Source organism: Micromonospora sp. WMMA1923, assembly GCF_049179195.1.
GTDB lineage: Bacteria > Actinomycetota > Actinomycetes > Mycobacteriales > Micromonosporaceae > Micromonospora > Micromonospora yangpuensis.
In genome coordinates, this window is sequence record NZ_JBMHLZ010000001.1 from 115,344 (window position 1) to 170,422 (window position 55,079).

At 71.2% G+C, this 55,079-nt stretch carries 54 protein-coding genes and 4 pseudogenes (2 of these 58 cut by a window edge); 31 read left to right on the forward strand and 27 right to left on the reverse strand.

What is annotated here, in order from left to right; all coding sequences use genetic code 11:
• The 5 genes from ACN28G_RS00545 to ACN28G_RS00565 form a co-directional block, all read left to right on the forward strand.
• Positions 1-376 carry the end of a DEAD/DEAH box helicase gene (locus ACN28G_RS00545; RefSeq protein WP_421478132.1) on the forward strand. It extends 2,909 nt beyond the left edge of the window, so 376 of the gene's 3,285 nt are visible here — the last part of the coding sequence; its start codon lies off the left edge, out of view; the stop codon is at positions 374-376.
• The gene (locus ACN28G_RS00550; protein ID WP_421478133.1) at positions 377-3,403 is read left to right on the forward strand and encodes a UvrD-helicase domain-containing protein; all 3,027 of its coding nucleotides are present in this window, start codon (positions 377-379) and stop codon (positions 3,401-3,403) included.
• A gap of 38 nt (positions 3,404-3,441) precedes the next feature.
• Positions 3,442-4,455, forward strand: a complete 1,014-nt coding sequence (locus ACN28G_RS00555; protein WP_421478134.1) for a DUF6244 family protein — start codon at positions 3,442-3,444, stop codon at positions 4,453-4,455.
• The gene (locus ACN28G_RS00560) at positions 4,452-4,868 is read left to right on the forward strand and encodes an Imm1 family immunity protein (RefSeq protein ID WP_421478135.1); all 417 of its coding nucleotides are present in this window, start codon (positions 4,452-4,454) and stop codon (positions 4,866-4,868) included. Before ACN28G_RS00555 ends, ACN28G_RS00560 begins: the two co-directional genes overlap by 4 nt.
• 328 nt (positions 4,869-5,196) lie before the next feature.
• Entirely contained in the window at positions 5,197-6,384 is a 1,188-nt protein-coding gene (locus ACN28G_RS00565) for a hypothetical protein (protein WP_421478136.1), read from the forward strand.
• Positions 6,385-7,161: 777 nt separating this feature from the next.
• Here ACN28G_RS00565 and ACN28G_RS00570 read toward each other — a convergent pair.
• Complete coding sequence (locus tag ACN28G_RS00570; RefSeq protein WP_421478137.1) at positions 7,162-7,743, reverse strand: TetR/AcrR family transcriptional regulator; 582 nt, start codon at positions 7,741-7,743, stop codon at positions 7,162-7,164.
• A 67-nt stretch (positions 7,744-7,810) separates the two neighbouring features.
• Between ACN28G_RS00570 and ACN28G_RS00575 the strand changes: the two genes are divergently transcribed.
• On the forward strand, positions 7,811-8,824 hold the full coding sequence (locus ACN28G_RS00575; protein ID WP_421478138.1) for a hypothetical protein: 1,014 nt from the start codon (positions 7,811-7,813) through the stop codon (positions 8,822-8,824).
• 111 nt (positions 8,825-8,935) lie between these two features.
• On the opposite strand, the pseudogene ACN28G_RS00580 reads toward ACN28G_RS00575, so the two are convergent.
• The 8 genes and pseudogenes from ACN28G_RS00580 to ACN28G_RS00615 form a co-directional block, all read right to left on the reverse strand.
• Positions 8,936-9,146, reverse strand: a pseudogene (locus ACN28G_RS00580) (ISAs1 family transposase); the annotation flags it as partial.
• Between the two features lie 99 nt (positions 9,147-9,245).
• Complete coding sequence (locus ACN28G_RS00585; RefSeq protein ID WP_091434395.1) at positions 9,246-10,001, reverse strand: GntR family transcriptional regulator; 756 nt, start codon at positions 9,999-10,001, stop codon at positions 9,246-9,248.
• A 55-nt stretch (positions 10,002-10,056) separates the two neighbouring features.
• Positions 10,057-11,502: an FGGY family carbohydrate kinase gene (locus ACN28G_RS00590; RefSeq protein WP_421478139.1), complete on the reverse strand. Its 1,446-nt coding sequence runs from the start codon at positions 11,500-11,502 to the stop codon at positions 10,057-10,059.
• On the reverse strand, positions 11,496-12,941 hold the full coding sequence (locus ACN28G_RS00595) for an FGGY-family carbohydrate kinase (RefSeq protein ID WP_421478140.1): 1,446 nt from the start codon (positions 12,939-12,941) through the stop codon (positions 11,496-11,498). Before ACN28G_RS00595 ends, ACN28G_RS00590 begins: the two co-directional genes overlap by 7 nt.
• 11 nt (positions 12,942-12,952) lie before the next feature.
• Positions 12,953-13,792: a class II fructose-bisphosphate aldolase gene (locus ACN28G_RS00600; RefSeq protein WP_091434402.1), complete on the reverse strand. Its 840-nt coding sequence runs from the start codon at positions 13,790-13,792 to the stop codon at positions 12,953-12,955.
• A gap of 29 nt (positions 13,793-13,821) precedes the next feature.
• Positions 13,822-14,595: an ATP-binding cassette domain-containing protein gene (locus ACN28G_RS00605; RefSeq protein WP_091434404.1), complete on the reverse strand. Its 774-nt coding sequence runs from the start codon at positions 14,593-14,595 to the stop codon at positions 13,822-13,824.
• The gene (locus ACN28G_RS00610; RefSeq protein WP_091434406.1) at positions 14,592-15,617 is read right to left on the reverse strand and encodes an ABC transporter permease; all 1,026 of its coding nucleotides are present in this window, start codon (positions 15,615-15,617) and stop codon (positions 14,592-14,594) included. The genes ACN28G_RS00605 and ACN28G_RS00610 overlap by 4 nt, the downstream gene beginning before the upstream one ends.
• Positions 15,618-15,619: 2 nt before the next feature.
• The gene (locus ACN28G_RS00615; protein ID WP_091434409.1) at positions 15,620-16,702 is read right to left on the reverse strand and encodes a substrate-binding domain-containing protein; all 1,083 of its coding nucleotides are present in this window, start codon (positions 16,700-16,702) and stop codon (positions 15,620-15,622) included.
• A 389-nt stretch (positions 16,703-17,091) separates the two neighbouring features.
• Between ACN28G_RS00615 and ACN28G_RS00620 the strand changes: the two are divergent.
• Positions 17,092-18,225 (forward strand): annotated as a pseudogene (locus ACN28G_RS00620) (ATP-binding protein); the annotation flags it as partial.
• Positions 18,226-18,268: 43 nt separating this feature from the next.
• Here ACN28G_RS00620 and ACN28G_RS00625 read toward each other — a convergent pair.
• Positions 18,269-18,367: pseudogene (locus ACN28G_RS00625) on the reverse strand (excalibur calcium-binding domain-containing protein); the annotation flags it as partial.
• A 129-nt stretch (positions 18,368-18,496) separates the two neighbouring features.
• Positions 18,497-19,354: an SDR family oxidoreductase gene (locus tag ACN28G_RS00630; RefSeq protein WP_421478141.1), complete on the reverse strand. Its 858-nt coding sequence runs from the start codon at positions 19,352-19,354 to the stop codon at positions 18,497-18,499.
• Between the two features lie 123 nt (positions 19,355-19,477).
• Between ACN28G_RS00630 and ACN28G_RS00635 the strand changes: the two genes are divergently transcribed.
• The 4 genes and pseudogenes from ACN28G_RS00635 (at position 19,478) to ACN28G_RS00650 (ending at position 21,885) form a co-directional block, all read left to right on the forward strand.
• Positions 19,478-20,074, forward strand: a complete 597-nt coding sequence (locus tag ACN28G_RS00635) for a TetR/AcrR family transcriptional regulator (RefSeq protein ID WP_421478142.1) — start codon at positions 19,478-19,480, stop codon at positions 20,072-20,074.
• A 98-nt stretch (positions 20,075-20,172) separates the two neighbouring features.
• Positions 20,173-21,393, forward strand: a complete 1,221-nt coding sequence (locus ACN28G_RS00640; protein WP_421478143.1) for a hypothetical protein — start codon at positions 20,173-20,175, stop codon at positions 21,391-21,393.
• Positions 21,394-21,464: 71 nt separating this feature from the next.
• Positions 21,465-21,656 (forward strand): annotated as a pseudogene (locus ACN28G_RS00645) (MerR family transcriptional regulator); the annotation flags it as partial.
• A 61-nt stretch (positions 21,657-21,717) separates the two neighbouring features.
• Positions 21,718-21,885 carry a hypothetical protein gene (locus ACN28G_RS00650; RefSeq protein WP_229688144.1) on the forward strand — a complete coding sequence of 56 codons (168 nt, stop codon included), beginning with the start codon at positions 21,718-21,720 and terminating at the stop codon, positions 21,883-21,885.
• A gap of 76 nt (positions 21,886-21,961) precedes the next feature.
• Here the strand turns inward: ACN28G_RS00650 and ACN28G_RS00655 are convergent, their stop codons facing one another.
• Positions 21,962-22,711, reverse strand: coding sequence for an SAM-dependent methyltransferase (locus tag ACN28G_RS00655; RefSeq protein ID WP_091434418.1), 750 nt, complete (start codon positions 22,709-22,711; stop codon positions 21,962-21,964).
• 88 nt (positions 22,712-22,799) lie between these two features.
• On the opposite strand from ACN28G_RS00655, the gene ACN28G_RS00660 reads away from it, so the two are divergent.
• Together ACN28G_RS00660 and ACN28G_RS00665 are read left to right on the forward strand one after the other, a co-directional pair.
• Entirely contained in the window at positions 22,800-23,309 is a 510-nt protein-coding gene (locus ACN28G_RS00660) for a macro domain-containing protein (RefSeq protein WP_421478144.1), read from the forward strand.
• A 118-nt stretch (positions 23,310-23,427) separates the two neighbouring features.
• A complete protein-coding gene (locus ACN28G_RS00665) occupies positions 23,428-24,234 on the forward strand; it encodes a TSUP family transporter (protein ID WP_217628771.1) in 807 nt (268 codons plus the stop codon).
• 18 nt (positions 24,235-24,252) lie between these two features.
• Here ACN28G_RS00665 and ACN28G_RS00670 read toward each other — a convergent pair whose 3' ends face one another.
• Positions 24,253-25,383 (reverse strand): DUF1996 domain-containing protein, encoded by a 1,131-nt coding sequence (locus ACN28G_RS00670; protein ID WP_175440442.1) that lies wholly within the window; start codon positions 25,381-25,383, stop codon positions 24,253-24,255.
• Positions 25,384-25,583: 200 nt separating this feature from the next.
• Here ACN28G_RS00670 and ACN28G_RS00675 point away from each other — a divergent pair, with 200 nt between their 5' ends.
• Positions 25,584-26,564: a zinc-binding dehydrogenase gene (locus tag ACN28G_RS00675; protein ID WP_091434423.1), complete on the forward strand. Its 981-nt coding sequence runs from the start codon at positions 25,584-25,586 to the stop codon at positions 26,562-26,564.
• Between the two features lie 21 nt (positions 26,565-26,585).
• Here ACN28G_RS00675 and ACN28G_RS00680 read toward each other — a convergent pair whose 3' ends face one another.
• Positions 26,586-27,185 (reverse strand): ClpP family protease, encoded by a 600-nt coding sequence (locus tag ACN28G_RS00680; protein ID WP_091445906.1) that lies wholly within the window; start codon positions 27,183-27,185, stop codon positions 26,586-26,588.
• Positions 27,186-27,416: 231 nt separating this feature from the next.
• A complete protein-coding gene (locus tag ACN28G_RS00685) occupies positions 27,417-27,908 on the reverse strand; it encodes a helix-turn-helix domain-containing protein (RefSeq protein ID WP_091445907.1) in 492 nt (163 codons plus the stop codon).
• 192 nt (positions 27,909-28,100) lie between these two features.
• On the opposite strand from ACN28G_RS00685, the gene ACN28G_RS00690 reads away from it, so the two are divergent.
• Both ACN28G_RS00690 and ACN28G_RS00695 read left to right on the forward strand, forming a co-directional pair.
• Entirely contained in the window at positions 28,101-29,114 is a 1,014-nt protein-coding gene (locus ACN28G_RS00690; RefSeq protein WP_421478145.1) for a potassium channel family protein, read from the forward strand.
• Positions 29,115-29,397: 283 nt separating this feature from the next.
• Positions 29,398-31,200 carry a trypsin-like serine protease gene (locus ACN28G_RS00695; RefSeq protein ID WP_421478146.1) on the forward strand — a complete coding sequence of 601 codons (1,803 nt, stop codon included), beginning with the start codon at positions 29,398-29,400 and terminating at the stop codon, positions 31,198-31,200.
• Positions 31,201-31,274: 74 nt separating this feature from the next.
• Here the strand turns inward: ACN28G_RS00695 and ACN28G_RS00700 are convergent, their stop codons facing one another.
• Together ACN28G_RS00700 and ACN28G_RS00705 are read right to left on the reverse strand one after the other, a co-directional pair.
• Positions 31,275-32,342 (reverse strand): 2-oxoacid:ferredoxin oxidoreductase subunit beta, encoded by a 1,068-nt coding sequence (locus ACN28G_RS00700; RefSeq protein WP_091434429.1) that lies wholly within the window; start codon positions 32,340-32,342, stop codon positions 31,275-31,277.
• Positions 32,335-34,182, reverse strand: coding sequence for a 2-oxoacid:acceptor oxidoreductase subunit alpha (locus tag ACN28G_RS00705; protein WP_091434431.1), 1,848 nt, complete (start codon positions 34,180-34,182; stop codon positions 32,335-32,337). Before ACN28G_RS00705 ends, ACN28G_RS00700 begins: the two co-directional genes overlap by 8 nt.
• A gap of 574 nt (positions 34,183-34,756) precedes the next feature.
• Here ACN28G_RS00705 and ACN28G_RS00710 point away from each other — a divergent pair.
• Positions 34,757-35,134, forward strand: coding sequence for an NADH-quinone oxidoreductase subunit A (locus tag ACN28G_RS00710; protein ID WP_091434434.1), 378 nt, complete (start codon positions 34,757-34,759; stop codon positions 35,132-35,134).
• A 6-nt stretch (positions 35,135-35,140) separates the two neighbouring features.
• On the opposite strand, the gene folP is transcribed toward ACN28G_RS00710, so the two are convergent.
• Positions 35,141-36,010 (reverse strand): dihydropteroate synthase, encoded by an 870-nt coding sequence (folP, locus tag ACN28G_RS00715; RefSeq protein WP_091434436.1) that lies wholly within the window; start codon positions 36,008-36,010, stop codon positions 35,141-35,143.
• A 161-nt stretch (positions 36,011-36,171) separates the two neighbouring features.
• On the opposite strand from folP, the gene ACN28G_RS00720 reads away from it, so the two are divergent.
• The 5 genes from ACN28G_RS00720 (at position 36,172) to ACN28G_RS00740 (ending at position 39,359) form a co-directional block, all read left to right on the forward strand.
• Entirely contained in the window at positions 36,172-36,741 is a 570-nt protein-coding gene (locus ACN28G_RS00720) for a DivIVA domain-containing protein (RefSeq protein WP_421478147.1), read from the forward strand.
• The gene (locus ACN28G_RS00725; RefSeq protein ID WP_091434443.1) at positions 36,738-37,259 is read left to right on the forward strand and encodes an SRPBCC family protein; all 522 of its coding nucleotides are present in this window, start codon (positions 36,738-36,740) and stop codon (positions 37,257-37,259) included. Before ACN28G_RS00720 ends, ACN28G_RS00725 begins: the two co-directional genes overlap by 4 nt.
• A 49-nt stretch (positions 37,260-37,308) precedes the next feature.
• Positions 37,309-37,908, forward strand: a complete 600-nt coding sequence (locus ACN28G_RS00730) for a DNA-3-methyladenine glycosylase I (protein ID WP_091434445.1) — start codon at positions 37,309-37,311, stop codon at positions 37,906-37,908.
• Positions 37,905-38,531 (forward strand): hypothetical protein, encoded by a 627-nt coding sequence (locus ACN28G_RS00735; RefSeq protein ID WP_091434447.1) that lies wholly within the window; start codon positions 37,905-37,907, stop codon positions 38,529-38,531. Before ACN28G_RS00730 ends, ACN28G_RS00735 begins: the two co-directional genes overlap by 4 nt.
• 75 nt (positions 38,532-38,606) lie before the next feature.
• Positions 38,607-39,359, forward strand: coding sequence for an SDR family NAD(P)-dependent oxidoreductase (locus ACN28G_RS00740; protein ID WP_091434449.1), 753 nt, complete (start codon positions 38,607-38,609; stop codon positions 39,357-39,359).
• Between the two features lie 5 nt (positions 39,360-39,364).
• On the opposite strand, the gene ACN28G_RS00745 is transcribed toward ACN28G_RS00740, so the two are convergent.
• Together ACN28G_RS00745 and ACN28G_RS00750 are read right to left on the reverse strand one after the other, a co-directional pair.
• A complete protein-coding gene (locus ACN28G_RS00745) occupies positions 39,365-40,153 on the reverse strand; it encodes an enoyl-CoA hydratase-related protein (protein WP_091434452.1) in 789 nt (262 codons plus the stop codon).
• Between the two features lie 3 nt (positions 40,154-40,156).
• Positions 40,157-40,975, reverse strand: a complete 819-nt coding sequence (locus ACN28G_RS00750) for a PaaX family transcriptional regulator C-terminal domain-containing protein (RefSeq protein WP_421478148.1) — start codon at positions 40,973-40,975, stop codon at positions 40,157-40,159.
• 190 nt (positions 40,976-41,165) lie between these two features.
• Between ACN28G_RS00750 and ACN28G_RS00755 the strand changes: the two genes are divergently transcribed.
• A complete protein-coding gene (locus ACN28G_RS00755) occupies positions 41,166-41,333 on the forward strand; it encodes a DUF3117 domain-containing protein (protein WP_007455245.1) in 168 nt (55 codons plus the stop codon).
• Positions 41,334-41,482: 149 nt separating this feature from the next.
• The gene (locus ACN28G_RS00760) at positions 41,483-42,964 is read left to right on the forward strand and encodes a leucyl aminopeptidase family protein (RefSeq protein WP_091434456.1); all 1,482 of its coding nucleotides are present in this window, start codon (positions 41,483-41,485) and stop codon (positions 42,962-42,964) included.
• A gap of 10 nt (positions 42,965-42,974) precedes the next feature.
• On the opposite strand, the gene ACN28G_RS00765 is transcribed toward ACN28G_RS00760, so the two are convergent.
• On the reverse strand, positions 42,975-43,619 hold the full coding sequence (locus tag ACN28G_RS00765; protein WP_091434458.1) for an O-methyltransferase: 645 nt from the start codon (positions 43,617-43,619) through the stop codon (positions 42,975-42,977).
• Between the two features lie 211 nt (positions 43,620-43,830).
• On the opposite strand from ACN28G_RS00765, the gene ACN28G_RS00770 reads away from it, so the two are divergent.
• Together ACN28G_RS00770 and ACN28G_RS00775 are read left to right on the forward strand one after the other, a co-directional pair.
• Positions 43,831-45,162 carry a trypsin-like peptidase domain-containing protein gene (locus ACN28G_RS00770; protein WP_175440731.1) on the forward strand — a complete coding sequence of 444 codons (1,332 nt, stop codon included), beginning with the start codon at positions 43,831-43,833 and terminating at the stop codon, positions 45,160-45,162.
• 74 nt (positions 45,163-45,236) lie between these two features.
• Complete coding sequence (locus tag ACN28G_RS00775) at positions 45,237-45,740, forward strand: preprotein translocase subunit TatB (protein WP_091434460.1); 504 nt, start codon at positions 45,237-45,239, stop codon at positions 45,738-45,740.
• Between the two features lie 152 nt (positions 45,741-45,892).
• Here the strand turns inward: ACN28G_RS00775 and ACN28G_RS00780 are convergent, their stop codons facing one another.
• From ACN28G_RS00780 to ACN28G_RS00790, 3 genes are read right to left on the reverse strand one after another with little or no spacing between them, the layout of a single operon-like run.
• Positions 45,893-47,041, reverse strand: a complete 1,149-nt coding sequence (locus tag ACN28G_RS00780) for an Mrp/NBP35 family ATP-binding protein (RefSeq protein ID WP_091434462.1) — start codon at positions 47,039-47,041, stop codon at positions 45,893-45,895.
• Between the two features lie 28 nt (positions 47,042-47,069).
• Entirely contained in the window at positions 47,070-47,648 is a 579-nt protein-coding gene (locus ACN28G_RS00785; RefSeq protein WP_091434464.1) for a DUF1003 domain-containing protein, read from the reverse strand.
• Positions 47,641-48,918: a magnesium transporter MgtE N-terminal domain-containing protein gene (locus ACN28G_RS00790; protein WP_091445912.1), complete on the reverse strand. Its 1,278-nt coding sequence runs from the start codon at positions 48,916-48,918 to the stop codon at positions 47,641-47,643. Before ACN28G_RS00790 ends, ACN28G_RS00785 begins: the two co-directional genes overlap by 8 nt.
• A 33-nt stretch (positions 48,919-48,951) precedes the next feature.
• Here ACN28G_RS00790 and ACN28G_RS00795 point away from each other — a divergent pair, with 33 nt between their 5' ends.
• The 4 genes from ACN28G_RS00795 (at position 48,952) to ACN28G_RS00810 (ending at position 51,999) form a co-directional block, all read left to right on the forward strand.
• Positions 48,952-49,821 (forward strand): PhzF family phenazine biosynthesis protein, encoded by an 870-nt coding sequence (locus tag ACN28G_RS00795; RefSeq protein WP_421478149.1) that lies wholly within the window; start codon positions 48,952-48,954, stop codon positions 49,819-49,821.
• A 170-nt stretch (positions 49,822-49,991) separates the two neighbouring features.
• Positions 49,992-50,456 carry a hypothetical protein gene (locus tag ACN28G_RS00800; protein WP_229688183.1) on the forward strand — a complete coding sequence of 155 codons (465 nt, stop codon included), beginning with the start codon at positions 49,992-49,994 and terminating at the stop codon, positions 50,454-50,456.
• Positions 50,457-50,559: 103 nt separating this feature from the next.
• Positions 50,560-51,516, forward strand: coding sequence for a DMT family transporter (locus ACN28G_RS00805; protein WP_091434470.1), 957 nt, complete (start codon positions 50,560-50,562; stop codon positions 51,514-51,516).
• Positions 51,517-51,576: 60 nt separating this feature from the next.
• Positions 51,577-51,999, forward strand: coding sequence for a VOC family protein (locus tag ACN28G_RS00810; protein ID WP_091434473.1), 423 nt, complete (start codon positions 51,577-51,579; stop codon positions 51,997-51,999).
• A 42-nt stretch (positions 52,000-52,041) separates the two neighbouring features.
• Here the strand turns inward: ACN28G_RS00810 and ACN28G_RS00815 are convergent, their stop codons facing one another.
• Together ACN28G_RS00815 and ACN28G_RS00820 are read right to left on the reverse strand one after the other, a co-directional pair.
• Positions 52,042-52,872 (reverse strand): SDR family NAD(P)-dependent oxidoreductase, encoded by an 831-nt coding sequence (locus ACN28G_RS00815; protein ID WP_091434475.1) that lies wholly within the window; start codon positions 52,870-52,872, stop codon positions 52,042-52,044.
• Positions 52,873-53,186: 314 nt separating this feature from the next.
• Positions 53,187-53,705, reverse strand: a complete 519-nt coding sequence (locus ACN28G_RS00820; protein WP_091434477.1) for a DUF4190 domain-containing protein — start codon at positions 53,703-53,705, stop codon at positions 53,187-53,189.
• Between the two features lie 120 nt (positions 53,706-53,825).
• Here ACN28G_RS00820 and ACN28G_RS00825 point away from each other — a divergent pair, with 120 nt between their 5' ends.
• Positions 53,826-54,731 carry an SDR family NAD(P)-dependent oxidoreductase gene (locus ACN28G_RS00825; RefSeq protein ID WP_091434480.1) on the forward strand — a complete coding sequence of 302 codons (906 nt, stop codon included), beginning with the start codon at positions 53,826-53,828 and terminating at the stop codon, positions 54,729-54,731.
• 24 nt (positions 54,732-54,755) lie between these two features.
• Here ACN28G_RS00825 and ACN28G_RS00830 read toward each other — a convergent pair whose 3' ends face one another.
• Positions 54,756-55,079, reverse strand: the 3' portion of a protein-coding gene (locus tag ACN28G_RS00830; RefSeq protein ID WP_421478150.1) for a DUF4190 domain-containing protein. It continues 219 nt past the right edge of the window; only the last 324 of its 543 coding nucleotides appear in the window; the start codon falls outside the window, past its right edge; its stop codon occupies positions 54,756-54,758.

Here is a 55,079-nt window from a genome sequence, read left to right on the forward strand (position 1 = left end):
CGCTGTGGCGGCCGGTGACCTGCGGCCCGCGTGGTTCGACGGCTCGGTTGACCTCCGGCCTGCGCTCGACGTGAGCACTGATCTGTTGGAGCAGAGACACCTTCGGAGCCAGGACACGTTAGCGGCCGAGAACGAGGCGTTCCTCGCCTCCCGACGGCTCAGCGTCGAACAGGTGCATCAACGGCGGACAGAGTCGCTGGAGTCGCGCATCGCGACCCTGCGCGCCCGAGGCCGGCACCGCATGGTGCCGCTCTTCGAGGCCCAACAGCAGCGGGAGGATAACCGCCACGCGGGCCTCCTGCAGGACATCACGGCACGATCGACGGCCATGCTCAGCACCGAGGACCTGGCCGTCTGCGTAGTGGAGGTGCAGTAGGTGGCCGGGATCAGCGACCAGGACCTCGCCTACGAGATCGCCACCAACCGGAGCTACCTGCAGGCGTTGGAGCGACGACTCGCCCGGAAGAACCCGGAGATCGCCGTCAGCGCGAACGAGCGCTACGTCGACAACGTTCCCCGAGGCGAACGGGCAACCATCGGTCCCCTCTGCGGCCGCGTCGGCCTCGCTGGCCCGGACCGGCACCTCGGGGTCGCCTTCTACATCGGCACGCGGTACCTCAACAGCACGGACTGGGACTATCCGGTCATCAACTGGGCCGCACGGGCCGCGAAGGTGTTCTTCGACCCGCACGCCATCCACGAGTTGGACCACGATGTGGTGGTGCGCCGCACCCTGACAGCGCGTGGTGCGGAGGTGGTACACGCCTCCGACGACTGGGTGGTCACAGTTCCCGTCGAGAAGTCGCCCCTCAAACCGGGGAAGCTCAACGTCCCCCCGGCACCGCCACGCCGCCAGACCACGCGCCGCGCCGGCTCGACACCATCGTCTGCCCGCACCACCACATCGACGGACCACCCGGCAGGGCAAACACCCGCAACCAGGCAGGAAGCTTCACCCGCTCCGCCGCCCAGGCCAAGGAAACCGGGGAAGAAGCCGACGCCGGCGGCTCCCACAGCGAGCGGCGCCACCTCGGCAAAAAAGGGAACCGCCGGTCGCCTGCCACTGCCGGCCAAGCCTGCGGACCTGGCAACATGGCATCCGAACGGACCGCTCGTCGTCGCCTTCTCGGGGGACTTCCGGGTAGACCCTGACGCTATCGCAGCCGTGCGCGCGGTCGACGTGCTGCGGCACCTGGGCCGCAAACGACGACGCGTGCTCGTCGTGTCAGCCTGGACCACCCCGATCCCGAAGATCGTCGGCAGGATCCACACCGCCGCAGCTCTCGTCGGACTGCCCGCCGCTGACGTCCCCAAAGTCATCACCGTCGTTCAGGAAACCGATTGGCTGGTCGGAATCGCCGGGTACCCCCGCTTCACGGACACCCGTAAGCCGGACAAGCTTGACGTGGGCCGGTACGTCCAAGACCTCGTGGAGCAGGCCGTACAGCTCTGCCACCGACGCCTGGGGTGGGCTCACCGCGCCGTGGACCTGTCGGTAAAGCTCAAGGTTGCCTACGAGGTGATCCGCATGGGCGGGGTGCCCACCGAACCACTGAGGCTCGGCAGGTACTCCGCAGAGTGGATCGAAACCCTCCCGCCGTTCCGTTCCGCCTGGGGACAACTCCGCTACCTCGCGCTCTTCGCCCAACTGGTCACCTCGCTCAAAGGACCCGACAGCCAGCAGCCCTACGGACACGTCATCGTCCACGGCGAGCACGACTTCTCCGGCCTGGCCTGCGCAGTCCTAAGCGCGAACAACCCCACCGCTCAGTGGACGGTCCTCACGGAACTCACCGGCCCAGGATCACCGACCACAGACAAGCGTCGCATGGTCAACTTGGTTGAACGCCTCGGCGTCGCGGACAACCGCAGAGAGATCGACGTGATCGCCGTACCCGGTGCCGGGCTGGTCAGACATACGATCGCCCTGCCCAGACCGAAATCCGTTCCCGCCCCGCCACCCGAATCCCCCGATCGAGGCCCTCAACCGACCGAGCACCGACAGCGGTCGTCGGCGGCCATCGACCTCGAGAACGGCATGCGTGCCGTTGACGCGGTGCGCTACGCCCTGCACGCGCCCCGGACCGAGGCGATGACCTCCGTGCTCGCCACTCTCCAACCCGACCAGTACCGCCTGGTGACCCAACCGCCGACGATGCCCCTGATCATCCAGGGGCACCCGGGCACCGGAAAGACGATCATCGCGGTGCACCGTGCGGGCTACCTGGTCAACGAGGAGACGACGAAGAAGAGCAGCATCCCACGGGTGCTACTACTCGGACCTACCGAACAGTACGTCCGCCACGTCTCACGCACGGTCAGGGAACTCGACCCCACCGGAGCCATAACGGTCAAGTCGCTTCCCGAATGGCTCGCTGAACTCGCCGGTCTGGGCACTACGGCACAGCCGGGCGAGGGCACAGCGGAGGACGTCGGCGGCTTCATCGTGGGCTTGGCGAAACACGCGGTCCTGGAGTGCCAGAAACAGCCGGAGTGGAAGGCGAGCCGTCTGCCCGACAAGATCAGAATCGCCTACGAGGCCATCCGCAGTAGCAGCGACCCGGACGGACGCCCGCCGACCAGCCAGACGGAGCAGCGGTGGATCGAGACCCTCCCACCGTTCCCGAAGGCCTGGGGAAAACGCCGCTACCTTCCCCTCTTCGCGCAACTGGGCCTGCTCCTCAGCGACAGGCAGTCCAGATACGGGCACATCGTCGTAGACGAGGCCCAAGACGTCTCGGAACTCGAGTGGGAGATCATCCAGGCCCACAACACCAGCGGACGATGGACGATCGTCGGAGACTTGAACCAACGCCGCCGGCTGGACATCAACCACCTCGACTGGCACCAACTGGCGAGACGGCTTCACATACTTCCCGACGCCGAGTTGTTCGAACCCGAGGTCGTGGAACGAGGATACCGGTCCACCCAGCCGATTCTCGACTTCGCGAACTGTCTCCTCCCATCCACCGAGAACCAGCCCTGCTCGCTGCAGACCGAGGGGCCGGAGCCGGCAGTCATCCGAGCCAGCACACCTGGCAAGCGCGACCTCCGAGCCGTCACCGAGGCGGGCAGGCTCCTGGACTCGTACCCCGGTGGGACGGCGGCGATCATCACCACCGATCCAGAGGCCATCGACAGGCTGCTTCTGAGTGACAGGTGGCGACGGGCGGACACGGCATCGGGTGCGGGCGACTGGACCAGGGAGGAACGCCGGCTTGCCGTCCGTACGCCCGACTCGGCGAGGGGTGTCGAGTTCGACGGGGTCGTGGTCGTGGAGCCGCGCTACTTCGTGCGACAGGAGGAGTTCACCGGAACCCTGTACACCAGCCTGACCCGGGCGAACCGCGAACTCGTCGTGGTGCACAGCAAGCCGCTACCTGATCCGCTCACACACCGCTGACACACCCGGAAAGTCGTAGACGGTTCTGAGAGGGCGGGATGTCACTGACCGGCACGGTACGTGCCGACCTGCAGGCGATGGCAGCGGGTGTGGCCCGCGCACAGCAGGTGGCCGCTGCGGTCGATCACGCTGTCGAGCAGATTGCCGCCCGCGCGGTGGCCTCCGGTTTCGCCGGCGTCGCGGCCGGTCTCGCCCGGGTGCGACAGGTACTCGGTCATGCTCGCTCCCGGCTGGTCGAGGCCGCGGATGTTCTGGGCTCGACCTACCGGTCCGTCGACGCGATGGCGCACCAGCCGTCGCCGCAGGAGATCATCGCCGCGCTCACGCCTGTGGCGGTGGCGGTGACCGCGGTACAGGGCCGGGTGACCGGTGCGGGGTCGGCAGTCGGCGAGGCGCGGCGGCTCGTCACGGCGGTGTTGCACGGAGGGCAGCCGGGCCCGACGCTGGCGGGCTTGGAGCAGATGCTGGAACTCCTGACAGCCGTTCTCAGGCGGGGCACCGAGGCCCGGGAGCACGTCGAGGAAGCGCTGGCACGGGCTCGTCAGGTCGGCGGTGCGGAGGGGGCGGTGACGGGAGGTGAAAGCGACATCAGCCGACTGTTCACCACACGCGGCGCGCCCACGACCACGACCGGTATACCGGCGTCCTCCGAGCCGCTACCCGAATGGGTGTCGGAGGCCGCGCGTGACCTGCCTCGACGGGAGGCGAAGGACCCCACCTCCGGTGTCGCCCTGATCGGCGGCCAACGGATACCGATGAGATCCGGCCGTGACCCTGCTGCCGCCGCTGACCTCAAACCGGCCTACCAGCTCATCGCCACCACGACGGATCACCTGGAGGCCAAGCTCGCCGCCCGGATGCGCCGCGACCACGTCACCGACGCGGCCGTCGTGACCAACAATGCGCCCTGCGACTACACCCCCTACGGCTGCGAGAAGATCCTCTCCCGGCTCCTCCCCGCCGGCGCACGACTGACCGTCTACGTACGCGACGATGACGGACAGGTACGCCACTGGCGCACCTACACCGGCAACGGAAAGGCGATCGCATGAGGGTGACCTGGACCTACGACCGAGGCGACCACCGCGACAACCACGAAGCCGACGTGACCGAACCCGCCGCCCTGGAGACCCTTCTGGCCGAGATCCACCAGGCCGGCGAGCCCGTCGTGGTCACCATCTTCTCCGACCCCGCCGACGATCCCGACGACCTGCCGCCCGGCCTCCAGGTCGGGCTCGGCCACCCCACCCACGCCTTCGCGGTCCACATCGCCGACGACGGCGGCTACCTTCACGACCGGTCCGTGGATGCCCCGGGTCGAGGGGTCAGCTTCGATTTCGGCGGGGTGCCCACCGAGTACCCCGCCGAGCACCTGCGTCTACGTCCGGAGACGGTCATACGGGTCGCGGGTACCTTCCTCGCCACCGGCGGCGACCCGCCTCACGTGCCCGCCGTCAGCGAGTAGTCACACGGCTGGCCGGGTGGCGTCGGCCGGCAGCGCAGGATCGGCCGTTCGGGTCCGACCGACAGCACCGCACGATCGACCAGTGGGTGTGCCGGAGTGCTGCCAGCATGGCGTACACGGAGTCCGTCCACTGCAATCTTGGGTCTGTAAATCTATCAATATGTTGGACACGTTGAACCAGGTCGCGAGCCCACCTACGGCACACCCCGCCAACTGCCCGTCGTGGTGCGTCATCGATCACGGCGGGGAGGAGTTGGGCGGTCCGGGTGACCGCGAACGGGGGCACTCCCGGCTGGTGATGGAAACAGGCAAGGGCGAGGGTCGTGGGATGTCGGTGGAGATCATCTCGCGGGAGCACCTGGACCAGTCCGAGGAGCGCACGACGACCGAGGTGGTTCTGTCTGCCCGGGGGCCGCTCAGCCTGGCGGACGCCGGGTACCTCGCGACATCGCTCAGGAAGGCGGTCACGATAGCCGGTCGGACGCATCGACCCTACTGGCTGAAGCGGCCGTGCCCGTCCTGGTGCGTCGTTTCGCATGCCGACGGCGACCACGTCGAGGATCGGCTCCACCTGCCGGATGACTGGACGCCTGTTCTGTTGTCGCTACACGATCCGGTGCGAACGGCTGGGAAGTCGTGCGCCCATCAGGCGTACCGGCCGCGGCAGTTGGAGATCGACCTGGAACAGCACGTGGACGCGGTCGAACCGGTGGTGAAGTTCGTGATCGAGGGCGCGACCGCGGTGCTGCGTCTGACCCTGGACGAGGCCGAACAGGTGCGGACGGCAATCGGTCAGGTCGCGACCACGGCACGTGACGGAGCCAGCCGACCAGCCGGTGGTGCCCGGTCACCGGCCAGCCCAGCGCCCGCGCCGGAACGGGATGGCCTCGGCTGGGTCGTGTTCGACCGGGTGTTCCAGGACGATGGCCTGGCCGCCGACCAGAAGATCAGCGTGCTGCGAGGGATGGTCGCCGAGCAACTCACTCGACAGGGCCTGAGTCTTCCCGAGCAGGCCGCACAGCTGAACTGCACCGAGGACCAAGTGGCGGACGCGGTGGTGGACTTCGCGATGTGGTCGCACGCCGGCTACCTGCTGCCACCGACGACGTCGACCGAGTCGCCGTGCCCGGCATGGTGCGATGGGACGTGTCTTTTCGAGGACGGCGTCCGCCTGCACAATCGACACGTCCTGACCGTGCACGGCCAGGACATCGATGCCGCCGACGACACCGAAGTCGTGACGGTCGACCTTGAGGCATTCAACACGCCCGACGGGGACGGCGACCAGCCGCCGTCGGTGACGCTGGCGATCAACAATCCGGAACAACGCACTGCCGACTACAGGAAGCTGGACGGGTTGGACCCCGCGATGGTCCGGGGCTTGGCCGCGTCGCTGCTGTCGGGCTGCTGGGAAGGCGCGGCGGTCCGGCTCATCCCCCAGAAAGCGGCGGAACTCGGCGCGTCACTGATCGCTGCGGCCCGCGCCACCTCCGAAGGCGCGACCGCCAGAACCTGACCTCGACGAGGCGGTGAATGGAGTGGCCCGGACCTCTGCACCATGAGGTCCGGGCGGCTCGTCCAGAGTGCGGCCATCGGTGGAGTTATTCGGCACGATCTGACCTTGGAAGCCCCAGCCGGCGAGGTGGAGCGGGCGAGTCAGCGACCGGATACTACTCAGTCGGCGGAGACTCGGCGGGCATTCAGCAGCCGATCACAGCAGCGGGATCCATCGACTGTCTTCACTCGAAGAGGCGCGTCGATCCGCAGGCCAACCGCGCATGCATAGACGTCCGACGATTCTTAGGAAACCGATGCTCTATCCCCTGAGCTACGGGGGCGCGAGTGGCCAGTCTAGCGACCTGCGGGTTCGCCCCGGGTGGCAGGGAGTGACCCGCGTTGACCCGGGGTGTCCGGGCCGGGTTCGGTCGAGGTTGGGCCAGGTGGGAGCACGTCCGGATCACACGTACTCCGGATTCGACCTGATCTTGGTCGGGGTTGGCCGGTAGTGACCCGGGTTGTCCGGGGGTGGCTTCCGCTGAAGAGCACACGCCCCACACATCACCCCGCATCCGCCCGCTGCGCCGGGCCGTGGACCTTCAGGTCGGCCCAGAAACGATCGTCGTGGAACGGGCACCTCATTTCCCTCCGGCCGGTCGCCTGTCCCGGCGGGTTCTGACGTCAGGTGCTGTTCCAGCGGCGTTTGTCCGAAGCGGAGTGTGCACTGGTGGTATCAGCGCGACCTCGGCAGAGTTCGATTCGTCATCCGCCGTGCCGATGCGACCGAGGCGCTGCGTTAGCCGCAGCCGCGTACCAGGGGCAGGAACACTTTGTCCACGATCTCGACGAGCACCTCGTCGGGGACCGAGGGGATACCGCGCATCGCGTACTCGGCGCGTAGCAGCATTATCGGTGTCGTCGCCACCCGGGGATGGGCGGCCGCTGCCGGTGCCTCGCCGCGGGCTGCGGCCCGTTCGAGCATTCCGAGCCAAGCGCGGTCCATGGTGTCTGCGCCGGACCGCTCGCGCATGAGGGTGAGTAGCTCGGGGTCGTCGGCTGCGGCGGCGAGCAGACCGCGCAGGACTGTTCCGTGTGGCGACGACCATGTCTGGTTGGCCTGTCGGAGCATCTCGAGTGCGTCGCCTCGCAGGGTGCCCGTGTCGGGGTTTGGCATGGCGGCGTCGGAGAGGTGGCGATACGCCGCGATGCCGAGGGCTGCCCGGTGCGGCCATCGGCGGTAGATGGCGTTCTTGTTGGTCCCGGCGCGGGCGGCGACCCGGTCCATCGTCATGCCCGGGTAGCCGGACTCGCGTAGTTCATCCGCCGCGGCGTGCAGGATCGCCCGCTCCAGTTCTTCGCCCCGGCGCCTCGTGCTCATGCCTTGTAGGGTACTGGACGGACCCTATAGGGTACGCTGCGTACCGTAAGAGGGAGAGGGGCTCTGGATGCGCGTCTTCGGCATGAACTACGACACCGGCTTCGTGAGCGCCGGATCCACCACTCATGAGCCGTTCGACCCCGACACCGTGCGGAACGACCTGCGTGTCATCCGCGACGAGTTGCACTGCGACGCGGTCCGTATCACCGGTGGTGTCCAAGACCGGCTGGAGCTGACCGCGCGACTCGCGGCCGAGATTGGGCTTGAGGTGTGGTACTCCCCGTTCACCAACGGCCTCGACCGCGACGGGCTCATGGCGTTCGTGCTCGACGGCGCCGAGCGGGCCGAACGGCTGCGGCGCGGCGGCGCCCCGGTCGTGTATCTCGCCGGTTCGGAGATCTCGATGTTCACCGACGGTTTCCTGCCCGGCCGGGACCTGGCGGAGCGGATGGTGCTGTTCACCGATCCGATGCGGATGAGGGAGGCGATCCCGGCCGCCCGGGCCGCCGTGCGCGAATTCTTCGCCGAGGCGGTGCCCGCGGTGCGCGAGCGGTTCGACGGCCTGGTCGGATACGCCTCGATCCCGCTCGAGGACGTCGACTGGGCCCAGTTCGACATCATCGCCAGCGACGCCGGCTACCGCGACGCGACCAACTCCTCGGTGTTCCCGCAGACCCTGGCGGCGGCGGTGGGGCAGGGTAAGCCGTACGCTGCGACCGAGTTCGGCTGCTGCACGTTCCGGGGTGCCCCCGACGTGGCGGGTGGGGCCGAGCCGGTGACCTTCGACGAGCATGGCCGTGCCGTGAAGCTGACTGCGGAGTTGGAGCGCGACGAGGAAGGCCAAGCGCGCTACATCGTCGATCTGCTGCGCGACTACGAGGATGGCGGAGTGGAAGCGGCGTTCGTGTACACCTTCGCGAATCGGCACCTACCGACCACCGGCGATCCTGAACACGACTACGACTTGGCTGCGCGTGGGATCGTGCGAGTGCTGCCGGACGGCTCCTGGACGCCCAAGGCCGCTTTTCGCGCCCTCGCCGAGTACGGTCGTTCCCGCACGCTGAGCCGGCCTGCCTCCTAGGCATCGGACTTCAGCATGTCGGTGACGCCTCAGTCCGGGAGCTGGTTCCTGCCAAGAAGGTGAGGTGACCAAGCGGCCTGACCTGGCGGCCGGTATGACCCCCTCGCCGGCACCGTCGCCTGCGGACAGGATGAACACCCGGTTGCCGTCGGGGCGTCTGGCCCCGCGTAGACATTTACCGTCCACCGCGATGGCGGCGCGGCTGGTCGCCCGCGGCGGCGTGGTGGGCGCGACGCTGTTCCCGCTCACCGACACCGTCCGGGGTCAGCGGGGCGGTCGCGGTGCGGGCCAACGCGGCTCCATGATCCACAGGCGTCGTGCTCGCCCCTCACTCGGGCACGGCCCCCAGCACAGCATCAGGCCAAACAGGACATTCGCGGACTACTCCGGGGCCCCGGGGTGGTACTTGAGTACCACCCGGTCATGCGCCGTGCGTGGTGGCGTCGACCGCGAGCGGCACGATGTCGGTGCGCAGCCACGTCTCGTAGTAGTCGTACGGAACAAGGGATTTGTCCCAGGTGGTGGAGCGGATCCGCAACAGCGGTGTGGTGGCCGGGATGTTGAGATGCTCCGCGATCACCGGGCCGGCCGCGACCGCGTGCATCACCCGTCGCGCCCCGGCCGCCTGGTAGCCGCCGGCCTGAAGCGCGGCGGTCAGCGACGAGGTCCCCTTCCGGACGCCGGTGGCGGCGGCGACCACCCCGGCGACGGTGGGCGGCGTCCAGTTCGTACTGAACAGGGCCGGTTGCCCGTCGACACTCCGCACCCGTTCCAGGACGAATCCCACCGATCTACGGGGGATCCGGAGGGCGGCGGTGATCTCGTCCGGGAGCGGCTGCTCCCCGGAGGACACTACCGTCGTCGTGATGTGCGGATCACCGTGCAGCAGACCGTTCTCCAGGAAGCCGCCGAGCCCCTCGATGTGCCATCCCTGCGGCGAGTTCGGCTCGGCCACGAAGTAGCCGCGGCGCGCCACCCGCTGCGCGTAGCCGTTCGACTCCAGCATGTCCAGAGCCTGGCGGACGGTCGGACGGGACAGCGCGAACGTACGATGCAACTCGCTCTCACCGGGCAGCTTCTCGCCTGCCGGCAACTCGCCCGACTGGATGCTGCTGAGGAGTACCTCGTACAGCTGCACGTAGTAGGGCACCGGGGAAGCGCGCTCGATGTTCTTCATCGCTCCTCCTAGGATTTTCCGCGAATCTTACGAATGCCTGCCGGACGAGGGAGCATCAGGCTGGTGTCAACGAAGCGTCGTAGGACATGGCGCTGCGTGCGGCTCGGTGCTGGTTCATGATCACGGCTTCGGTGGGGGTCGCCGGGACCTCGCGGACGGTCGGCTGCCAGTCCGGTATGGTGCCGGTCAGCGCCCCACCGGCCTGGGCCGCGGCGCCGATCGCCACGTATTCCCCCGGCTCGGGGATCAGCAGAGGGACGTCGATGATCTGGGCCAGCACGGTCTGTACGGCGGTGCTGCGGGCCGCGCCGCCGATGAGCAGGAGCTGGTTGACCGGCACGCCGCAGGCGCGGGTGGCGTCGATCATGACGACCTGGCTGGCCAGCATCCCCTCGACCACCGCGCGGGCGAAGTTCGGCCGGGTGAAGTTGGCCAGGGTCGCGCCGTGCAGGGACGCGGTGGCGTCCGGCAGGTCGGGGGTGCGCTCGCCCTCGAAGTAGGGCAGCATCGTCAGTCCTCCGGCGCCCGGTGGCGCCTGCAGGGCCAGGGCGGACAGCTCGCTGTAGTCGCAGCCGAGCAGGGCGATCCCGGCGTCCAGGTCGCGGGCCGCGTTCAGGGTCGCGGCCAGCGGCAGGTGGTCACCGGTGGCGTCGGCGTAGCTGCACACCACCCCGGAGTAGTCGTGGACCGGCCGGGTGCTGCGGCTGTAGACGACTCCGGAGGTGCCGAGCGACATCACCGCGTCGCCGACCTGCAGTCGTAGGGCGAGCGCGGCCGCGGCATTGTCACCACTGCCGGCGCCGATCGGCAGTCCGGCGGGGATGCCGGTGATGCCCGTGCCGGTGACGCCGGCCCGGTCCAGCGGGCCGAGCACGCGGGGCAGGATGACCTGCTTGCCGAAGGCGTGTTGCACCAGGTCGGTGCAGTAGTCGCCGGTCTCGCCGGACCAGTATCCGGTGCCGCTGGCCTCGGACCGGTCGGTGACCAGGCGGCTGAAGTCGGCCCGGCCGGGGCCGTGGCCCATCAGCAGCCAGGTGAGCCAGTCGTGGACGACGGCGACCGCGGCGGTACGGCGGGCGCTGTCCGGGTCGGTGTCGCGCAGCCAGCGCAGTTTCACGACGGTGTCGGAGAGGCTGATCGGCAGGCCGGTACGCCGGATCCACTCGCGGAAGCCGAGCTCGTCGTTGAGTGCGACGACCTGGGGGTGGGATCCGTTGTCGTTCCAGAGCGGCGAGTCACACACCACTGCCCCGTCGGCGTCGAGGAACACCGGCGTGTGCTGCTGGCCGCTGACCGACAGGGCCGACACGTCGTGCAGGCCACCCGCGCGGTCGACGGCGAGGAGCAGGGCCTTCCACCACTCGTACGGGTCAATGATCTTCTGGGGTGGGTGTGCCGCCCGGCCCGCACGCACGAGCCGGCCGGTCCGCAGATCGCGGACCTCGACCTTGCAGCTCTGCGTGGACGAGTCGATGCCGGCGACGAGAGTGCGGCTCACCATGAGAGTTGCCCGAGGTTGTGCACGACGGGGCGGACCGACTCGCGCCATTCCTGCAGGCGGGCGTGCCGGGCCGGGTCGGCCAGGACCGGTGCGGGGTCGCAGGACTCCCAGTTGCCGGATCGCCCGGAGGCCAGGGCCTGGGCGCCGCGGGACACGACTTCAGGGAACTCCGAAACGCTCAGGTCGGCGTCCAGGATGTCGGCTTTGAGGTGCAGCCAGAGCCGGTTCTGGCTGGCCGGGCCGATCACCTTGATGGTGGTGGCGTCGGTGCGGAACAGTTCGAGGACCTTGGCGAACTGGATGGCCAGGCCGAGGAAGCAGCCGAACACGATGTCCTCGGCCCGGACGTCGTTGCCGAGGTTGGCGATGATGCCGCGGGCCGACGCCGACTTGTCCGGCGGCGGGCTGCCCCGGAACTGCGGGATCACGACGGGTACGCCGGCCAGGTCGATCTGCCCGGACAGGTAGCGTTCGCTCAGCGCCGCCACGCAGGTCGCCAGCATCGACTCGGACATGCCGAGCATCCGCTGCAGGGTGGCGAAGGCCGAGCCGCCGGTGGGAATCGAGGCGAACAGGGTGTACGCCGATCCGTCGCAGGCCAGCCCGTTGGCGAGCATGGACCGGGCGGAGTACGCGTCCAGGCTCGGTCTGTCGTTGAGCAGGAGCACACCCTCGGTGGTGCCGGTGGAGTTGAGCACCTCGCCCTTGCGCAGGCCTGCGCCGACCGCGCCGACCATGTGGTCGTGCCCGGCGACGTGCACGGTGACCGTGGCCGGCAGGTTCGCCTCGCGGGCGAACCCGGGCGTGATCTCCTGGCCCTGATCGGCACGGCACAGCTCGGGCAGCAGCGCCGGGTCGAGGCCGGCCAGCGTGCACATCTCCGGCGACCACTCCCCGGCCCGCAGGTCGAGGGCCATGGTGCGGCTGGCCAGCGAGTACTCCGCCCAGCGCCGGCCGGTCATCCAGGCCGCCACGTACTCGGACACGTTCAGCCACCGCAGGTCGCCGGTGGCGTGGCCGGTGCGCGCGGCGGCCCAGGCGATCTTGGACAGCGAGTAGTTGGCGTTCGGCGGCAGGCCGGTGAGCTTGTAGATCCGGGTCCGCTGACTGCGGTCCAGGCCGTCGATCATGGCCGCGCCGCGCTGGTCGTGCCAGAGGATCATCGGGGACCGCAGCACCAGGTCCGGTCCGACCAGTCCGCCGGACTCCCCGACACCGGCGATGGCGATCCGCTCCACACTGTCGCGGTGACCGGGATCGAGATTACCTACGAACCGCACGATGATCGCCAGGAGGGCGTCCACGTCGTAGACGCTCCCCCACGAGTCGGCCATGCTGGGAGTGGGCTGTTTGTCCGACGCCAACTGGTCGCCGCCGGCGTCGAAGAACCCGAGCTTGACCCGGGTCGTACCGATGTCGATCGTGATCGTGGGTTTCATCGAACTGGTCCTCAGCCGAGCTTCGGGTTCAGCGTCCGGATCCGGCTCTCCACCACGTCGGTGATCGCCGTGACCGCCTTCTGCGACACCCGGATCAGGGCGTACTCGTTCGGGTTCGCGGCATAGGCCTCACCGAACGTCCTGATCATGGCGTTGCGCAGGTCGCTGGCGATGTTGACCTTGACGACCCCGTACTCGGCGAGTCGGCTCAGCTGCTCCCGGGGCAGTCCCGAGCCGCCGTGGACGACCAGCGGCACCGCACTGGCCCGCTGGACCCTCCGGAGCAGATCCATATCGATCCGAACGCCGGGGGCGTAGCCGTGTACGTTGCCCACGGAGACCGCGAGCATCTCGCATCCGGTGGCGGTGACGAAGCCGGCGACCTGGTCCGGGTCGGTGGTCGCCTCCCTCTCCGGGCCGAGGTCGTCCTCCTTGCCGCCGATGCTGCCCAGCTCGACCTCGAGCGCGTACTCCGTCGGGGTCAGGTCCCGGGCCTGCCGGGACAGGTCCACGTTCTTGTCGTACTCGTAGCCGGAGGCGTCCATCATGATCGAGGTGAAGCCGGCCGCCAGGGACTGCTTCACGTCGTCCAGGGTGCGGCCGTGGTCCAGGTGCAGGGCCACCGGTACGTCGACCTTCGCCAGCCGGCGGCTGACCATGTCGTGGATGTACTCGTACCCGGAGAGCACCGCGTTGGTCGGGGCGACCTGGATGAAGGTCGGCACCCGGGTGTTCTCGACGGCCTGGACGATGCCCATCGTCGTCTCGATGTTGGTGGTGTTGAAAGCCCCGGCCACCAGCCCCCGGGAAACACACTGCTCGATGACCTCAAGCCCACTGACCAGGCCCATGTTCCTACCTTTTTCTCTGGAAGGACCCGTCAGAGGGTCTTGGCGCCGGTCATGATCGCGACGCCTTCGGTCATGTCGTGGCTCGACGGGGTGATGACGCCGGCGCAGCTCCCCAGCCGCTGGATGTGGATCCGGTCGGCGATCTCCCACACGTGTGGCATGTTGTGGCTGATCAGGATCACCGGCAGCCCGCGGTCACGCAGGGCCCGGATCGCGTCCAGCACCAGACCCGACTCGCGGACGCCCAGGGCCGCCGTCGGCTCGTCGAGAAGCACCAGCTTGGAGCCGAAGGCGGCCGCCCGGGCCACCGCGATCGCCTGACGCTGGCCGCCGGAGAGCGTCTCCACCCGCTGGCCCGGGTTCTGGATGGTGCGGATCCCCAGTTGCTGCAACGCGGCCATCGACTTCTCCCGCATGGCCTTGCGGTCCAGCATCCGCAACACCGATCCGAGCGGGCCGGGCTTGCGGATCTCCCGGCCCAGGAACATGTTCGAGGCGATGTCCAGCGCCGGCGACATGGCCAGCGACTGGTAGACGGTCTCGATGCCCATGTCCTTGGCGTCCTGTGGGCGCTTGAACGAGACCGGCCTGCCGTCCAGTTCCAGGGTGCCGCTGTCCGGCACCAGGGCGCCGGTCAGGCACTGGATCAGCGTCGACTTGCCGGCGCCGTTGTCGCCGATGATCGCCAGCACCTCGCCCGGGAAGACGTCCAGGTCGACACCAGCGAGGCCGACGACCCGGCCGAAGGTCTTGCGGATGCCCCGGGCGGACAGCACCGCCGGCTTCTGCATGGTCTCGGTCATGTCCGGACCTTCCTGATCCACTGGTCGGCGGCGACCGCGGCGATCACCAGGGCACCGACGGCCAGGACGCGGTACTCGTCGTCGAGACCGGCCAGGGTCAGGCCGATGGCGAAGCTCTGCACGATCAGCGCGCCGAGCACCGTGCCGATGACGCCACCGCGGCCGCCGAAGAGGCTGGTGCCACCGATCACGACGGCGGTGATGCTGGCCAGGTTGGCATCCACGATGCCGTTCGGCGAGGCCGCCCCGGCCCGGCCGATCAGCACCCAGGCGGCGATGCCGTAGATGACACCGGCGACGATGTAGACGCTGAGCAGGACGCGGCCAACCGAGATACCGGCCAGGCGGGCGGCCTCGGGGGCGTCACCCACCGCGTAGACCCGGCGGCCCCAGGCGGTGAACCCGAGAGCCAAGCCGACGGCCAGGTAGACCAGGCCCACCACGATGATGCCGAGGTTCAGGTCCAGCCCGAGAAACGGGACCCGGGTGCCGGCGGCGGTCATCGCGTCCGGCATGTCCCGGCCCTGGACCGTGGATCCGCCGGTCAGCATCAGCGTGAGCGCGGTGAACACGCTGAGCGTGCCGAGCGTGACGATGAACGGCGGCAGTTTCAGCCGGGACACCAACGCCCCGTTGAGCAGGCCGCACAGCGCGCCGATCAGGATGCCGACGGTGATCGCGGCTGGCGCCGGCAGGCCGTGCTGTGACGCCAGCAGCGCCGAGGACATGCAGCCCAGGATCGCCGCCGCGCCGACTGACAGGTCGATGCCGCCGGTCAGGATGATCAGGGTCTGGCCGACCGCGAGAGCGGCGACCACAGCGGTCTGCTGCAACAGCAGCGAGATCGCGCGGGGCTGGGCGAACGCCGGGTTCAGCAGGGTGAACACCGCGATCGACAGCACCAGCAGCGCTAGTGGGCTGACCCAGGGGCGCTCGTGCAGGAAGTGCTGCGCCCGGAGGACCCGGGAGGCCCCGCGGCTCGTGGCCGCGGGCGCCTTCGGGGCGGTTTCGGGGGAAGTCATCGTCACCAGCAGGTCTTCGAGCCGTCGGCGGTGGTGGTCGCGGTGACACCGTCCTTGGCCTGGTCGGTGATCAACTCGGTGCCGGTGTTGTAGAAGTCCAGGCCGTCGGAGACCGCCGGGAGCGCCTTGCCGGCCACCTTGTCGGCGACCGCCTTCACACCCAGCTCGGCCATCTTCACCGGGAACTGCATGGAGGTGGCGGCGATGACGCCGTCCGCGACGTTCTTGACACCGTCACAGGAACCGTCGATCGAGACGATCGTGACCTTGTCCTGCACTCCGGCGGCCTGCAGCGCCTTGTACGCGCCGGACGCCGACGGCTCGTTGATCGTATAGACGAGGTTGATGTCCTTGTTCTTGGTCAGGCAGTTCTCCATGGCGGTACGGCCCCCGTCCTCGGCGCCGGTGGTCGGCTCCTGACAGGCGATCGTGTAGGTGCCGCCGTCGTAGTCGCCGGTCTTCGCCTCGTCACCCTTCTTCGTCCGGTCCGCCAGGTTGATGCCCATGCCCTCCAGGAAGCCCTGGTTCCGGTTCAGGTCGGTCTGGATGGTCCGGTCGCTGAACTGGTCGAGCAGGGCGATCACCACGGGCTTGCCGGCCAGGTGCGCCTTCGACCACTGGCCGATCAGCTTGCCGGCCTCGAAGTTGTCGGTCGCGAAGGTGATGTCCGCGGTGTCGATCGGGTCCGGCGGGGTGTCCAACGCGATCACCGTGACCCCCTGGGCGCGGGCATCGGTCATCGCCTTGTTGACCGCGGGGCCGCTGGGCAGGATCAGGATGCCGTCCTGGCCCTTGAGCACGGCGCTCTCGATCTCGTCGATCTGACCCTGCTCGTCGCCGTCCTTCTTGGCGGCCACCACGGTCAGCTCGACGTTGTTCTTGGCCGCCTCGGCCTTCGCGCCGTCGGCGAGCGCGGTGAAGAACGGGTTCTGCAGATCCTTGAGGATCAGGGTGACCTTGGCCTTGCCATCTGGGTCGGTGCCGGCGTCTGTGCCCGAGTCGCCACAGGCGGCGAGGCCGGGGATCAGGAGGGCGGAGACGGCAAGGGTGGTGAGGGCGCGGCGGTACCAGGAGGTACGAGTCATTGAGGTGTCTCCTTGAACGGAGGCTGCGGGGCCTCACGAGTTGACGATGTGACCTTAGGCCCGCCATCCCCTAGATGTCGATACTGTACGTACAAATATTACGAGCATGTTTTCCAGGCGGGCTCCAGGTGCCGCCCATATCGGGCGTTGCACCCGTAAAAGGGTCAGAGTCGGTGGTGGTGAAAGTGTCGGCGGGCCATCGGTTCGTCGGGCCGCACGGTTCGGGTTTCATGGTGGTCGGCGTCGCCGCCGCTCCACCCCCGGCGTAGGTGTTGCGTTGCGGCAGCGCCGGGGTGGCTCCCCGCGGTTCGAGCGCCCAACCGCCCGCATTTCGAACATGTCACCTGCCGCAGATCGAACGCATCTGGCCTCGCAGATCGAAACCCCCCGGCGATCGCCTCGCCGAGCGCCGTGATCTCGACCGGGCGCAGGACCGGGCGGCGGCGATCGCCGATCCGGTCGGGTTCGTGGACTCGCCCGAACTCCTGGTCATCGACGAGATCCAACGCGCTCCCGAGCTGCTGCTGGCCATCAAGGCAGCCGTCGACGAGGATCCCCGCCCGGGCCGTTATCTGCTCACCGGCTCGTCTCGCCTCTTCGGCATGGTCGCCGCCCCGGACGCGTTGCCCGGCCGGATGGAAACCGTCGAGCTCTGGCCGTTGTCCCAGGGTGAACTCGACGGCGAGCCGGACGGATTCGTCGACGCCCTGTTCGCGCTCGGTCCGGACCTGCGACACGAGTCGGACGTGACCCGCGCCGACTACGCGGCCAGAATCGTGCGCGGCGGCCTACCCGAGGCCACCACCCGCACCGACCCGCGCCGCCGCCAACGGTTCCTCGACGCGTACGTCCAGGCGCTCGTCGACCGCGATGTCCGTCAGCTGTCCGACATCCAGCACAAGAGCGAACTACGCAAGCTGGTACGCCTCCTCGCGGCCAGATCCGCGACCATCATCGCCGCCAACTCGCTGGAATCCGCCCTCGGACTGAGCCGGCCAACGATCGCCCGCTACCTCCAAGCTCTGGAAGAGATCTTCCTGATCAAGCGGATCCCCGGCTGGTCCCGTAACCTCGGCACCCGCGCCACCGCCGCCCCTAAGCTGATCTTCGTCGACTCCGGCATCGCCGCCAACGAAACCGCGACCGACGCCCGGGCGCTACTCCGGCCCGGCGCACCGTTCGGGCCACTACTCGAATCATTTGTCCTCTCTGAACTGTCTCGCCAGCTCACCTGGTCCGACCAGCTCGCCGACCTGTCCCACTACCGCGACCAGAGCAAGTACGAAGTCGACGCGGTGCTCGAGAGCCGATCCGGCCAGGTCGTCGGGATCGAGGTCAAAGCAGCCACCACCGTCGGGCCCGACGACTTCCGTGGGCTACGCCGACTCGCCGACCGCCTCGGCGACGACTTCATCGCCGGCCTCGTCCTCTACACCGGCACGTCGACGCTGCCGTTCGGCGACAAACTTCGCGCCCTTCCCGTCAGTGCCTTGTGGCAGGTTCCCGCCCCGCCAGCAGGCTGACCTCGCACCCTCCGCAGGTCGCTCCCAGCCAGCGATGATCCTGTTATTCGCAGGCGATGCCGTCGCCGTCGCGGTCCAGTTCCGGTCGGTACCCGGGCTCGCCCTCGAACAGTGGTGCCTGTCCGGCGGCCCGTACGGCGTCGCAGTTCTTGTAGTACGGCGCCGGTCGCCGGGTGGTCGGTTTCGGAGCCGGCTTGCGGGTGGCCGGCTTCGAGGCCGTCCACTCCCTTGCGTGCCTGCGGGCTCATCAGCCGGGAGGCGCGAATGCTTCTCAGGTCGTTTCCGGGGCCGGCACCGCCTGCTCGGCGGCGCGGCTTACCTGCTCCCAACCCGCCCAGGTCTCCATCCGCCGCCGGGAGATATCGAACGCCAGGTCGTACACCATGTTCCCGAGCAGCAGCCGCAGCGGTGGGTCGTCGCTGTCGACCAGTCGCAGCAGGGCCTCGGCGGCCAGGCGGGGCTCGCTGTCGACCGAGCCTTCCGCCCACTGTTGCTCCAGCTCGGCGCGGAGCGGCGCGTACGTGTCCATCGGGTCGGTGGCGCTGACGCTCGTGTAGAGGTCGGTCCAGTAGCCGCCCGGCTGGACGATGCTGAGCTTGACGTCGAAGGCCGCGGCCTCCATCGCCAGGGCCTCGCTCATGCCTTCCAGGGCGAACTTGCTCGCGCTGTACAGGCCGGTGCTCGGGAAGCCACCGAGGGCGGCGATGCTGGAGATCTGCACGAGGTGGCCGGACCGTTGGGCGCGCAGGTGCGGCAGCACGGCCTGGCTGACCCAGAGCGCGCCGAAGAGGTTGACCTCGAACTGGGCTCGCGCCTCGGCTTCGGTGAACTCCTCGATCATGCCCATGGACAGGGTGCCGGCGTTGTTGACGACGATGTCGAGCCGTCCGAAATGCTCGACCGCGGTGGTCACGGCGGCGACGACGGCCGCCCGGTCGGTCACGTCGAGGGTCAGGGTCAGCAGCCGGTCGCCGTGCCGCGCGTCGAAGTCGTCCCGGGTGACGGTCCGGGCCGCGGCGACCACCCGGTCACCACGGTCGAGCGCGGCTTCGGCGAACGCGCGGCCCAGTCCGCGGCTGGCCCCGGTGATGAACCAGGTACGGGGTGTGGCGTCGGATGAGGTCGGCATGTCGGCGTCTCCCTACCTAGAATGAGACGAGACGGTCCGTCTCGCAGCGAGATCGAGGCTAGCTCCCGATGAACCCCATCGTCAAGACGGTACGTCTCGTCTCGCCGTTGGTACGGTGCTCTCATGACGCCGCCGAACACGGGCCGCCGGAGCGAGGCCTCCCGCCGTGCCGTCCTCACCGCCGCCCTCGACCTGTTGCAGGAGGTCGAGTACGCGAAAATCAGCATCGAGGGCCTCGCCAGCCGCGCCGGCGTCGGCAAGCAGACCATCTACCGCTGGTGGCCGTCCAAGGGTGCGGTCATCTTCGACGCTTTCCTCATGCTCAGCGAGGGCGCCGAGGGTGGGCCGGTGCAGCTGCCGGACACCGGCGACCTGGCAGCCGACCTGACCGAGGTGCTCCGCGCCACGGTGACCGAGCTGAACGAGCCCCGGTACGAGCAACCGATGCGCGCGCTGGCCACCGAGATCGCGCACGACCCCGAGCTGGCAGCGATCTACGCCGAACGACTGGACGGGCCACTGCGGGAGGCCAAACGGCAGCGCCTCCGCCGCGCCCAGCGGGCCGGACAGCTCGCCGAGGACCTCGATCTCGACGTCGCGGTGGACCTGATCTGGGGTCCCCTGTTCCAACGATGGCTCCACCGCGGCGGACCGCTCACGACCGAGTACGCCGACCGCCTCGTCGCCACCGCCCTCGACGGGTTACGACCCCGACGGTGACGTGCATCGTCCGGGACCGCCATGTCCGGGCGCTGACGGGAGTCGATTTCCGGTAGTGTTTCTCCACCACACTGCCCGCGCGTACCGAAGGGTCTGCCATGAGCTCTGGTCGTCGGCGGCTGTCGCGAACCGTCACCGCCGCGCTGCTCCTCCTCGCCGGGATGGCTGTCCCCGCCGGTCCCGCCGAGGCGGCGAAGAAGGGGCCGGACCTCACGGTCGACGTGTCCGGAACGACGGTCTCGCGGGGGACCGAGCGGAAGGTCATCTATCTGAAGGTCAGCAACCTGGGGGACGAGACCCCGGGCGACGTCGTCGTCAGAGTCCACCAGCCGCCGGAGGGCCCTGGCCCCATGCCGGTCGGCCTGCTCTGGCATTCACGGGGTGGGGTGGGCGAGTGCGACGGCGACTTCGGTGGGTTCTACTGCCGACTGCTGCCGGAGTTGATTCCGGGACCGGGCGAAACCGTCGACGTTCCCATCGACGCAGTCGTCTACGGGGCTGCGGGGCCCTACCAGGGCAGGTTCGAAGTTTCGGTCACCATCAAGCCGGAAAAGGACGCGAATCCGGCCGACAACACCAGATGGTTCCCGCTGGCGCTGGTCGACCAGCCACGTGCCGACCTCTCGTTGGTGGCCCAAGACGTGAAGCAGTCGGTGCGGATCGACGCTGACGGCACACCCGAGCCCACCGGGACGCTGAACCCGGGTGAGCCGGGTGCGGTGTGGCACACCGTCGCCAACCAGGGCCGGAAGGCGGTCAGCGGAGTGCGGGTCACGCTGCGCCTGCCCGAGGGCGTGACCTTCACCGGGCAGCCGACCCAGTGTGCGCTTGCCGACGCCGGGCGGTCGGCGGTCTGCACCTACGAGAGCCTCACCCTCGTTCCGGCCGTCGAGGACACCGATCCGAACGACACCATCTACTCGGCGGTCAAGCTGTACAACCTGGTGACGACTGCGGCATCCGCCACCGCGCCGGCGGCGCTGCGGGGCGGAACCGTACAGGTGGAGGGCCTCGCCGAGCGGTCGACGAACGAGCGCGCCACGCCTGCGCGGACCGATCTGCCCGGGAACGCCGTCGCCGTACGGGTGGCCGACGGGGACCACAGCGACAATCAGGACGGCTTCGCCGTGCTGCTGGCCGCGAGGAGCGACGACGGCGACGGTGGCGGCGGTGACGGTGGCGGCGGTGACGGTGATGGTGGCGGTGGCGGCGGGTTGCCGGTCACCGGGCCGCCGGCCGGGCTGATCGGCGGAATCGGCCTGGCGGCGCTGGTGGCCGGAGGTGTGCTGCTCCTCGCTGCCCGGCGTCGCGGCATCTGAGGACGCCTACCTGCTCACCGACAAGCCGCCGACCAGGGACACTTCGCGGCTTCCGTCCACAGAAGATCGAGGTGTTAGGTTGCTGCCGTCGGCTGGAGCACCCAGGAACTCGCCGATCTCGCCGACACCACACCATCCGGCACTATCACCGGCTCGGACTGCGCGACGAGCCGGATCGCCGGCACAACGGGTACAAGATGTACGGCGTACCGCATCTGATCTGTCTGTTGCGGGTCCGGCGCCTCGTCGGGCTGGGGGTGCCGCTCTCCGAGGTCGGCGGGGCCCGGACGAACGGGGACGTGTCGAGCGAGGTGCTGGAGCGGGTTGACGCCCGGCTCGCGGCTGACCAGCGGCGAGCACACCACCAAGCAGACGTTCATGGCCGCCATCTACACCCCCGCGCAACTCGACGTGTTCACCCGGGCCAGTTTCCTCGCGCGCCGGCAGATGGGCCTTGATCCTCCGGCCGAGGACGACTCCGGGCGCGGATGAACGCCCGACGAACCGGCCCAGCCCCGATGTGCCGGGCCGGTTCGCACCGGGACACCGGTGGGCGTGCCGCCGCGGGTCACGGTCGGTTGCGACGCAGGACCAGGGTGACGAAGCCCAACACGTCGCGGTACCCGCGTAGCCACTGGTCCCGGTGTTCCCGGGCGGCGGCCAGCGCCTCGGCGGCGTCCGGATGCCCGGGATTGTCAAGCGCCCACCGGGTGAGCGAGCCGACCCACGACCACTCGTAGTCGTCCCACTCGGCGGCGTCGCTGACGTGGGCGTACACCGGCGTCCAGCCGGCCCGCTCGGCGACGTCGACCAGGCCGGGCAGGTCGGTGAACTCCGTGGACTCCACGTCCAGTGCGGCGAGCGCCTGCGGTGTCGGCGGGAGCTGCCAGAATGCCTCGCCGACCAGCAGGATGCCGTCGACGTTCACGTGCCGGCCGGCCGACTCCAGCGTCGGTCCGAATCCGCCGAACGCGTGGGTGGACCCGACGCACAGCACCAGGTCGTAGTCGCCGTCGGGCACATACGTCCGCGCGTCACGCCGGTGTGGCGTGAACCGGTCGGCGAGGCCGCGTTCGGTGGCGGCGCCGACGGCCTGTTCGAGCGCGTAGGGGCTGATGTCGACGCCGTCGGCGTGCCCGTCCGGGTAGTGGGCCAGGGCCTGTAGTGCCCAGGCTCCCGCCCCGCAGCCGAGGTCCAGGACCCGGGCCGTCGGCTGCCGGTCCGCTCGGCGCAGGAGTCGGTTGATGGTGACCCCGGAGACCGGGGCCGCGACCGGGTGGTGCGAGTGCGCGATGCTGCTGAGGCGTTGACGATCCACCGCACGAGTCAACACGAGCCGACCCGCTGCCGCACCCGGCTGGGTCGACGGTCGCCTCGACACGATGCCGGTGTGTCAGGATCCTGTGGTGGCAGTGATCGAGGTCGTCGTTGGTGACATCACCCGGGAGAACGTGGACGCGGTCGTCACGGCCGCGAACGAGTCGTTGCTCGGTGGTGGTGGTGTCGACGGGGCCGTGCACCGGGCGGCCGGGCCCCGGTTGGCACGGGCGGGGGCGGCGATCGCCCCCTGTGCGGCGGGAGACGCGGTGGCGACGCCGGCGTTCGACCTGGATCCTCCGGTGCGGCACGTCATCCACACCGTCGGACCGGTCTGGGCGGGCGGCGGCCAGGGGGAGGCCGACGTGCTGGCCTCCTGTTACCGCAGGGTGTTGCAGGTGGCCGACGGGATCGGCGCCCGTACCGTCGCCGTTCCGGCGATCGCCACCGGCGTGTACGGCTTTCCGCCCGAGCAGGCCGCCCGGATCGCCGTGGCCACCGTCAGGTCCACGCCGACCGCCGTCGAGGTGGTACGCCTCGTCGCCTTCGACGAGGAGACCCGGGGCTGGCTGCGGGCGGCGTTGACCACCAGCGACTGACCCGCCCACCAGGTCGGGCTAATATCCCTATCGACAAGATAGGGAATTCGCCGAAACGGCGATCTGCAGGCCTGAGGGTGGGCATGACCGGTAGTGGTAGGCAGGCGCGGGGCCGACCGTGACGTCCTTCGGCGAGGTGGTGCTCGCGATGCTCGCCGGGGCCGTGGTGGCGGCGATCGGCACGCCGGCCGGCGTGTCCGGGGCGGTCTTCCTGCTGCCGGTGCAGATCAGTGTTCTCGGGGTCACCGGGCCGGCGGTCAGCGCGACGAATCTGCTGTTCAACATCGTCTCCACCCCGTTGTCGCTGCGTCGGCTCAGCCGTCGGCCCGCCGTGGACTGGAGTCGCCTGGGCCCGCTGATCGCCGTCGGCGTACCGGCCGCCGTCGCGGGTGCCCTCGCCCGGGTGACCGTGCTGGCCGATCCCGGCCGGTTCCGGCTGCTCGTCGCCGCCGTGTTGCTCCCGCTGGGGTTGCGGCTGTTGTGGCGCTCCCGCCGGCCCCGGCCGGCCCCGGCCCCGATCGCGGCCGGAGCGCCGGCCCGACCCGGCCGGGTCACCCTGGCGGCGCTCGGCGCGGTGGCGGCGGCGGTCGGCGGAGTCCTCGGCATCGGCGGCGGGTCCCTGCTCGCGCCCGCGCTGGTGGCCATGTTCCGGCACCCCACCAGCCAGGCCGCGACGCTCGCGCTGACCATCACGCTGACCACCTCCGTAGCCGGCCTGGCCGCGTACACCTTCTTCGACGCCGCCGGCATCGGCACCGCCCCCGCCGCCCCCTACTGGGACGTCGGTCTTGCCCTGGGCCTCGGGGGTCTCGTCGGTGGACTCGTCGGCGCCGCCCTGCAGCACCGGATCGACGAACGGTTCCTGGTCGCGGTCCTCGGCACCCTCTCGATGGTCACGGCGGTCAGCTACCTCGCCCGGGGTTGACCTGCCCCCGCGCCGAGGTCACTGCTGGATCCACTGCCCGTCGTTGCCGCAGACGTAGCCGGCGACTATGCAGTTCTGCACCCGGAACCGCAGCGCCTCGACGTCCCAGGCGTTGATGAAGTCGCCGTGGAAGGTGTGGCCGGGGGCGTCGGTCACGTTGGCCCCGTTGCGGGTGCCGGCCAGGGTCAGTCCGCCGCCATGGACCGGATACGTGATGAGCAGTTCCAGCCGGGGCAGTGGCGTCGGGTGGCTGGTCGGGCAGGTGCCACCGATTCCGCCGAGGCCGAACGCCAGGTGGCCGCGGTGGTCGGCGCTGTCCAGGTTCCGTCCGTCCCAGCAGGTCGGGAAGTCGAGATAGGTCTCCAGCCTGGAGCCGGCCGGGCAGGTGGGGAAGTCGCGGCTGGACTGCGGGTAGCCCCGGCAGGACCACCGGGCCGCCGGGTTGGCCTCGGGCGAGGTGGCCAGGGGGTTGCCCACCAGCATCTTCAACCCCTGCGGGTACGGCTTGACGTTCAGCCGGTCGGTGATGCCCTGGTAGTAGACCGTGACGTGTTCCGGGGCGACCGGCACGCCGTACTGGTACAGCGTCGGCACCCAGTACGCGGACCGGTCGGCCTGCGGGTTGCAGTTGGTCCCGCCGTTGATCAGCGACGCCAGGTTGGTGTAGGCGTTGGTGGTCGTGTTGCCGAAGAACTCGTGCACGTGCGACGCACCCGGCTGGCCGGGTCGCACGATCGGGTCGTCCGGTCCGCGTCCCTTGCTCGCGCAGTCGGCCCGGAACTCGGAGCCCCGCACCGGCGCTGCCTGGGCCGCCGGACCGCCGACCGGGCCGGCCTGGCCCCCGGCGCCGTCCGCGGCGGCCTGGACCCCGGTGCCGTCCGCGGCGGCCTGGACCCCGGTGCCGTCCGGGGCGGCCTGGGCTCCGGTGCCGCGTAGGGCGCTCTGCAGGGCCAGCGCGGCGGCTTCCTGCTCGGGGCTGAGCAGGTGTCCGTGGTCGGCGTGGCTGCCGGCGGGGGTGTCGGTGCCGGCCTGGGCGTCGACCGGGCTGCGGCCGGTCAGCACGCCGGCGGCGACCACGGTCAGCAGGGTGACGCCGAGCGCGGCGAAGCGGCGCGGGCGGGCGCTGCCGCCCCGGTCGGTGAGCCGCATGGTTCCTCCTCGCCTCCGGTGGCGGGGATCGCCCGGCCGGCCGGGGCCTCGACGGAATGGATGGAGAGCGCTCTCGCCGACCATTGATAACCGTCCGTAGCGACACATGTCAATAAGAGTGAGATTTTTTCGGTCCCGGTGCCAGATGCCGGACCGGACGGGCTTGACCTCGTCCGTGGTTGACGAGATCTGATCGGGGCATGCGTGCGATTCGACTTCACGAGTTCGGTCCCCCCAGCAACCTCGTCCTCGACGACCTGCCCGACCTGACCGCCGGCCCGGGGCAGGTGCGGATCCGGGTCGAGGCCAGCGGCGTGCACCTGCTCGACACCGCCCTGCGCCGGGGCGAGCCCGGTGGGCCGATGCCGTTGCCGGCCCTGCCCACCGTCCCCGGGCGGGAGGTGGCCGGGACCGTCGACGCCGTCGGTGCCGGCGTCGCGGAGGCCTGGCGGGGCCGCCGGGTCGTCGCCCACCTCGGCATGGTGCCCGGCGGGTACGCCGAACAGGCCGTCACCTCGGTCGACACCCTTTTCGAGGTCCCGGAGCGGCTCAGCATGGCCGAGGCGGTGGCGGCGGTCGGCACCGGGCGTACCGCGTTGGGGATCGTCGAGACGGAGCCGCCGACCGCCACCGACGTCGTCTTCGTGCCCTCGGCGGCCGGTGGCCTGGGCTGGCTCCTCGCCCAGGCGGCCCGGCACGCCGGAGCCACGGTGGTGCTGGCCGCCCGTGGCGAGCGGCGGACCGCCCGGCTGGCCGAACTCGGCGCGGACCTGGTCGTCGACTACGGCCGCGCCGACTGGATCGACCGGGTCCGGTCGTGGACCGACGGGTTCACCCTGGTGTACGACGGTATCGGCGGTACGGTCGGCCGGGAGGCCCTGGAACTGCTCCGCCCCGGCGGCCGGTTCGTGATGTTCGGCTACTCCGCCGGGACGCCCACCCGGTTCGACGTCGACGACGTGGTGTCGCGCTCGCTGACGGTCGGTTGGCTGCTTGGCGAGCGGATCCGGAGCCGGCCCGGCGGCATCGCCGGGCTGGCCGGTCGGTCGGTGCGGCTGGCCGGTCGGGGCTGGTGGCGACCGCTGGTCAGCACCTATCCGCTGGCCGACGCGGCCACCGCCCACGCCGACCTGGAGGGCCGCCGGGCGCTGGGCAAGGTCGTCCTCACCCCGGCCCGGTGAGCGGCCCGGTGCCCCGCGGGCTCACCCCGGGTCGAGTTGCCCGGCGTGCGCGATCACCTGGTCGATCAGGCCGTACTCGCGGGCCTGCTCGGCGGTGAACCAGCGGTCCCGGTTCCAGTCCTGCTCGATCTCCTCGGCGGTGTGCCCACTGTGCTCGGCGATCAGCTCCCGCATGGTCCGCTTCACGTGCAGCATGTTCTCGGCCTGGATGTTGATGTCGGCCACCGTGCCACCGAACCCACCGGACGGCTGGTGCATCATGATCCGCGAGTGGGGCAGCGCGAAGCGCTTGCCGGCGGTACCCGCGCAGAGCAGGAACTGTCCCATCGATCCGGCCATGCCGAGCGCCAGTGTGACCACGTCGTTCCGGACGTACCGCATGGTGTCGTAGACGGCCATGCCGGCGCTCACCGAGCCGCCCGGCGAGTTGATGTAGAGGAAGATGTCCCGGTCGGCGTCCTCGGCGGCGAGCAGCAGCAGTTGGGCGCAGATGACGTTCGCGGACCGGTCGGTGACCTCGGTGCCGAGGAAGATGATCCGTTCCGGCAGCAGCCGGTGGAACACCTCGTCGCCGAAGGTGGGCCGCGCCTCGTCGAGCAGGCGGATGTCGTACCTGGTCATGGGGTTGTCCTTCAGTTGCCGGCGGGCGACGTCGGACGCCCAGGGGACCGGCTCCCAGCGTGCGACCGGCGGCGGTCGGGCTTCCAGCACTTCTGCCCGGGGCAGATCCGCCGACAGCGGATCGGCCGACAGCAGAATCGCTTGCGCCGTCCGCCGGATGTCGCCGGACCGCTTGCGCCGTCCGCCGGTGTCGCCGAACCGGCCGCGCCGGTCGCCGGCCGCCGGGCCGGCCTACGCCCGGGGAAGTCGCCGCCGGCCCGCTCCGGCTGACCGCCGGGCCAGCATCAGGGTGGTACGCGGGCCGGGGACCCGGCGCAGGGGCCGGAGGCGATGGGGCGGTTCGTCCGGTGCGCCGAGGCGGGCCAGCGGCTCCGGCCGACGCGGGCCGACCAGGGCGGCGGTGTCCCGTCGGCTGGCCGGCACCCGGGGCCGGACCCCGGGGTTGAGCGGCGCCGGGGGTCGCACCCCGGGGGTGGCCGGCACCGGGGGTTGGCCCCGACGCAGCTCGTCGCGGGCCTCCTCCAGCAGTTCGGCCAGGTCGATCCCGAGGGCCCGGCAGATCGCCGCCAGCACCTCGGAGGAGGCCTCCTTGCGCCCCCGCTCCACCTCGGACAGGTACGGCAGGGAGACCCCGGCGACGGAGGCCACCTCACGTATCGTGCGACCCTGCTGCCGCCTGATCCGGCGCAGCACGTCACCGATCACCCGTCGCAACAACGACATGGCACTCACCCCCGCGGTCGCCATCTCCGGACACCCCCATCATGCCCGTTGTCGGCCGTTTGGACCGGCCCGCCCGGCGGGGCGAGGGGAACCGGGCCGAGGAGGGGATGGAACCCGGCACCGCGCGTCGGGGCGCCGGACCACCGGCTATGTTGTGCTCGTGCAGGTGACGACAGCCGGTCAGGCCCGGTCGTGATCCATTTTCCGGCGCAGCGGCGTGGCCCGCTCAGCGCCCTGAGTCTGCGGCTGGCCGCCGCCGTCGGCCTGGTCTTCGCCGTGGTCGGGGTGGTCTACCTCGACCGGACCGGTTACCGGGACGTCAACGAGGACGGCATCACCCTGCTCGACGCCTTCTACTACGCGGTGGTGTCGCTCTCCACCACCGGGTACGGCGACATCACCCCGGCGAGCGAATCGGCCCGGCTGACCAACGTCCTGCTGGTCACCCCGGCCCGGGTGCTCTTCCTGATCATCCTGGTCGGCACCACCCTGGAAGTCCTGACCGAGCAGTACCGGACCGGCCGTCGCCTGTCGCGCTGGGGGAGAACCGTGAAGAACCACGTCATCATCTGCGGGTACGGCACCAAGGGGCGCAGCGCGGTCTCCGCCCTGCTGGAGAACGGTCTGGACAAGTCCCGGATCGTGGTGGTGGAGCGCAGCGGCGCGGCACTGCGACAGGCCACCTCGGCCGGGCTGGTCGCCATCGAGGGCTCGGCCACCCGGTCGGCGACCCTTACCGAGGCGCACGTGCACAGCGCCAAGGCAGTGATCATCGCCACCGACAGCGACGACGCCTCGGTGCTGGTGGCGCTGACCGTCCGGCAGTTGACCGCCGGCCAGGTACGGATCATCGCCGCCGCCCGGGAGGCGGAGAACGCCCCCCTGCTCAAGCAGAGCGGCGCCCACCACGTGATCGTCTCCTCGGCGACCGCCGGTCGGCTGCTCGGCCTCTCCACCTCCGCGCCTCCGTTGATCGACGTGGTCGAGGACCTGCTCACCCCCGGACAGGGCATGGCGTTGGCGATGCGTTCCGCCGAACGCGACGAGGTGGGTCGCTCCCCGCGTGAGCTGGAATGCCTGGTCATCGCCCTGGTCCGGCGGGGCAAGGTGGTCACCCTGGCCGACCGGGCCGGCGCGGTGATCGAGACCGGCGACATGCTGGTACACGTCCGCGACGACCGCCCGCAGCCGGCCACCACGCCCTGACCGCAGGGTGCGCGGGTGCCGTCTCCCCAGGGCAGGATCATCGCCCCGGGTCTATCCTTCACCGTTCGGTGCTTGCTAACGTGTGCCCACTTGGCATACCAACCGGAGCGCGACCTCGACGCGGTCGTCGTCGTTGCCGAAGTGGTCACCAGGCACGGGGGATCGGATCGGCGCGCGGGGAGCACACGGCCCCGGCGTCCGTCGCTGTCTGCCGTCCAGGGCCGACCATCGGTGTCTCAAGTGATTCGTCCACCGAGCGACGGGACAACAATCAGTGGCAGAAGTGGCACACTCCGCACGAGCCGGCCGACGTCGGATCGCCGGGATCGTGGCCGGGCTCGCCGTGCTCGGCGCGGCTGCGCTCAGCCCGGTCGGCAGCGCCCAGGCGGCACCACCGGCCAGCGGTGCGCCGAGCGCGTCGAGCGACGTCCGTACCCCGGCCAAGACCAAGCCCAACCTGCGTAAGGGCAAGCTGCAGCTGCCCACCCCGGGGGCCAAGGGGCCGCGGTTCCAGGCCCGCACCACCGAGAACGGCGCCTCACCGCGGGTCGTCAACGGGACCCTCGCCAACGCGAGTGAGTTCCCGTACATCGTCGGCATCGTCACCAGCTACCAGGACGGTTCCGACTTCTACTACTACTGGTGCACCGGCACGATCATCGCCCCGAACAAGGTCCTGACCGCCGCGCACTGCACCGCCGACGGTCCGGGCACCACCCGGGTCATCGCCGGCAACAACCAGCTCCTCGACTCCTCCGGCACGATCGTCGGCGGTAGCGGGTACGTCGCCGAGGTGGCCTCCACCTGGGCCCACCAGAGCTGGAACATCGCCGCCCAGTACGACGGGACCGCCACCACGATCCTCGACGACGTGGCCGTGCTGACCCTCAAGCAGAACCTGCCCACCGCGTATACGCCGGTGACGCTGAGCGGGCAGGGCGACCAGACGCCGTACGCGGCCGGCACCAGCGCGCAGATCGTCGGCTACGGGGTCACCTCCTCCAGCGACCCGGGTGACACCCGGCTGCGCAAGGCCACCGTCGCGATGCAGAGCGACGCCACCTGCGCCGCCCCCGGCGGGTACGACCGGAACCGGATGATCTGCGCCGGTGACGTGGCCAACGGGGTGGACACCTGCGGTGGCGACTCCGGTGGACCGCTGCTGGTCGCCGGTAAGCAGGTGGGCATCACCGACTGGGGCTTCGAGCCGTGCGGCTCGAAGCCGGGCTACTACGAGCGGCTCAGCTACTACGCCGACTCGATCCGGCAGGACCTGACCCGTCCGGCGCTGGTCAACTCCGACTGGACCGGTGACGGACACACCGACCTGATCGGCCGGGACTCCGCCGGCAAGCTGTACCTCCACACCGGCAGTGGCTTCGGCAACGACGGGTACGGCGGGTTCTGGAGCCGACGGCAGATCGGCACCGGGTTCGGCAGCGCGACCTACAAGCAGGTCTTCCGGGTCTACAACTGGAACGGCGACCGCAAGCCCTCGGTCATGATGGTCAAGACCAACGGTGAGCTGTTCATCTACGACAGCGACGGCGCGGGCAACTTCGTCGGCAGCGCCCGGCGGATCGGCACCGGCTGGGGTGGCTTCACCGCCCTGATGGTGACCAACAACTGGCTGGGCAACAACCGTCCGAGCCTGCTGGCCCGCAAGTCCAACGGGGAGCTGATCCGCTACACCAGCAACGGCACGGGTGGCTGGGACAACCCGGCGGGCACCCGGATCGGCACCGGCTGGAACATGTTCAACCTGTTCCTCACCCCCGGCGCCTGGAAGGGTGACGGCCTGGAGGTCATCATCGGCCGTAAGCCCACCGGCGAGCTGGTCCTGTACCAGAGCGACGGCAGCGGCGGCTGGACCAACCCGGCCGGCACCCAGATCGGCAGCGGCTGGGCGAACTACCGGGACATCCTCACCCCCGGCGACTGGAACGGCGACAACATGATGGACCTGCTCGGGGTGAACAGCAGCGGCAACGTGCGGCTCTACACCACCAACGGGTACGGCCAGTGGCTCGACGCCAGCGGTAAGCAGATCAACACCGGCTTCCAGGCGTACAGCCCGGTCTTCTGACCGGCGGACGACAGACAGCGGGGCCCGCGACCGATCCGGTCGCGGGCCCCGTGCACGTCCGGGGTTGTACGGGCCTAGACGATCGTCCAGGTGTCACCGGAGTTGAGCAGGCCGGCGAGCTGCTGGTCGGGCGACTCGGTGACGGTGGCCTTGGCGGCGGTCACCTGCTCCTGCACCACGCTGTCGTAGGTGGGACGCTCGACCGAGCGGAACACCCCGATCGGGGTGTTGCGCAGGTCCAGGCCGGGCAGCCGGGAGAGCGCGAACGCGTACGCCGGGTCGTTGACCGTGGCGTCGTGCACGACGATCTCCTCGGGGCGTACCGAGGCGGTCTCCCGGACCTCCAGGCCGAACCCGCCGGGCGGGTGGACCACGCAGAACTGACCGTCGCGGTCACCTACCTGGCTGTCGGGCAGCCCGGTGGCACCGAAGACGATCGGCTTGCCGTGCTCCAGCCGGATCAGGTAGTCGTCCCGGGTGCCCGGGTCCTTGAGCTGCTCGAACGCGCCGTCGTTGAAGATGTTGCAGTTCTGGTAGATCTCCACGAACGCCGAGCCCTGGTGCTCCGCGGCGGCCCGCAGCACCGACTGGAGGTGCTTGCGGTCGGAGTCGATGGTCCGCCCGACGAAGGTCGCCTCCGCGCCCAGCGCCAGCGACAGCGGGTTGAACGGGGCGTCCGCCGAACCGGTAGGCGTCGACTTGGTGATCTTGCCGACCTCGGAGGTCGGCGAGTACTGCCCCTTGGTCAGCCCGTAGATCCGGTTGTTGAAGAGCAGGATCTTCAGGTTGACGTTCCGGCGCAGCGCGTGGATCAGGTGGTTGCCGCCGATGGAGAGCGCGTCACCGTCGCCGGTGACCACCCAGACCGACAGGTCCGGCCGGGACACCGACAGGCCGGTGGCGATCGCCGGGGCACGGCCGTGGATCGAGTGCAGCCCGTAGGTGTTCATGTAGTACGGGAAGCGCGACGAGCAGCCGATGCCCGAGACGAAGACGATGTTCTCCCGGGGGATCTTCAGCTCCGGCATGAACTGCTGCACGGCGGCGAGGATGGCGTAGTCACCGCAGCCGGGGCACCAGCGCACCTCCTGGTCGGACTTGAAGTCCTTGGCGGTGAGCTTGAGGGCGACGGGCTCAGACATTCTTCAGGACCTCTTCCAGCATCGTCTCCAGCTCGGCGGCGGTGAAGGGCAGGCCGCGGACCTGGTTGTAGGCGATCGCGTCGACCAGGTAGCGGCCCCGGATGACCTGGGCGAGCTGCCCGAGGTTCATCTCCGGCACCACCACCCGGTCGTAGGAGCGCAGCACCTGCCCGAGGTTGGCCGGCATCGGTGCCAGGTGCCGCAGGTGCGCCTGGGCGACCGACAGGCCCCGCTGACGCAGGCCCCGGCAGGCCGCGCCGATCGGCCCGTACGTCGAGCCCCAACCGAGCACCAGCACCCGGGCGTCGCCGTCCGGGTCCTCCACCTCGATGTCCGGCACCGGGATGGTCTCGATCCGGGTGGCCCGGGTCCGCACCATGAAGTCGTGGTTGGCCGGGTCGTACGAGATGTCACCGGTCTTGTCGGCCTTCTCCAGGCCGCCGATGCGGTGCTCCAGACCCGGGGTGCCCGGCACGGCCCACGGCCGGGCCAGCGTCACCGGGTCACGCAGGTACGGCAGGAACGTGCGGCCGTCCTCGTCGTTCGGCGCGGTGGCGAACTCCACCCGCAGGTCGGGCAGGGAGTCCACGTCGGGTAGCAGCCACGGCTCGGAGCCGTTGGCCACGTAGTTGTCCGACAGCAGGAGCACCGGCGTGCGGTAGGTCAACGCGATCCGGGCCGCCTCCAGGGCGGCGTGGAAGCAGTCCGAGGGGGACTTCGGGGCGATCACCGCGACCGGGGCCTCGCCGTGCCGGCCGTACAGGGCCATGTTGAGGTCGGCCTGCTCGGTCTTGGTCGGCATGCCGGTGGACGGCCCGGCCCGCTGCACGTCCACGATGACCAGGGGCAGCTCCAGGGCCACCGCCAGGGAGATGGTCTCGCTCTTGAGCGCGACCCCGGGACCGCTGGTGGTGGTGATGCCCAACGCGCCGCCGTACGACGCGCCGAGCGCCGCCCCGACGGCCGCGATCTCGTCCTCGGCCTGCATGGTCACCACGCCGAGCTTCTTGTGCTTGCTCAGCTCGTGCAGGATGTCCGAGGCCGGGGTGATCGGGTACGCGCCGAGGAAGACCGGCAGCCCGGAGCGGACCCCGGCGGCGACCAGGCCGAGCGAGAGCGCGGCGTTGCCGGTGATGTTGCGGTACGTGCCGGGCTGCATCTTCGCCGGCTTGACCTCGTAGCGGACCGCGAAGTCCTCAGTGGTCTCGCCGAAGTTCCAGCCGGCCCGGAAGGCCGCGATGTTCGCCGCGACCAGCTCGGGGCGCTTGGCGAACTTGCGCTCCAGGAACCGGATGGTCGACTCGTAGGGCCGGGAGTACATCCAGGAGAGCAGGCCGAGGGCGAACATGTTCTTGGCCCGTTCGGCGTCCTTCTTGGCCACCGACAGCTCGGCCAGCGCGCCGACCGTCATCGAGGTCAACGCCACCGGGTGCACCGCGTACCCGGCGAGGGAGTCGTCGTCCAGCGGGTTGCTGGCGTAGCCCACCTTGGCCAGGTTGCGCTTGGTGAACTCGTCGGTGTTGACGATGATGTCCGCGCCCCGGGGCAGGTCGGCCAGGTTGGCCTTGAGCGCCGCCGGGTTCATTGCCACCAGCACGTTCGGCGAGTCGCCGGGGGTGAGGATGTCGTAGTCGGCGAAGTGCACCTGGAAACTCGACACGCCCGGCAGGGTGCCGGCGGGTGCCCGGATCTCCGCGGGGAAGTTGGGAAGTGTGGAGATGTCGTTGCCGAGCTGCGCCGTCTCCGAGGTGAACCGGTCGCCGGTCAGCTGCATGCCGTCGCCGGAGTCACCGGCGAACCGGATGACCACCCGGTCCAGTTGACGGATCTGCTTGGTCACGCCTGCACCTCGCTTCGCTGTGCGCGGTCCCCCGGGCGGCTGAACTTGATGGTGACCTCGCCTTGCCCGGCCACGTGACCTCCTCGACGCCCCGCTGTGCCGGCCCGCCCGTGGCTGACCGGCCCGCTGTGGTTTTCCTCCTCGGAGAGCGTACGTCCCGCGACGGGTCCGCAACCGGTGGAGGTCCGCCGACTGGGACTGGTAAACAGAAGTTTTACTGCTGTTTTGCCAGGTTTCGGGGCCCTCGGCGTAATTCAGATCACCACTCGCAGTTGGTCATTTCGGCCCGGCCCGGCCCGGCTCAGCCCAGGCGGGTCGGCCCAGGCGGGTCGGCTCGCCTCGGCCGGCGGTGGCTGGTCGGGACCGCCTGGCTCCGGGGAGGCGACGGCGACCCCGGTGCCTTGGGAAGCCGCCGTCGCCTCGTCCGGAGCCAACACCACGTCACCAGCGGCTCCGTGACCATGGGATGGAGCCTCATTATTCGAATAGTTCCCGCCGGGCGGTAGTCCCGTCGGAAACAAATGCGTAACGTGTTCGGGACGGCTGCACTCCGCGGCCGGTAGGCTGACCCACCGTGACCGGTCATCTCGGCTCGTACGCCACGTTGGGGTTGCTCCTGATCGCCAGCGTGGTCTTCTTCGTGGTGGCGTTCACGGCCAACCGGGTGCTCCGCCCCGCCCGCCCGGCCGACCCACCCGCCAAGCGGGCCAGCTACGAGTGCGGGCTCGATCCGGTCGGGGCGGACTGGGCACAGATGCAGATCCGCTACTTTGTCTACGCGTACCTGTACGTGCTGTTCGCGGTGGAGGCGGTGTTCCTCTTCCCCTGGGCGGTGGTCTTCGACCGGCCCGGCTTCGGCCTGGTCACCGTCGCCGAGATGGCCGTCTTCGTCGGCGTCCTGGCGCTCGGCATCCTCTACGCCTGGCGCAAGGACATCCTGCGCTGGACCTGAGGTGGCTCAGGCCAGCCCGCGCCGGGTGAGCGTCGGCGGCCGGTCGCCCCGGATCGAGGCCACCATGTCCAGCACCCGCCGGGTGGGCCGTACCTGGTGGGCCCGGAACACCCGGGCGCCCAGCCAGGCCGAGACGGCGGTCGCGGCGAGGGTGCCCTCCAGCCGTTCGGTCACCGGCAGGTCCAGCGTCTCGCCGACGAAGTCCTTGTTCGACAGGGCCACCAGCAGCGGCCAGCCGGTGCCGGCGAGCTCGCCCAGCCGACGGGTGATCTCCAGCGAGTGCCGGGTGTTCTTGCCGAAGTCGTGCGCCGGATCGATCAGGATCCCGTCGGGGCGTACCCCGAGGGCGACCGCGCGCTCGGCGAGCCCGGTCACCGTGGCCACCACGTCGGCCACCACGTCGTCGAAGGCGGCGCGGTGCGGCCGGGTACGGGGGGCGAGCCCGCCGGCGTGCGAGCAGACCAGCCCGGCGCCGGTCTCGGCGGCCACCCGGGCCAGCGCGGGGTCGGCGCCCGACCAGGTGTCGTTGAGCAGGTCGGCCCCGGCGGCCACGGCCTCCACCGCGACCTCGGCCCGCCAGGTGTCGATCGAGATGACCACCTCGGGGAAGGCGGCCCGCACCGTGGCGATGGTCCGTACCGTGCGCCGGATCTCCTCGGCCACGTCTACCTCGGCACCCGGGCCGGCCTTCACCCCGCCGATGTCGATGATCTCCGCGCCCTCGGCCACCGCCTGCTCCACCGCGCGCAGCGCGTTCTGCGCCGCGTACGTCGCGCCCCGGTCGAAGAACGAGTCCGGGGTGCGGTTGACGATCGCCATCACCACCAGCTCACCGGGGGCGAAGGTCCGCCCACCCAACCGGAGCGCCTCGGCCATGCCCGCCTCCTGATCTCGGTACCACCGGGCCGGAGGTGCCGCCGGCCGCCGCCGACGCTAGCCGGTGCGCCACCGCCGGTCGCGCGTCGGGCGGGACAAAGATCCGGATCCATCGGCAGGGAGGGCTCGCCCCCGGCGGGTCGGCATGCCACGATCTGTCCATGGGTCAGGTACTCCTGCTGTTGGTCGTGGCGTTGACCGTCGCGGTGGTGGTGTTCGGCGTGACGGTGCTGGTCTCCGGTCGGGACCCCGGCCTGGTGCCGGTCGAGCCGGACGGTCGGTCGGCGCCGTTGCCGGGATCCCGGCCGCTGCGCGAGTCCGATGTGGGTGCGGTCCGCTTCGACACCGCGTTGCGTGGGTACCGGATGACCCAGGTCGACGAGGCGCTGCGCCGGGCGGCCTACGACATCGGGTACAAGTCCGAACTGGTCGAGGTGCTGGAGGCGGAGATCACCGCATTACGAGAGGGACGGGTCGCCGACGCCGACGCGTTGCGCCTCACCCGGGACCGGGCGCTCATCGCCGCCACCCGTCCGGCCGGCTCCGACACCCCGACCTCCGAGGAGCCCGGCCCGGACGCCCCGACTTCCGCGCCCGGGCCCGCCGCGGCCCAAGCGCCCGAGACCGCCGGGGCTGCCGGCGGGGCCGAGCCGTCGGCTCCGACCGCCACCGAGCCACCGGCGGCCGGCCCGGTCCGCTCCGACCTGGCCGCCCGGCCGGAGTCGGCGTGACCGGGACCCCGTCCGGCGACGACGGGCAGTCCGGGGCCGCGGACGGGTTCCGCGAGGCGGCCCGGCCCGGTGCCGGTGAGGTGACCGCCACGGTGATCGTCGACGCGCCGGCCGCCCGGGTCTTCGCCGCGCTCACCGCCTGGGAACGGCAGTCGGAGTGGATCCCGTTCACCACGGTCCGGGTGGTCGAGGGCGACGGCGGCGAGGGGAGCCTGGTCGAGGCGGTCACCGCGATCGGCCCGGCCGTGGTCCGGGACGAGATGCGGGTGGTCCGGGTGGACGCGCCGTACGAGGTGGGCGTGGTGCACTGCGGCAAGCTGCTGCGGGGCCCCGGCGTGCTGCGGTGCACCCCGTTGGCCGAGGACCGTACCCAGGTGGTCTGGCACGAGTGGTTCCACCTGCCGGGTGGCACGGCCGGTCGGGTCGCCTGGCCGGTGCTCTGGCCCGGCTCGAAGGTCAGCCTGACCCAGGCGTTGCGGAAGTTCGGCCGGCTGGTGGAGCAGGGCCTGCTGCCCTGAGCCGTGGGCGGGTCGTGGTGCTGTCGGTGGGTTGGCCTAGCGTGTAACCGTGAGCGACCTGGTGATCGGTGCCGACGGGCTGGCCCGCTGCGGTTGGGGGGCGAGCACCCCGGACTACGCGGTCTACCACGACCAGGAGTGGGGCCGGCCGCTGCGCGGCGACGACGCGCTGTTCGAGCGGATGACCCTGGAGGCGTTCCAGTCCGGGCTCTCCTGGCTGACCATCCTGCGGAAGCGGCCGGCGTTCCGGCTCGCCTTCGACGACTTCCACCTCGCCACGGTCGCCGGTTACGACGAGTCCGACGTGACCCGGTTGCTGGGCGACGCCGGGATCGTCCGCAACCGCGCCAAGATCACTGCGGCGATCGGCAACGCCCGGGCCGCGCTGGAGGTGCCGGAGGGCCTGTCCGCGCTGCTCTGGTCCTTCGCTCCGCCGCCCCGACCGGCCCGACCCGGCACGTTCGCCGACGTTCCGGCCCTCACCGGGGAGTCCACCGCGTTGGCCAAGGCGCTCAAGAAGCGCGGCTTCCGGTTCGTCGGGCCGACCACCGCGTACGCCCTGATGCAGGCCACCGGCATGGTCGACGACCACCTCGCGGGCTGCCATGTCGCAGCCGGTGCCGACGACGTGATGGGATTGACGGCATGACGCAGACCGACCACCGTGGCAACGGCCGGCACCGGGCGGCCGAGGACATCGGCGGCGCCTGGGCGGTGCTGCTCCCCGCCGACCGGCTCGACGCGGAACGCCTGGTGCACCACGACACGCTGGAGCTGTCCGGCCCGGACGGCACCGCCCGACCCGGCCCCGGTGAACCGGTGGCGGTGCTTGTCGACTCCCCGCCCCGCCTGGTGGCGCTGGGCCGGGTCGCCACCCCCACCGACCAGCGCCGGGAGGATCCGGACGATCCCCAGTCGGAGCCGAGCCCGGCGTCGCTGGTGGTCCGGTACACCCGCCGGGCCTTCGACGAGCCGCTCCCGGTCGACGGGGTGACGATCGACGGGCCGGTCAGCGCACTGGCCACCGCCACCTGGCAGGAGTGGGCCGACCGGCTCGGCCCGCCACCGCAGCGGCGCACCTGGCTGGTCAGCCTGGATCTGCCGATCGAGGCCGGCTCACCGGCGGAGGCGGTCCGGCTCTTCTGGTCCTACGTGCAGGAGCTCGGCCCACGGGAGCTGCCCGCCTTCGTCTCGCCCTCCGGTGACGAGCTGGCCATGCAGGCATTCGTGCTGGGGGCGGAGGCCAACCAGGACCCGGAGGAGGAGGACTGACCTCCCCGGGTTTGCCTCGCCGGGATCCGGGCAGACCGCCTCGGCAAGGGGTCTGGCCGGGGTAGGGGAGGGCTGATGCGGTTCCAGGACAGGGTGGCCTTCATCACCGGTGGTGCCTCCGGTCTCGGCGCGGCCGCCGCGCGGCGCTTCGCCGCCGAGGGGGCCCGGGTGGTCATCGCCGACATCAACGCCGAGGGCGCCGAGCGGGTCGCCGACGAGCTGCCGGACGCGTTCGCGGTCACCGTCGACACCAGCGAGGCCGCCTCGGTGGAGCAGGGCATCGCGGACGCGATGCAGCGGTACGGCCGGATCGATGTGATCTTCAACAACGCCGGTATCGACGGCAAGCAGCAGCCGCTGCACGAGATGGACGTGGAGAACTGGGAACGCGTCCGCAAGATCAACGGCGACGGCGTCTTCTACGTGCTGAAGTACGGCATCGAGGCGATGCTGCGGGGCGGCGGCGGGTCGATCGTCAACACCTCGTCGACGACCGGCCTGGCCGCCCAGGAGAACATCTCCCCGTACACCTTCAGCAAGGCCGGCATCGTCGGCCTGACCCGTTCCGCCGCCATCGAGTACGCGGCGCGCAACATCCGGGTGAACGCGGTGGCCCCGACGGTGGTGTTGACCCCGCTGGTGGAGAACTTCATAGACACCGCGCCGGACCCGGCGCAGATGCGGCAGCGGATGGAGTCCTTCAACCCCAAGCCGGGGCTGCCCACCCCGGACGACGTCGCCGGCGTGGTGGCCTTCCTCGCCTCCGACGACGCCGCCTGGATCACCGGGCACACCATCCCCGTCGACGGCGGCTACGTGGCCCGCTGACGCCCTCAGCGGCCCTCGAAGACCGGCTTCTGCTTGTTGACGAAGGCGAAGGTGGCCGCCCGGTGGTCGGCGGTGGCCCCGCAGATCGCCTGTGCCTGCGCCTCGGCGGCCAGCGCGTCGGCGAGGGTGCCGGCGGCGGCCACGGAGAGCTGCCGCTTGATCGCCCCGTACGCCACCGTCGGGCCGGCGGCCAGTCGCGCGGCCAGCTCCTGCGCGGTGGGCAGCACCTGCTCGTCGTCGTCGAGCAGGGTGTTCAGCAGCCCCATCTGGTGGGCCCGGGTGGCCGACACCGGCTCGGCGAGCATCAGCAGCTCGACCGCCCTGGCGTGCCCGACCAGCCGGGACAGCGACCAGGACGCGCCGGTGTCGGCGGCCAGTCCGACCCCGGCGAAGGCCATCAGGAAGCGGGTCTTCGGCCCGCCGATGCGGAAGTCGGCAAGCAGGGCCACCGAGGCACCCGCCCCGGCGGCCATCCCGCGTACCGCGGCCACCACCGGCTTGGGCAGGTTGGCCAACCGGGCGGCGATGGGGTTGTAGTGCTGCTGGACCGTGTCCAGCGGGTCGGCGCTGCCCTCCAGCGTCTGCACGTGCTCGCGCAGGTCCTGGCCGGCGCTGAACGCGCCACCGGCACCGGCCAGCACCACCGCCCGGCACGAGCGGTCCTGCTCCAGCTCGGTCAGGGCGTCCCGGAGCGCCTCCTTCAGGGCCACGTCGAACGCGTTCATCGCGTCCGGGCGGTTCATCGTGAGGGTGACGACGGCATCGGTGCGGTCGACGAGCAGCGGCTCGGGCACTGGCTAACGCCCCTTCTGTCGGGTGAGACGGTTGCCGGCGTCGAGGCACTGCTCGACGTACCGGTCGGCGGCCGGCCGCAACCGGTTGGCGTGCCGGTCGAAGAACCTGGCCGCGCTGGTGCCCGGCCACCTGTCGGGCAGCAGCGCCGGTGGCAGCTGCGGGTCCCGGAAAAGGAAGGTACGCCACGCGTGCACCAGCCGGAACCGGGCGGCGTACGCCTGCTCGTCCGGGCTGCGCCCGGTCACCGCGCTGAGCAGGGGGCGTTGCTCGGCGACGAACTGTTCGTACGCCCGGCCGATCTCGACGAGGTCCCAGGCGCGGTGGACCAGGCCCATCGCACCCGACACGCCGTCGTGGTGGGTGGCGGTGAAGCGCTGGCAGGGCACTCCCGCCTCGGCCAGCAGCGCCTCCACCTCCTCGGCGGCCCGGGGGGCCACCCAGGTCTGCTCGTCGAGCGTGCCGTAGCCGAGGAAGGCCAGGTTGGCGGCGAGCCGTTGCCGTTCGCGGCGGCCGGCGGGCAGTTCCAGGATGAGCAGATCGAACCGTTCGTCCCAGCTGATTCGACCGGTCCGGTAGATCCGGGCGGCCGCTTTGTCCAGTCGCCGGGCGGCTTTCGGAGTGATCGAATACCCCGGCCCGGAGGCCAGTCTGGCCGGATCCAACCAGCCCTGGCGCACCATCCGGGACACGGCGGTACGCACCGCCGGGGGAGCTACGCCCAGCGGCGCGAGCAACTTGACCAGGGAAGCGACCGGTGCACAGCCACCCTTGTTCCGGAGATGGTCGCCGTACAGGTCGAAGAGAGCCGACCGTGCCTGCATGACCGCACATTGTGACAGGCCTTTTCAAGATATGCTAGACGCTGTTACATCGTTGCTGTTTCGGTTTGGGTCCGGCGGTGTTCATCAGGGAAAATCGTTGGTCGAAACCCCCGCGAAGGCTGCGGTGGTCATTGCGATAGAGGCTGTGGGGCAACCCACCGACCCTGGTGTAGGTCTGAGGGGAGACAACATGGCGGCGATGAAGCCGCGGACGGGCGACGGTCCGCTGGAAGTCACCAAGGAGGGCCGGGGCATCGTCATGCGGGTCCCGCTGGAGGGTGGTGGCCGGCTCGTCGTCGAGATGACTCCCGACGAGGCCAACGCGCTCGGTGACGCGCTCAAGGCAGCCGCGGGCTGACCGACGGGCGGTCCGGGCGGCGCGCGTCGTGCGGACGGTTCGCCAACCCCTGAGCCACCGGCGACGCCGGTGGCTCAGGGTCTTATCCACCCCTGCCCAGGGGGCGCGGTCCGTGCGTTCCCCGCTCTTTCCTGGAGGTACGGACCAGCGTGCTGGCCTTCCGACTGGTGGCCGAGCCGGAGCGGCTCGACACCCTCGTCCTGCCCGTCCGAGCCGAGTCCGGGTCCCCGACCGGGGCCGAGCAGGCCACCGGCTCGCTCCCGGGCACCGTGCCGGCCCTGACCGACCAGGTACGGGACGAGGTCGTCGCGCTCCTGCCGGCGGCGAAGTTCACCGGTCGGGCCGGCGAGACCCGCGACCACCTGCGCCCGTCGGGGACCCCCGCCCGGTTGCTGCTGCTCGGCACCGGTGCCGGCGACGAGGCGGCCTGGCGGACCGCCGGGGCGGCACTGGCCCGCGCCGCCGCCGCCCAGCCGCACCTCACCGTCGCCACCCCGGCCGACGTCACCCCGGCGGCGGTCCGGGGACTTGTCGAGGGGTTGCTGCTCGGCTCGTACCGGTTCCGCCTCACCGACGCCGGTGAGCGGCCCGCGCTCGCCGACGTCGACATCGTGCTGGCCGACCCGGACGCCTGCACCCGGGACGCCGACGTGGCGCAGATCACTGCCCGGTTCACCAGGTTCGCCCGGGACCTGACCAACACCCCCTCGTCGGTGAAGAACCCGCAGTGGTTCGCCGACCAGGTGGCGGCCGAGGCTGCCAATCGGCCCGACCTGCGACTGCGGGTCCGCGAGCCCGCCGAACTGGCCGCCGAGGGGTTCGGTGGCCTGCTCGCGGTGGGGAGCGGCTCGGCCAGCGGACCCCGGCTGGTCGAGCTGAGCTGGCAACCGGCGGACGCCCGTACCCACGTGGTGCTGGTCGGCAAGGGCATCACCTTCGACACCGGCGGCATCTCGATCAAGCCGGTGCCGGCGATGAAGCTGATGCGCAAGGACATGGCCGGCGGGGCCGCGGTGGTCGCCACCACGCTGGCCGCGGCGCAGCTGCGGCTGCCGGTCCGGATCACCACGCTGGTGCCGCTGGCGGAGAACATGGTCAGTGGCGCGGCGTTCCGCCCCGGCGACGTGGTCCGGCACTACGGCGGCCTGACCAGTGAGACTACCAACTCCGACGCCGAGGGGCGGCTGGTGCTCGCCGACGCCCTGGCGTACGCGGTCGCCGAGCTCGCCCCGGACCTGCTGGTCGACCTGGCCACCCTGACCGGTGCCAACGCGGTCGCGCTGGGCAACCGCACCGGTGCCCTGTACAGCGAGAACGACGAGCTGGCCGGGGCGCTGCTGACGGCGATCGACGCAGCCGGTGAGGCGGCCTGGCGGATGCCGTTGCCGGCGGACTACGTGGAGTACCTGGGCAGCGACCTGGCCGACCTGTACAGCGCACCGACCCAGGGTGGTGGCTCGATCACGGCCGCGCTCTTCCTGCGCGAGTTCACCGGCGACCTGCGGGACCGGTGGGTGCACGTGGACATGTCCGCCCCGTCCTGGGCCGGCGGGGACGACGCCGAGCTGACCAAGGGAGCCACCGGCTGGGGCGTCCGGGGGCTGCTGCGCTGGCTGGCCGCCCTCGACTGAGCCGGGCCGGTCAGCAGCGGACGGCGGCGAGCAGACCGTCTCCGACCGGGAGCAGCGCGGGGATCCAGTGCTCCGACTCCCGGATCGCCTTGATCGTCTCGCGGACGGTGACCGTCTCGGCGTCCCGCGCGGCCGGGTCGCCGAGCCGGCCGCCGGCCAGCGCGCCGTTGAGCACGAGCACGCCGCCCCGGCGCAGCAGCCGCAACGCGGCCTCCACGCAGGCGCTGAACCCGGTCGCCTCGGCGTCGACGAAGACCAGGTCGTAGGCGCCGTCGGCGAGCCGGGGGAGCACGTCCAGGGCCCGCCCGGTGATGATCCGGGTACGGCCGGACGGGAAACCCGCCTCGGTGAAGATCCGCCGGGCGATCCGCTGGTGCTCGATCTCCAGGTCGATCGTGGTCAGCACCCCCTCGGTACGCATGCCGCGCAGCAACCAGACGCCGCTGACCCCGGTGCCGGTGCCGATCTCCACCACCGCACGGGCGCTGCCCGCCGCGGCCAGCAGGCGCAGAGCCGCCCCGGCACCCGGGGTCACCGCGTCGACCCCCACCTCCTGGGCGAGGCGGCGGGCGGTCCGCAGCACGAGGTCCTCGGTGACGTACGACTCAGCGAGCTGGACGGCCTGGGTCGTCGTACTGCCGGGATTGGCGGCCATGGTGACGGGGCACCTCCGGGCGGCGGGAGTGGTTCGGGGGCGGGCTGGCGCTATGAGCCTAGAGGCGGGTGCCACACCGCGCAGCCGCGGCGGTCCCCGACGACAACCGCTGACCCCACCCGGCACATCCGTGCAATCCTGGAAGCGGTACCCCGCCGGCCGCGACCGGACCGGCCCGTGGCGGGACGCAGGGCGGGGGACCGGGGACGGACTGGGAGGCACCAACGTGACCGACGGCTGGGACTGGCGCCAGCCCGGGGGAACTCCGGCACCGGCGCGACAGCCGGACGCCCGGGTCTCGCCGGCAGGGCCGCCGATGGCACCGTCGCCGGGCGGTACGCCGTCGCCCTGGTGGTCCGACGCCCTCGCCGATCCGTGGCGGGATCCGGCCGCACCGACCGCCGTGGTGGTGCGGACCCCGGGCGACACCGGGGCCGAGCCGGAGCCGGTGACCGATCCGGACGCCCCGGGCCGCCCCACGCTGCGTCAGCTGCTGCTGATCCCGCTGATCACCGCGCTGCTCGCGGGCACCCTGGGCGGTGCCCTCGGGTACGCCTTCGCGGTCCGCGGCGGTGCCGGTGCCGGCACGGTGCTCGGTGCCGGTTCCGCCGAGCCGCCCGCGCTGGCCCAGCGCCGGCCGGAGTCGCTGGCCGGGGTCGCCGAACGGGTCCTGCCCAGCGTGGTCACCGTCCGGGTGAACGGCCTCGGCGGGACGAGCGAGGGCTCCGGTTTCATCGTCAGCGCCGACGGCCACGTGATCACCAACGACCACGTGGTGGCCGGCGGCACCGGCCGGGCCTCGGTGATCTTCCACGACGGCACGTCGGCCCAGGCCACCCTGGTCGGGCAGGACCCGGAGTCGGACATCGCGGTGATCAAGGTGTCGCGTACCGGCCTGCGGCCGGTGGAGTTCGGCGACTCCGACGCGCTCGCCGTCGGTGACCCGGTGCTCGCCATGGGCTCGCCGCTCTCCCTGGCCAACACGGTCACCGCCGGCATCATCAGCGCCCTGGACCGGACGATGCAGGCCGGTGAGCCGGGTGGCCCGGTGCGGTACTACGCGGCGATCCAGACCGACGCCGCGGTCAACCACGGCAACTCCGGCGGCCCGCTGGTCGACGGTGCGGGCCGGGTCATCGGGGTGAACTCGACGATCAAGTCCCTGGTCGCCGAGGGGCAGGAGGCGGGCAACATCGGTCTGGCCTTCGCCATCCCGATCAACCAGGCGAAGCGGGTCACCCAGGACATCATCGGCACCGGCAAGGCCCGCCGTACGGTGATCGGCGCCCAGGTCGGTGGCCCGGGACAGACCAACGACGAGGGCGTACGCCTGGCGGCGGTGGAGCCGTCCGGCCCGGCGGCCGGTGCGGGGCTGCGTTCGGGCGACGTGATCCTGAGGCTCGCCGGACGGCCGATGACCGAGCCGACGGATCTGATCGCCCTGGTCCGCAAGTTCGCCCCCGGCTCGGTGGTGACGGTGGAGTACCGGCGGGGCGCCAACCAGCAGAACGCCTCGGTCACCCTTGCGGCGGATGTGAAGTGAGCACCGTTCACCCCCTCCCCGACCAGCCTGTCACGTGCGTAGGCTGGTCCTGACGCCGAGGAGGAGGCCGAGCAGTGTTCGACAACCTGAACTGGTGGGAGATCGGTGCGCTGCTGCTGCTGGCGCTGCTGATCTTCGGTGACCGGCTGCCGGCGGTGATCAGTGACGGCCTGCGGATGGTGCGCAACCTGCGTGACATGGCCCGCAACGCCACCACCGACCTGAGCAAGGAGTTGGGCACCGACATCCAGCTGGAGGATCTGCACCCGAAGGCGTTCATCCGCAAGCACCTGCTCAGCGAGGAGGACGAGCAGGCGATCCGGAAGCCGTTGCAGGGCGTCTACGACAACCTGCGGGCGGACGTCACCGGCGTGCACAACGAGCTGAAGGAGGTGGCCGCCAGCGTCGACCCGCGCTCGGGTGGCAAGGCAGCCGCCGCCTCTGGTGCTGCCGCTGCCGCCTCTGGTGCCGCCGCTGCCTCGGGTGCCGCTGCCTCTGGTGCCGTCGCCGCGTCGACCACCACCGCGCCCGCCCCGGCCCCGGCACCTCGGACCCCCCGCTACGACGACGTCACCTGAGCACCCTGGACGCGACCGGCGCCCGGCGGTCCTCGCCGGGCGCCCGCGCCGGCGGGTAACCCAGCCAGGCAGGTAAGAAGGGGCTCCCTCTCGACCGGATGTGTCGAGAGGGAGCCCCTTCTCAGCGCTGGAGGCGGCGGGTGCGTCGTCGGTCAGCGGCCGGCCGGCTTGAGGCCGAGCGGCTTGCCGAGCAGCGACTCACGCCGGACGGCGAGCCGGTCGGCGACCTCGCCGAGGGCACGGGCCGCCGGGGACTCCGGCGCGGCCAGCACGATCGGGTTGCCCGCGTCGCCGGCTTCCCGGACCCGGGTGTCGAGCGGCACCTGGCCCAGCAGCGGCACCTGCGCCCCGATGGTCCGGCTCAACGACTCGGCCACGGTCTGGCCGCCACCGCTGCCGAAGATCTCCATCCGGGAGCCGTCCGGCAACTCCAGCCAGGACATGTTCTCGATCACACCGACCACCCGCTGGTGGGTCTGCAGGGCGATCGCACCGGCCCGTTCGGCCACCTCGGCGGCGGCCGTCTGCGGGGTGGTGACCAGCAGGATCTCCGAGTTCGGCAGGAGCTGCGCGAGCGAGATCGCCACGTCGCCGGTGCCCGGCGGCAGGTCGAGCAGGAGCACGTCCAGGTCGCCCCAGTAGACGTCGGCGAGGAACTGCTGCAACGCCCGGTGCAGCATCGGGCCGCGCCACACCACGGCGGCGTTGCCGGAGGTGAACATGCCGATCGAGATCACCTTCACGCCGTGCGACTGCGGCGGCATGATCATGTCTTCGACGCGGGTCGGGCGACCGTCCGCGCCGAGCATCCGGGGCACCGAGTGCCCGTAGATGTCGGCGTCGACCACGCCCACGGAGAGCCCCCGGGCGGCCAGGGCGGCGGCCAGGTTGACCGTCACGCTGGACTTGCCGACGCCGCCCTTGCCGCTGGCGACCGCGTACACCCGGGTCCGGGAGCCGGGCTGGGCGAACGGGATGACCGGCTCCTCGGTGGCGCCGCCGCCGCGCAGCTTCGCCTGCAGGCCCTGACGCTGCTCCGGGCTCATCACCCCGAACTCGATCTGGACCCCGGCCACGCCGGGCACCGCGGCCAGGGCCGCGGTGATGTCGTTGCGCAGTTTGTCCTTCAACGGGCAACCAGCCACGGTGAGCAGCAGTTCGACCCGGACCACACCGTCCTCGCCGAGCTCGGCGGAGCGGACCATGCCGAGGTCGGTGATGGGCCGGCGGATCTCCGGATCGTCGACGGTGGCCAGGGCGGCCTGGATGGCGTCCGCGACGGTGCTGACGGGTGCTGACATGCCGGCAATGCTACGTCGCCGGCGGTGGTCAGTCGGTGTCCAGGTCGTCCTGGGGCTCTGCGAGGGGATCCTGGGCCGGGCGGTGGGGGACCCGGGTCGGCTGCCGGCGCTCCAGTCGCTGGCGGCGCTGGTTGGCCTCGTCCAACTCCTCGGCCAGCCGGGCCAGCTCCGAACGGAGGAAGTCCCGGGTGGCCACCTCACCCAGGGCGATCCGCAGCGCGGCGACCTCCCGGGCGAGGTACTCGGTGTCGGCCTTCTGCATGGTCGCCCGCCGCCGGTCCTCCTCCAGCGCCACCCGGTCCCGGTCGGTCTGCCGGTTCTGCGCCAACAGGATCAACGGCGCGGCGTACGAGGCCTGCAGGGAGAGCACCAGGGTCAGGAAGGTGAACGTGTACGGGTCGAAGCGCAGGTCCGCAGGCGCCAGGGTGTTCCAGAGGAACCAGACGGCGATCACCACCGTCATGTAGACGATGAAGTTCGCCGTGCCCATGCCCCGGGCGATCCCCTCCGACCAGCGGCCGAAGGCCTCCGGGTCGAACCTGGGCAGCTTGACGCCCCGGGGCTCGCGCGGCTGGTCGAGCCGCCCCACCCGGCGTTGCTCAGCCATGGGTGCCGTCCAGCACCGGGCCGGTGGTGGCCGGGGCGTCCCGGTCCCGCCAGTCCCTGGGCAGCGAGTGGTCCAGTACGTCGTCGACGGTCACCGCACCCACCAGCCGGTTGTTCTGGTCGATCACCGGCATGGCCACCAGGTCGTAGGTGGCCATCCGGCGGATGATCTCCGGCAGGCCGGTGGCGGGACGCAGCGGATCGATGTCGTTGACCACCACCCCGCCCAGCAGGTCCGCCGGCGGCTCCCGCAGCAACGCCTGGAAGTGCACCATGCCCAGGTACCGCCCGGTCGGGGTGGCCAGTGGCGGGCGGGTCACGAAGACCTGCGCGGCCACGGCGGGGGAGAGCTGCGGCTCCCGGATCCGGGCCAGCGCCTCGGCCACCGTGGCGTCCGGGGGCAGCACCACCGGCTCCGAGGTCATCACGCTGCCGGCCGTACCGGGGGTGTACTTGAGCAGTTGCCGCACCGGGTCGGCCTCACCCGGGCGCATCAGGTCGAGCAGCACGTCCTGCTCCGGCGGGGGCAGCTCGTTGAGCAGGTCGGCGGCGTCGTCCGGGTCCATCTCCTCCAGCACGTCGGCGGCCCGTTCCCGGTCCAGGGCGGCGAGGATCTCCACCTGGTCACGCTCCGGCAGCTCGCTGAGCACGTCGGCGAGGCGTTCGTCGTCCAGCGCGGCGGCCACCTCGTTGCGGCGGCCGTCGGGGAGGTCCTGCAGGGCGTTGGCCAGGTCCGCCGGGCGCATGTCCGCCAGCACCGCGAGCAGGTTGGCCGTCCCCCGGGCGTCGGCGATGCCGGTCAGGCCCCGGACCTTCTCCCACTCGACCTGGTGCAGGTGCCCACGGCGACTGAGCCGGCCGGTCTGCTCGCGTACGGCGACCCGGGTCAGGAACCACTCGTCGCTGCGGTGGTGCTCCATCGCCACGTCGACCACGGTGCCGGCCTGCCCGCCGGGGTCGAGCTGCACCCGCCGGTCCAGCAGCTCCTGCAGGACGAGCAGCTCGTTCGGGCGTTTCTCGAAGCGGCGCAGGTTGAGGGTGCCGCTGCCGAGGACGACCGCGTCGACGTCGATCGAGGTGATCCGGTTGAGGGAGAGGAAGATCCGTCGCCGCATCGGCATCTCGGCGACCAGACCGACCACCTCCGGCGACGCCTCGGCGGGGCGCAGCCGGGCCACGGCGTCACGGACCCGGCCCACCTGGTCACCGTTGGGATCGAAAACGGCCACTCCGGCGAGCCGCGCCAGATAGACCCGGTTCGGCGTACTCACGGGCACCAGCCTAAGCGCCTAGTGTTTGACAGCATGTCGACCCTGGCCTACGAGATCGTGGACGTCTTCACCGACCGGCCCTTCGCCGGCAACCCCCTGGCCGTGGTGTTCGGTGCCGAAGGGCTCGGCACGGCACAGATGCAGGCCCTCGCGCTGGAGTTCAACCTCTCCGAGACGGTGTTCGTGCTGCCCGCCACCCAGGCGGGCGTCACCTACCGGGCGCGCATCTTCACGCCTACGGTGGAGCTGCCCTTCGCCGGACACCCGAGCGTCGGCGCGGCGGTCACCGCCAGCCGTCGGGGGCTCTTCGGGGCGGGGCAGGTCACCCAGGAGTGCGGCGCCGGGGTGTTGCCGATCGAGGTGACCGGGACCGCCGCCACCCTGACCGGGGGCACCCCCACGCTCGGTCCCGAGCTGGACGCGGAGCAGCTGCTGGAGATGGCCGGGCTCGACCCCGACGACCACGTCGGCCCGGCACCCCGGGTGGCCGGGTGCGGGCTGGAGTTCCCGTATCTCCCGGTCCACCCGGAGGCGGTGGCCCGGGCGCGGGTGAACGCGGCGGCGGCGCAACGGTACGGCGTGGAGCACGTCAGCGTCTTCTCCTGGAACGCCGACACGCAAACCGCGCACGCCCGGGTCTTCGTGCCGGGCATCGGCGTACCGGAGGACCCGGCGACCGGCTCGGCCGCCCTCGGCCTCGGCGTCTGGTTGGTGGCCAGCGGCCTGCTGCCCGGCGACGGCCGCTCGGAGTACACGATCCGGCAGGGCGTCGAGATGAGCCGGCCCTCCCTGCTGGCCTGTACGGTCACCGCCGCCGGCGGCACCGCCCTCGGGGCCACCGTCACCGGCCAGGTGGTCCCGATCGCCCGAGGCGAGATCACCATCCCCCCCTTCCTCGGCTGAGGTGTAAGGAAGGGCCCCCTGTTAACGCTTCCGGTAGAGCGGGGCACCCCTCTCACCGGTGCCAGGGGGTGTTGAGCGTGGGGTGCCGCCACACCAGCCCGGTGGGGCAGGATGGACGGGTGACTGACGAGGTGGACGGGCGCACCACGACCCCGCTTGTCGACGAGGCGATGAAGAAGGCCGCCATGGCCTGGGTCAGTGTGGCCGACGGGCCGGCCCGCGCGCTCTGGTGCGTACCCCTGGAAGCCGCGCTCTTCGTGGTCAGCGGCCCGGGGGAGCAGTCCGCCCCCGGGCTGGCCGAGGCGGAGCAGGCCCAGGTCACCCTCCGCGGTGACCACGGCGGACGGATCGTGACCTGGCCGGCCCGGGTGCAGCGGGTGCACCCGGACACCGAGGCCTGGGAGAATGCCGCCCCGCTGGTGGCCGCGAAGCGGTTGAACGCCCCCGGCGCCGCCGCCGACCTGGTCCGTCGGTGGGCGGACGAGGGATGCGCGCTGGTCCGGCTGGTACCGGCCGGCGAGCCGGTCAGCGGCGACGGGCTGCCGGCCGGATCGCTGGCCGAACCGCCCCGGCCCGCCCCGGTGCTGCGGGCCACCCGCCGGCCGTTCCGCCTACACCGGGTCCGCCGCCGCTGACCGTAGCGGCACCGCCGCGGGCTGCCAGGCAGCTGACCCGCCGGTACGGGGGAAGGCCGGTAGCTGGACGGTCACCGCCGGTGGCGTGTGAGGATTGCTCTCCGTGCCCCACCCTCAGCACCGCCCACCGCTGGATCCGGTCACCACCGGAGCCCTCGTCCTCGCCATCGTCGCGGTCTCCTCGTCGGGTGCGCTGGTCGCGTTCGCCGCCGCCTCGGCGCTGGCCGTGGCGTTCTGGCGGAACCTGCTCTCGCTGGCCGTGCTGGGCCCGTTCTCGTTGGCCCGGCGTCGCTCCGAGTTCCGTACGCTGGTCAGCCAGGCCGGCCGCCGGGAGGGCTGGTACTGCGTACTCTCCGGGGTGGCGCTGGCCGCCCACTTCGCCACCTGGATGCCGAGCGTGCAGCTCACCTCGGTGGCCACCGCCACCGCGATGGTCGCCACCCAGCCGGTGTGGCAGGGAGTGATCGCCCGGGCCCAGGGCCGGCGGCTGCCCGCGCTGGTCTGGGCCGGCATCGGGCTGGCCGTGGCCGGCGCGGTGCTCGTCTCCGGTGCCGACTTCGCCGTCTCCGGCCGGGCGTTCGCCGGTGACCTGCTGGCGGTGGCCGGTGGCCTGTTCGCGGCGGTCTACACCGCGCTCGGCGAACGGGCCCGGGTCAGCATCAGCACCGCCACCTACACCACCATCTGCTACGGCGTGTGTGCGGTGATCCTGCTGGTCGTCTGCCTGGTCGGTCGGGTGCCGCTGACCGGCTTCGACGCCGCTACCTGGGCCGCGATCCTCGCGCTGGTGGTCGGGGCCCAACTGCTCGGGCACTCGATGTTCAACTACGCGCTCCGGCGGGTCTCCGCGACCACGATCAGTGTGCTGATCCTGCTGGAGGTGCCGGGCGCGGCCCTGATCGCCTGGGTCTGGCTGGACCAGCTGCCCCAGCCGCTCGCCCTGCCCGGACTGGCGCTGCTGCTGGCCGGCGTCGCGGTGGTGGTGGTCGGTGGTGCGCGGGCCGGCCGGGGGGTCAAGCCGGTGCCGGTACCGGCCGACCCCGCCCCGCTCGGGGACTGAGGGCGAGACGGGCCGGCGCGGCCGGGTGATTCTGTCGGGGGCTGCGGTTACCTTCCGGAGATGGCATATGACTTCCAGGTGGTGCTGGACGCGGCGGAGCCGCATCCGCTCGCCGACTGGTGGGCCGAGACGCTCGGCTGGCAGGTGGAGCCCTCGGACGAGGCGTTCATCCGGCGGATGATCGACCAGGGTTGGGCCACGGAGGAAGACACCACCACCCACAATGGCGTGCTGGTCTGGCGGGTCGGCGCGGCGATCCGCCATCCGGAGTCCGGGCTCCGGGTGCTCTTCCAGCAGGTTCCCGAGCCCAAGTCGGTGAAGAACCGGATGCACCTCGACGTGCGGGTGGGCCCGGACGGGACGGAGGCCGAGGTGGCCCGGTTGACCGGGCGGGGCGCGACCTTCCTGCACCGGGGGCAGCAGGGTCCACACTCCTGGGTGACCCTCGCCGATCCGGAGGGCAACGAGTTCTGTGTGGTCTGAGGGTTCAGGCCACGGTCCCGGTCGTACGACAGCCGGCGGTGATCAGTCGCCAGGGGTGAGCCCGACGGCCCGGGCGCTGGCCGTCCAGAGCCGGGCAGCCAGTGCCGGGTCGGTCGCCTTGCCGAAGGCCCGGTGCCGGCGCCGGTTGTAGTGGTAGCCGCCGTTGGTCAACCGGGACGGATCCTGGGTGGCCAGCCAGATTAGGGTCTCCGCCCCCCGCTCCGGGCTGCGGAACGGCATGATCCGCATGCCGAGGGCGACCAGCGGGCTGTCCGACCCGAACCGGGTCCGCACCACCCCCGGATGAAAGGAGTACGCCGGCACGTCCGGCCACCGTCGGGCCGCCTCGGCGGCGAAGAGGATGTTCGCCTGCTTGCTGGTGCCGTACGCGCGCATCGGCCGGTACCGGCGCAGCGCGGCGTTGAGGTCGTCGGGGTCCAGGGTGCCGCTGCGGTGTGCCCCGGAGGCGGTGACCACCAGCCGTCCGATCCGGTCGGCCAGCAGGTTGCTGAGCAGGAACGGAGCCAGGTGGTTGGCCTGGATGGAAAGCTCGAAACCGTCGACGGTGCGCACCGGCTGCAGCACGATGGCCCCGGCGTTGTTGGCCAGCACGTCGATCCGTTGGTACGCCTCCCGCAGCCGCTGCGCGAGACCGCGTACGTCGTCGAGGACGGCGAAGTCGGCCCGGAACAGCTCCGGTCGAATCCCGGCTGCCTCCCGGACCTGCTCCCCGGCGGAGCGTAACCGGGCCGGGTCCCGCCCGACCATCGCCACCTGGTCACCTCGCCTGGCCAGGGCGACTGCGGCGGCCAGTCCGATGCCGGAGCTGGCCCCGGTCACCACCACGATTCGACGTCCAGTGAGATCTTCCACAGGTCCGTTCACCCCGGTCATGGCGCGAGGCTACCGGGTTGCGGGCCAGTGCTCCGCCCTTCGGGGCGGGGGTGAAGGTCCGTGTGGGAGGGCTGCCAGGCCCGAGCGTGTGTGTTGGGCCGGGTGGGGTCGCCGCCAAGGGCCGCGCCGCCGGGATGAGCCGCACCTCGTCCTTCACCCCGCCGGTTTGAACTGCCCGCCGGCCTGAACCGCCCGTTGGTTCGGGCCGCCCGTTGGTTCGGGCCGCCCGTTGGTTCGGGCCGCCCGCCGGGCCGGGGTGGGGCACCCGGCCCGGGCGGCGTGAACCGCTGTGCTCAGGGTGCGGTGCTGGTCGTCGAGATGACCGCGAAGGCGATGATCGCGATGTAGGCGATGACCCCCAGGATCACCAGCCCGGTGAGGATCCAGCCGACGATGATGGCGGCCTTCGCCATGCTCTCGCCGCCCTCACCGGTCTGCCGGATCTGACTCAGGCTGACGTGACCGAGGATCGCGCCGACCGGTGCGGTGATGCAGGTCATCACGCCGACCAGGGAGAGGATCATCGCCGCGAGCGCCATACCGTTGGTCCGGGGTGCCGGCGGGTAGCCGTAGCCAGGCCCGGCCGGGTACGGAGTCGGGTACGGCTGCGGGCCGCCGTACGGCATCGGCGCGTACGGGTCCTTGCCGATCGCCTGGTTCGGCGCGTAGGGGTCCGCGTTGACCGACTGGTCGATGAAGGGCTGGCCGCTGGCGGGCAGGGTCGGATCGACCGGTGGCGTGGACTGGGGTGCCGGCTCCGGTGGCGACCCGGTCGGGTCGGGCCAGTTGCCCGGGGGTGGGGGGTTCGTCATCAGCTCTCTCCGTCAGGTCCGGGGTGCGCCGTCAGGGTAGCCAGCGCCACCCAGAACCCGGAGTCCGCCACCACCGGGTGCCGCGTTGCCCGCGCCGCGCCGACCGGGCAGGATCGCGGCATGGCATTTGACGCGCGAGCTGCGGATCGTTCCGGCAGTCGACCGAGACGGGACGCGAGCCGCCCCGGGTTCGCCCGGCGCACCCGGGGCGGGACCCCGACCGGCACCCCGGGGCACGACGAACCGGTGGCGCTGCCGGAGCCGGTTACCCTACGGCTCGACGGGAAGGTCGCCCTGGTCACCGGGGCGGGCAGCCCGGACGGCATCGGGTACGCCACCGCCCGCCGCCTGGCCGACCTCGGCGCCCGGGTCGCCATCGTCTCCACCACCCGGCGGATCCACGAACGGGCCGGCGAACTCGGGGTGACCGGTTTCGTCGCCGACCTGACCGACGAGTCGGAGGTGGGTGCGCTCGCCGACGCGGTGACCGAACAGCTCGGCGACGTGGAGGTGCTGGTCAACAACGCCGGCCTGGCCAGTCGGGCCAGTCCGGAGGTGCTGCGTCCGGTCGCCCAGCTCAGTTACGACGAGTGGCGCGGCGAGATCGACCGGAACCTGAACACCGCGTTCCTCTGCAGCCGCGCGTTCATCAACGGGATGGCCGAGCGTGGTTGGGGGCGGATCGTCAACCTGGCGGCCACCGCCGGTCCGGTCAACGCGTTGCCCACCGAGTCGGCGTACGCGGCGGCCAAGGCGGGGGTGGTCGGGCTGACCCGGGCGCTGGCGATGGAGATGATCGCCGACGGAGTCACCGTCAACGCGGTCGCCCCGGGGACGATCCACACCGCCGCCTCCACCATGGCCGAGATCAAGCAGGGGCTCGGCACCCCGGTCGGCCGGCCGGGCATGCCGGACGAGGTGGCCGCGGCGATCACCTTCCTCTGTTCACCGGCGGCGTCGTACATCACCGGTCAGATGCTGGTGGTCGACGGCGGCAACAGCGTCCGCGAGGCGCAGTTCCGCTGAGACCGTCGTCGCCGGTCGGGCACCTCAGCGGTACGAGCCGGTGCCGCTGTCGGTGCCTGCCCAGATCACCAGGGCGATCCAGCCGACGCACCCGAGCACGTACAGCGCGGTGAAGACGTAGCTGAGGATCAGCTCCCAGCTGGCCAACTGCTCGCCGTCCTCACCGGTTCGCCGGATTTGTCGCTTAGCCACGTGACCGAGGACGATCCCGGCCGGAGCGAACACGAAGGCGAAGACCAACGACAGGATGGCGGGCACGTTCGTGCCCCTGTTCGCCCCCGCTCCCGGGGGCGGTCCGTACTGGCCGTACGGCGCCTGCGGCGGGTAGGCCGACTGCTGCTGCCCCCA

Bases quoted from the DNA above. Each gene is read 5' to 3' on its own strand.
- ACN28G_RS00555 (WP_421478134.1), top strand. From the start codon at position 3,442: ATGTCACTGACCGGCACGGTACGTGCCGACCTGCAGGCGATGGCAGCG.
- ACN28G_RS00560 (WP_421478135.1), top strand. From the start codon at position 4,452: ATGAGGGTGACCTGGACCTACGACCGAGGCGACCACCGCGACAACCAC.
- ACN28G_RS00565 (WP_421478136.1), top strand. From the start codon at position 5,197: ATGTCGGTGGAGATCATCTCGCGGGAGCACCTGGACCAGTCCGAGGAG.
- ACN28G_RS00570 (WP_421478137.1), bottom strand. From the start codon at position 7,743: ATGAGCACGAGGCGCCGGGGCGAAGAACTGGAGCGGGCGATCCTGCAC.
- ACN28G_RS00575 (WP_421478138.1), top strand. From the start codon at position 7,811: ATGCGCGTCTTCGGCATGAACTACGACACCGGCTTCGTGAGCGCCGGA.
- ACN28G_RS00585 (WP_091434395.1), bottom strand. From the start codon at position 10,001: ATGAAGAACATCGAGCGCGCTTCCCCGGTGCCCTACTACGTGCAGCTG.
- ACN28G_RS00590 (WP_421478139.1), bottom strand. From the start codon at position 11,502: ATGGTGAGCCGCACTCTCGTCGCCGGCATCGACTCGTCCACGCAGAGC.
- ACN28G_RS00595 (WP_421478140.1), bottom strand. From the start codon at position 12,941: ATGAAACCCACGATCACGATCGACATCGGTACGACCCGGGTCAAGCTC.
- ACN28G_RS00600 (WP_091434402.1), bottom strand. From the start codon at position 13,792: ATGGGCCTGGTCAGTGGGCTTGAGGTCATCGAGCAGTGTGTTTCCCGG.
- ACN28G_RS00605 (WP_091434404.1), bottom strand. From the start codon at position 14,595: ATGACCGAGACCATGCAGAAGCCGGCGGTGCTGTCCGCCCGGGGCATC.
- ACN28G_RS00610 (WP_091434406.1), bottom strand. From the start codon at position 15,617: ATGACTTCCCCCGAAACCGCCCCGAAGGCGCCCGCGGCCACGAGCCGC.
- ACN28G_RS00615 (WP_091434409.1), bottom strand. From the start codon at position 16,702: ATGACTCGTACCTCCTGGTACCGCCGCGCCCTCACCACCCTTGCCGTC.
- ACN28G_RS00630 (WP_421478141.1), bottom strand. From the start codon at position 19,354: ATGCCGACCTCATCCGACGCCACACCCCGTACCTGGTTCATCACCGGG.
- ACN28G_RS00635 (WP_421478142.1), top strand. From the start codon at position 19,478: ATGACGCCGCCGAACACGGGCCGCCGGAGCGAGGCCTCCCGCCGTGCC.
- ACN28G_RS00640 (WP_421478143.1), top strand. From the start codon at position 20,173: ATGAGCTCTGGTCGTCGGCGGCTGTCGCGAACCGTCACCGCCGCGCTG.
- ACN28G_RS00670 (WP_175440442.1), bottom strand. From the start codon at position 25,383: ATGCGGCTCACCGACCGGGGCGGCAGCGCCCGCCCGCGCCGCTTCGCC.
- ACN28G_RS00675 (WP_091434423.1), top strand. From the start codon at position 25,584: ATGCGTGCGATTCGACTTCACGAGTTCGGTCCCCCCAGCAACCTCGTC.
- ACN28G_RS00680 (WP_091445906.1), bottom strand. From the start codon at position 27,185: ATGACCAGGTACGACATCCGCCTGCTCGACGAGGCGCGGCCCACCTTC.
- ACN28G_RS00685 (WP_091445907.1), bottom strand. From the start codon at position 27,908: ATGTCGTTGTTGCGACGGGTGATCGGTGACGTGCTGCGCCGGATCAGG.
- ACN28G_RS00700 (WP_091434429.1), bottom strand. From the start codon at position 32,342: ATGTCTGAGCCCGTCGCCCTCAAGCTCACCGCCAAGGACTTCAAGTCC.
- folP (WP_091434436.1), bottom strand. From the start codon at position 36,010: ATGGCCGAGGCGCTCCGGTTGGGTGGGCGGACCTTCGCCCCCGGTGAG.
- ACN28G_RS00720 (WP_421478147.1), top strand. From the start codon at position 36,172: ATGGGTCAGGTACTCCTGCTGTTGGTCGTGGCGTTGACCGTCGCGGTG.
- ACN28G_RS00735 (WP_091434447.1), top strand. From the start codon at position 37,905: ATGACGCAGACCGACCACCGTGGCAACGGCCGGCACCGGGCGGCCGAG.
- ACN28G_RS00740 (WP_091434449.1), top strand. From the start codon at position 38,607: ATGCGGTTCCAGGACAGGGTGGCCTTCATCACCGGTGGTGCCTCCGGT.
- ACN28G_RS00750 (WP_421478148.1), bottom strand. From the start codon at position 40,975: ATGCAGGCACGGTCGGCTCTCTTCGACCTGTACGGCGACCATCTCCGG.
- ACN28G_RS00755 (WP_007455245.1), top strand. From the start codon at position 41,166: ATGGCGGCGATGAAGCCGCGGACGGGCGACGGTCCGCTGGAAGTCACC.
- ACN28G_RS00765 (WP_091434458.1), bottom strand. From the start codon at position 43,619: ATGGCCGCCAATCCCGGCAGTACGACGACCCAGGCCGTCCAGCTCGCT.
- ACN28G_RS00780 (WP_091434462.1), bottom strand. From the start codon at position 47,041: ATGTCAGCACCCGTCAGCACCGTCGCGGACGCCATCCAGGCCGCCCTG.
- ACN28G_RS00785 (WP_091434464.1), bottom strand. From the start codon at position 47,648: ATGGCTGAGCAACGCCGGGTGGGGCGGCTCGACCAGCCGCGCGAGCCC.
- ACN28G_RS00795 (WP_421478149.1), top strand. From the start codon at position 48,952: ATGTCGACCCTGGCCTACGAGATCGTGGACGTCTTCACCGACCGGCCC.
- ACN28G_RS00800 (WP_229688183.1), top strand. From the start codon at position 49,992: ATGAAGAAGGCCGCCATGGCCTGGGTCAGTGTGGCCGACGGGCCGGCC.
- ACN28G_RS00810 (WP_091434473.1), top strand. From the start codon at position 51,577: ATGGCATATGACTTCCAGGTGGTGCTGGACGCGGCGGAGCCGCATCCG.
- ACN28G_RS00820 (WP_091434477.1), bottom strand. From the start codon at position 53,705: ATGACGAACCCCCCACCCCCGGGCAACTGGCCCGACCCGACCGGGTCG.
- ACN28G_RS00825 (WP_091434480.1), top strand. From the start codon at position 53,826: ATGGCATTTGACGCGCGAGCTGCGGATCGTTCCGGCAGTCGACCGAGA.